At 74.3% G+C, this 50476-nt stretch carries 45 protein-coding genes and 2 pseudogenes; 22 read left to right on the top strand and 25 right to left on the bottom strand.

Translation table 11 applies throughout. The features are described from left to right. Window positions 1–92 precede the first annotated feature (92 nt). A complete protein-coding gene (locus ACFC1T_RS21995) occupies window positions 93–1157 on the bottom strand; it encodes an LLM class flavin-dependent oxidoreductase (protein WP_375891031.1) in 1065 nt (354 codons plus the stop codon). A 440-nt stretch (window positions 1158–1597) separates the two neighbouring features. On the opposite strand from ACFC1T_RS21995, the gene ACFC1T_RS21990 reads away from it, so the two are divergent. The 6 genes from ACFC1T_RS21990 (at window position 1598) to ACFC1T_RS21965 (ending at window position 8526) form a co-directional block, all read left to right on the top strand. Then, window positions 1598–3676, top strand: coding sequence for a radical SAM protein (locus ACFC1T_RS21990; RefSeq protein WP_375891029.1), 2079 nt, complete (start codon window positions 1598–1600; stop codon window positions 3674–3676). A 201-nt stretch (window positions 3677–3877) separates the two neighbouring features. Beyond that, a complete protein-coding gene (locus tag ACFC1T_RS21985; protein WP_375891027.1) occupies window positions 3878–4294 on the top strand; it encodes a winged helix-turn-helix transcriptional regulator in 417 nt (138 codons plus the stop codon). A 160-nt stretch (window positions 4295–4454) separates the two neighbouring features. Continuing rightward, window positions 4455–5375 carry an NADP-dependent oxidoreductase gene (locus ACFC1T_RS21980; RefSeq protein ID WP_375891025.1) on the top strand — a complete coding sequence of 307 codons (921 nt, stop codon included), beginning with the start codon at window positions 4455–4457 and terminating at the stop codon, window positions 5373–5375. A gap of 213 nt (window positions 5376–5588) precedes the next feature. Next, window positions 5589–6329: a (Fe-S)-binding protein gene (locus tag ACFC1T_RS21975; protein ID WP_375891023.1), complete on the top strand. Its 741-nt coding sequence runs from the start codon at window positions 5589–5591 to the stop codon at window positions 6327–6329. After that, on the top strand, window positions 6326–7819 hold the full coding sequence (locus ACFC1T_RS21970; RefSeq protein ID WP_375891022.1) for a lactate utilization protein B: 1494 nt from the start codon (window positions 6326–6328) through the stop codon (window positions 7817–7819). Before ACFC1T_RS21975 ends, ACFC1T_RS21970 begins: the two co-directional genes overlap by 4 nt. Then, the gene (locus tag ACFC1T_RS21965) at window positions 7816–8526 is read left to right on the top strand and encodes a lactate utilization protein C (RefSeq protein ID WP_375891021.1); all 711 of its coding nucleotides are present in this window, start codon (window positions 7816–7818) and stop codon (window positions 8524–8526) included. Before ACFC1T_RS21970 ends, ACFC1T_RS21965 begins: the two co-directional genes overlap by 4 nt. A gap of 42 nt (window positions 8527–8568) precedes the next feature. Here ACFC1T_RS21965 and ACFC1T_RS21960 read toward each other — a convergent pair whose 3' ends face one another. From ACFC1T_RS21960 to ACFC1T_RS21950, 3 genes are all read right to left on the bottom strand, one after another. After that, window positions 8569–10575: a fructose-specific PTS transporter subunit EIIC gene (locus tag ACFC1T_RS21960; RefSeq protein ID WP_375891019.1), complete on the bottom strand. Its 2007-nt coding sequence runs from the start codon at window positions 10573–10575 to the stop codon at window positions 8569–8571. Window positions 10576–10682: 107 nt separating this feature from the next. Beyond that, a complete protein-coding gene (gene pfkB / locus ACFC1T_RS21955) occupies window positions 10683–11642 on the bottom strand; it encodes a 1-phosphofructokinase (protein ID WP_375891018.1) in 960 nt (319 codons plus the stop codon). Beyond that, a complete protein-coding gene (locus ACFC1T_RS21950) occupies window positions 11639–12400 on the bottom strand; it encodes a DeoR/GlpR family DNA-binding transcription regulator (RefSeq protein WP_375891017.1) in 762 nt (253 codons plus the stop codon). Before ACFC1T_RS21950 ends, pfkB begins: the two co-directional genes overlap by 4 nt. Before the next feature lie 323 nt (window positions 12401–12723). Here ACFC1T_RS21950 and ACFC1T_RS21945 point away from each other — a divergent pair, with 323 nt between their 5' ends. Then, entirely contained in the window at window positions 12724–12999 is a 276-nt protein-coding gene (locus ACFC1T_RS21945; RefSeq protein ID WP_375891015.1) for an HPr family phosphocarrier protein, read from the top strand. An 86-nt stretch (window positions 13000–13085) separates the two neighbouring features. Here the strand turns inward: ACFC1T_RS21945 and ACFC1T_RS21940 are convergent, their stop codons facing one another. After that, window positions 13086–14033 (bottom strand): alpha/beta hydrolase family protein, encoded by a 948-nt coding sequence (locus tag ACFC1T_RS21940; protein ID WP_375891013.1) that lies wholly within the window; start codon window positions 14031–14033, stop codon window positions 13086–13088. A 243-nt stretch (window positions 14034–14276) separates the two neighbouring features. Here ACFC1T_RS21940 and ACFC1T_RS21935 point away from each other — a divergent pair, with 243 nt between their 5' ends. From ACFC1T_RS21935 to ACFC1T_RS21920, 4 genes are all read left to right on the top strand, one after another. Next, on the top strand, window positions 14277–14813 hold the full coding sequence (locus ACFC1T_RS21935; protein ID WP_375891011.1) for a TetR/AcrR family transcriptional regulator: 537 nt from the start codon (window positions 14277–14279) through the stop codon (window positions 14811–14813). Window positions 14814–15059: 246 nt separating this feature from the next. Further along, on the top strand, window positions 15060–15410 hold the full coding sequence (locus ACFC1T_RS21930; RefSeq protein ID WP_375891009.1) for a hypothetical protein: 351 nt from the start codon (window positions 15060–15062) through the stop codon (window positions 15408–15410). Window positions 15411–15612: 202 nt separating this feature from the next. After that, window positions 15613–16203 carry a carbonic anhydrase gene (locus ACFC1T_RS21925; protein WP_375891007.1) on the top strand — a complete coding sequence of 197 codons (591 nt, stop codon included), beginning with the start codon at window positions 15613–15615 and terminating at the stop codon, window positions 16201–16203. Between the two features lie 119 nt (window positions 16204–16322). Next, entirely contained in the window at window positions 16323–17786 is a 1464-nt protein-coding gene (locus ACFC1T_RS21920; RefSeq protein ID WP_375891005.1) for a SulP family inorganic anion transporter, read from the top strand. Between the two features lie 115 nt (window positions 17787–17901). Here ACFC1T_RS21920 and aspA read toward each other — a convergent pair. The 4 genes and pseudogenes from aspA to ACFC1T_RS21900 form a co-directional block, all read right to left on the bottom strand. Further along, window positions 17902–19310: pseudogene (gene aspA / locus ACFC1T_RS21915) on the bottom strand (aspartate ammonia-lyase). 88 nt (window positions 19311–19398) lie between these two features. Beyond that, the gene (locus tag ACFC1T_RS21910; protein WP_375891004.1) at window positions 19399–20475 is read right to left on the bottom strand and encodes an asparaginase; all 1077 of its coding nucleotides are present in this window, start codon (window positions 20473–20475) and stop codon (window positions 19399–19401) included. 94 nt (window positions 20476–20569) lie between these two features. Next, window positions 20570–21247, bottom strand: a complete 678-nt coding sequence (locus tag ACFC1T_RS21905; protein ID WP_375891114.1) for a FadR/GntR family transcriptional regulator — start codon at window positions 21245–21247, stop codon at window positions 20570–20572. A 193-nt stretch (window positions 21248–21440) separates the two neighbouring features. Then, window positions 21441–22526 carry a lactonase family protein gene (locus tag ACFC1T_RS21900; RefSeq protein ID WP_375891002.1) on the bottom strand — a complete coding sequence of 362 codons (1086 nt, stop codon included), beginning with the start codon at window positions 22524–22526 and terminating at the stop codon, window positions 21441–21443. Window positions 22527–23140: 614 nt separating this feature from the next. Between ACFC1T_RS21900 and ACFC1T_RS21895 the strand changes: the two genes are divergently transcribed. Then, window positions 23141–24169 carry a ScbA/BarX family gamma-butyrolactone biosynthesis protein gene (locus tag ACFC1T_RS21895; RefSeq protein WP_375891001.1) on the top strand — a complete coding sequence of 343 codons (1029 nt, stop codon included), beginning with the start codon at window positions 23141–23143 and terminating at the stop codon, window positions 24167–24169. An 82-nt stretch (window positions 24170–24251) separates the two neighbouring features. Here the strand turns inward: ACFC1T_RS21895 and ACFC1T_RS21890 are convergent, their stop codons facing one another. Both ACFC1T_RS21890 and ACFC1T_RS21885 read right to left on the bottom strand, forming a co-directional pair. Further along, the gene (locus tag ACFC1T_RS21890; RefSeq protein ID WP_375890999.1) at window positions 24252–25802 is read right to left on the bottom strand and encodes an MFS transporter; all 1551 of its coding nucleotides are present in this window, start codon (window positions 25800–25802) and stop codon (window positions 24252–24254) included. After that, window positions 25799–26323 carry a MarR family winged helix-turn-helix transcriptional regulator gene (locus tag ACFC1T_RS21885; protein ID WP_375890998.1) on the bottom strand — a complete coding sequence of 175 codons (525 nt, stop codon included), beginning with the start codon at window positions 26321–26323 and terminating at the stop codon, window positions 25799–25801. The genes ACFC1T_RS21890 and ACFC1T_RS21885 overlap by 4 nt, the downstream gene beginning before the upstream one ends. Window positions 26324–26437: 114 nt before the next feature. Between ACFC1T_RS21885 and ACFC1T_RS21880 the strand changes: the two genes are divergently transcribed. Continuing rightward, window positions 26438–27103 carry a response regulator transcription factor gene (locus ACFC1T_RS21880; RefSeq protein ID WP_375890996.1) on the top strand — a complete coding sequence of 222 codons (666 nt, stop codon included), beginning with the start codon at window positions 26438–26440 and terminating at the stop codon, window positions 27101–27103. A gap of 45 nt (window positions 27104–27148) precedes the next feature. On the opposite strand, the gene ACFC1T_RS21875 is transcribed toward ACFC1T_RS21880, so the two are convergent. From ACFC1T_RS21875 to ACFC1T_RS21860, 4 genes are all read right to left on the bottom strand, one after another. Further along, the gene (locus ACFC1T_RS21875) at window positions 27149–28453 is read right to left on the bottom strand and encodes a sensor histidine kinase (RefSeq protein WP_375891112.1); all 1305 of its coding nucleotides are present in this window, start codon (window positions 28451–28453) and stop codon (window positions 27149–27151) included. A gap of 221 nt (window positions 28454–28674) precedes the next feature. After that, window positions 28675–30069, bottom strand: a complete 1395-nt coding sequence (locus ACFC1T_RS21870; protein ID WP_375890995.1) for an FtsX-like permease family protein — start codon at window positions 30067–30069, stop codon at window positions 28675–28677. A 5-nt stretch (window positions 30070–30074) separates the two neighbouring features. Beyond that, window positions 30075–30848, bottom strand: coding sequence for an ABC transporter ATP-binding protein (locus tag ACFC1T_RS21865; RefSeq protein WP_375890994.1), 774 nt, complete (start codon window positions 30846–30848; stop codon window positions 30075–30077). Window positions 30849–30936: 88 nt separating this feature from the next. Next, window positions 30937–32304, bottom strand: coding sequence for a hypothetical protein (locus tag ACFC1T_RS21860; protein ID WP_375890992.1), 1368 nt, complete (start codon window positions 32302–32304; stop codon window positions 30937–30939). A gap of 154 nt (window positions 32305–32458) precedes the next feature. On the opposite strand from ACFC1T_RS21860, the gene ACFC1T_RS21855 reads away from it, so the two are divergent. The 6 genes and pseudogenes from ACFC1T_RS21855 (at window position 32459) to ACFC1T_RS21830 (ending at window position 36724) form a co-directional block, all read left to right on the top strand. Continuing rightward, on the top strand, window positions 32459–32983 hold the full coding sequence (locus ACFC1T_RS21855) for a hypothetical protein (protein ID WP_375890990.1): 525 nt from the start codon (window positions 32459–32461) through the stop codon (window positions 32981–32983). Then, the gene (locus ACFC1T_RS21850; RefSeq protein ID WP_375890988.1) at window positions 32980–33729 is read left to right on the top strand and encodes a hypothetical protein; all 750 of its coding nucleotides are present in this window, start codon (window positions 32980–32982) and stop codon (window positions 33727–33729) included. Before ACFC1T_RS21855 ends, ACFC1T_RS21850 begins: the two co-directional genes overlap by 4 nt. Window positions 33730–33801: 72 nt before the next feature. Further along, window positions 33802–34674, top strand: coding sequence for a ketopantoate reductase family protein (locus tag ACFC1T_RS21845; protein WP_375890986.1), 873 nt, complete (start codon window positions 33802–33804; stop codon window positions 34672–34674). 108 nt (window positions 34675–34782) lie between these two features. Next, window positions 34783–35028, top strand: a pseudogene (locus ACFC1T_RS21840) (DUF6817 domain-containing protein); the annotation flags it as partial. A 442-nt stretch (window positions 35029–35470) separates the two neighbouring features. Next, a complete protein-coding gene (locus ACFC1T_RS21835) occupies window positions 35471–35869 on the top strand; it encodes a hypothetical protein (protein WP_375890984.1) in 399 nt (132 codons plus the stop codon). Between the two features lie 204 nt (window positions 35870–36073). After that, window positions 36074–36724 carry a transcriptional regulator gene (locus ACFC1T_RS21830; RefSeq protein WP_375890982.1) on the top strand — a complete coding sequence of 217 codons (651 nt, stop codon included), beginning with the start codon at window positions 36074–36076 and terminating at the stop codon, window positions 36722–36724. A 1-nt stretch (window position 36725) separates the two neighbouring features. On the opposite strand, the gene ACFC1T_RS21825 is transcribed toward ACFC1T_RS21830, so the two are convergent. Beyond that, window positions 36726–37232, bottom strand: coding sequence for a hypothetical protein (locus ACFC1T_RS21825; protein WP_375890979.1), 507 nt, complete (start codon window positions 37230–37232; stop codon window positions 36726–36728). A 239-nt stretch (window positions 37233–37471) separates the two neighbouring features. Between ACFC1T_RS21825 and ACFC1T_RS21820 the strand changes: the two genes are divergently transcribed. Continuing rightward, window positions 37472–38647, top strand: coding sequence for a S1 family peptidase (locus ACFC1T_RS21820; protein ID WP_375890977.1), 1176 nt, complete (start codon window positions 37472–37474; stop codon window positions 38645–38647). Between the two features lie 93 nt (window positions 38648–38740). On the opposite strand, the gene ACFC1T_RS21815 is transcribed toward ACFC1T_RS21820, so the two are convergent. Next, window positions 38741–39961 carry an ROK family protein gene (locus ACFC1T_RS21815; RefSeq protein WP_375890975.1) on the bottom strand — a complete coding sequence of 407 codons (1221 nt, stop codon included), beginning with the start codon at window positions 39959–39961 and terminating at the stop codon, window positions 38741–38743. Window positions 39962–40161: 200 nt separating this feature from the next. After that, window positions 40162–41034 carry an SDR family NAD(P)-dependent oxidoreductase gene (locus ACFC1T_RS21810; RefSeq protein ID WP_375890973.1) on the bottom strand — a complete coding sequence of 291 codons (873 nt, stop codon included), beginning with the start codon at window positions 41032–41034 and terminating at the stop codon, window positions 40162–40164. A gap of 182 nt (window positions 41035–41216) precedes the next feature. Here ACFC1T_RS21810 and ACFC1T_RS21805 point away from each other — a divergent pair, with 182 nt between their 5' ends. Next, window positions 41217–42956, top strand: a complete 1740-nt coding sequence (locus tag ACFC1T_RS21805; RefSeq protein WP_375890971.1) for a SpoIIE family protein phosphatase — start codon at window positions 41217–41219, stop codon at window positions 42954–42956. A 50-nt stretch (window positions 42957–43006) separates the two neighbouring features. On the opposite strand, the gene ACFC1T_RS21800 is transcribed toward ACFC1T_RS21805, so the two are convergent. The 3 genes from ACFC1T_RS21800 to ACFC1T_RS21790 all read right to left on the bottom strand — a co-directional run bounded on the left by ACFC1T_RS21800 (window position 43007) and on the right by ACFC1T_RS21790 (window position 45546). Further along, on the bottom strand, window positions 43007–43642 hold the full coding sequence (locus ACFC1T_RS21800; RefSeq protein ID WP_375890969.1) for a hypothetical protein: 636 nt from the start codon (window positions 43640–43642) through the stop codon (window positions 43007–43009). A 157-nt stretch (window positions 43643–43799) separates the two neighbouring features. Then, entirely contained in the window at window positions 43800–45008 is a 1209-nt protein-coding gene (locus tag ACFC1T_RS21795) for a trans-sulfuration enzyme family protein (RefSeq protein WP_375890967.1), read from the bottom strand. A gap of 139 nt (window positions 45009–45147) precedes the next feature. Then, the gene (locus ACFC1T_RS21790) at window positions 45148–45546 is read right to left on the bottom strand and encodes a hypothetical protein (RefSeq protein ID WP_375890965.1); all 399 of its coding nucleotides are present in this window, start codon (window positions 45544–45546) and stop codon (window positions 45148–45150) included. A 222-nt stretch (window positions 45547–45768) separates the two neighbouring features. Between ACFC1T_RS21790 and ACFC1T_RS21785 the strand changes: the two genes are divergently transcribed. Then, window positions 45769–47460, top strand: a complete 1692-nt coding sequence (locus ACFC1T_RS21785) for an LCP family protein (protein WP_375890963.1) — start codon at window positions 45769–45771, stop codon at window positions 47458–47460. Window positions 47461–47570: 110 nt separating this feature from the next. On the opposite strand, the gene ACFC1T_RS21780 is transcribed toward ACFC1T_RS21785, so the two are convergent. From ACFC1T_RS21780 to ACFC1T_RS21765, 4 genes are all read right to left on the bottom strand, one after another. Further along, window positions 47571–48230, bottom strand: a complete 660-nt coding sequence (locus ACFC1T_RS21780; RefSeq protein ID WP_375890961.1) for a zinc ribbon domain-containing protein — start codon at window positions 48228–48230, stop codon at window positions 47571–47573. Window positions 48231–48326: 96 nt separating this feature from the next. Continuing rightward, complete coding sequence (locus tag ACFC1T_RS21775; RefSeq protein ID WP_375890959.1) at window positions 48327–48614, bottom strand: hypothetical protein; 288 nt, start codon at window positions 48612–48614, stop codon at window positions 48327–48329. A gap of 114 nt (window positions 48615–48728) precedes the next feature. Then, a complete protein-coding gene (gene lepB, locus ACFC1T_RS21770) occupies window positions 48729–49745 on the bottom strand; it encodes a signal peptidase I (RefSeq protein WP_375890957.1) in 1017 nt (338 codons plus the stop codon). A 66-nt stretch (window positions 49746–49811) separates the two neighbouring features. After that, complete coding sequence (locus tag ACFC1T_RS21765) at window positions 49812–50408, bottom strand: helix-turn-helix domain-containing protein (RefSeq protein WP_375890955.1); 597 nt, start codon at window positions 50406–50408, stop codon at window positions 49812–49814. Window positions 50409–50476 lie beyond the last annotated feature (68 nt).

Genomic DNA, 50476 nt, shown 5'->3' with positions numbered 1-50476 from the left:
CAGCACCAGGTCGAAGTCCTCCATGTCGTTCACCTCCTTTCCCGTCGTCGGGCCGGTGCGACCCCACCCACATCGGGAGCCGGCACCGGCGGTCAGAGTGCTTTCACCTCCGGCAGCACCTGGTCGCAGAAGAGCTCCAGGGTCTGCCGAGCTTCGGGGAGCGGCATCGCGCCGAAATCGATCTGCCAGAGGATCTGGTCGACGCCGCCGATGTGGTCGTTGAAAGCACGGATGCGGTCGATGACGGTGGCCGGAGATCCGACTATCGCGCCGCCTTCGGTGTAGAGCTTTTCGGGCCGCAGATTGCGCAGCATCCAGCCGAATCCGGAATAGCCGCGATAGGCGGAGGATTCCCGCCGGTCCCACGGGTTCACGGCCTCCGCCCACACGTCCAGATAGCGCCGCAGATAGGTCTCGGCGATCTCGGTCGCGCGCTCGTCGGTCTCCGCGACCACCAGGGGCAGGCTGGCCGCGACCCGGGGCCGCAGCCCGGAGCCGCCGTGCGCCGCCCGGAAGGCGTCGCGGTAGAGGGTCAGCTGGGCGCGGAACTCGTGGGGCGAGATCATCGGCGTGATCAGGAGCCCCAGCCCTTCGGTGCCCAGCCAGGTGAAGCTCTCCGGCGTGCGCACCGCGGCCCCCCACATCGGCGGGTGCGGCTGCTGGGTGGGCCGGGGCAGTCCGGTCACGTCGCGGTAGGAGAAGAACGGCGTCTCCTCGCTGACCTTCTCCTCGGTCCAGATCCGCCGGACCGCGCGGATGGTCTCGCGGTACCGGTCGACGCTCTCGTCCATGTCGACGCCCAGCGCGTCGAACTCGTCCGGCAGGTACGCCCGGGCGAATCCCACGTCGAGCCGGCCGCCGCTGATCGCGTCCACCTGCGCGGCCTCCGCCGCCAGCTGGATCGGGTGGTGGAAGACCGGGAGGACGCAGCCGGTGATGAGCCTGACCGAGCTCGTCCGGGCGGCGACCGCGGAGAGGAAGCCCAGCGGGCTGGGGCAGTAGCCGCCGTAGTGGTGGAGGTAGTGCTCGGTCATCTTCACCGAATCCAGACCGCCCGCCTCCGCCCGGACCGACAACTCCAGCGCGTCGCTGAAATAGTCCTGCGGAGATTTCGTCTCCGGCGTGCAGTCCGGAAGAAATGAAAGCCCGAAGCGCACCGATACCACACTCCCTTTAACAGCCGGATTTTCACCGGATGAATCTCGGGGGTTCGTCACCCGAGCACTCCGGGCCCAGTCGGCACGCCACCGGGTGTTTCGCCGCTGACGCTACATCGGGCCATCAGGACCGTCAATAACGACCGGCATTCCGGGCTGTAACTCAAATTAAGCTCAAATCTTCCCGGTATCCCCGGAGATACCTACGGTCCTGGGAGTGCGTTATTGACGCCGGTGCAATGCGCTGGAAATGTTGGCAGCCGCCGGCATCCCGTACAGCCGGGCATTGCGCCGGGGCGGACGACGGCGGAGACGGAACCCGGGCGATGTCGCGCATGCGGGTGTCACGGCGCTGTGAGCGATCACGAGGAGCGTGCGCGAGGCGCCGCGGCCACGTGCGAACTGTCCGAGCTTGCCCTACTTCGCCGGGAAGTGCAGTCATGACCTCCACCATCGACTCCCACCACGTCACCGACGGCGCGGCCGACGCCGGCCGGCGGCCGACACCGGTGCCCGAGCGGCGGAAGACCGTCCAGCTCGTCGAGTTCACCGCGATGCAGGGGGTCCGGTACAGCGTCACCCTCGGGTACCTCAAGGCGACGGCGACCGCCGACCCCGCCCTCGACGCGGCCTGCGACTTCCGGATCAGCGTGCGCGAGCAGAGCGGTGGCGAGCAGGCCACCAAGGAACTTCTCGACACCTGGGACGAGCCGTTCGCCGTCGCTCTCACCGTGTTCTTCTGGAACCGCGCCCAGTCCCTGGAGCTGGCCCGCCAGGTCAAGGAGCGCTGGCCGGACTGCCGCGTCGTGGTCGGCGGCAACGACGTCAGCTACCAGCAGGAACCGCTGTTCGCCGAGGCGCCCTGGCTGGACGTGCTGGTGCACGGTGAGGGCGAACTGCGCTTCCGCGACCTGCTGCACGCCTTCCTGACCGACGGGGACCTCGCCGCGATCCCCGGCATCAGCCACTGGCGGGACGGAGCCGTCGTCACCAATCCGGACGCGGACCGCATCACCGACCTCGACCAGGTCGTCTCGCCGATCCTCACCCCGGTGTACTCCGACGAGGAGATCACCGGCTCGTCCATGATCGTCTACGAGACCAACCGGGGCTGCCCCTACGGGTGCGCGTTCTGCTACTGGGGCGGGGCGACCAACTCCAAGGTCCGCCAGTTCGACCTGGAGCGGATCTTCGCCGAACTGGACCGGCTGATCCGGCTGATGCCCCAGGACGCCACGCTGTTCATCGCGGACGCCAACTTCGGCATCCTCGGCCGCGACCGGCAGATCGCCGAGCACATCGTGGAGCTCAGCCGGCGCCACGGGAAGCGGCTGATCGTCAGCACCAACTGGGCGAAGAACGGCAACGAGCGCATCGTGGAGATCGCGAGCATGCTGCACGCCGCCGAGCTGACCGGCGCGATCACGCTCTCCGCGCAGTCCTTCGACGCGAACGTGCTCAAGATCGCCAACCGCGCCAACATCCGCACCGACCACTACCGCCGGCTGCTGGCCCGCTTCCGCGAACTCGACGTGCCCACCTACACCGACCTGATCTGGGGCCTGCCCGGCGAAACCTTCGACTCCTACCTCGACGGGATCGAGGAGGTGCTGACCGCGGGCGGATCGCCGGTGATCTACCCACTGCTGCTGCTGAACAACACCGACTACTCGCGCGAGGCCTTCAAGGACGAGCAGGGGCTGCGGACCCGCTGGATGCCCGCCGACATCACCAATCCCGAACTCATCGCCGACGTGGTCGTCGAGCACGGCTCGATGACCGCCGAGGAGTGGGTGCGGGGCATGGAGTTCCGGGTCTCCATGACGCTGTTCCAGAAGATCCTGCTGCGCTGCGCGCTCCGGGTGCTCCACACCACTACCGGCGTCCGCATGGTCGAACTGTGCCGGCAGCTGTGGTCGTTCCTCCTGGACGACTGCGCCGACCCGTTCCTGCGCGCCGTCGCCCGCGACGTCGCCGCCGTCTACCGGGACCCGTCCAGCCTGGACATGGGACTGCTGAGGACGGTCATCGGCGACCAGGTCGTCGTACCCGAGGAGGTGCACTACCAGGCGCTGCTGTGCCGCGCGGTGCGCTCCGAACGCGCCACCGCGGACCTGCTCGGCGCGGCCGTCGACCACCTGTGCACCTGGCTGGCCGCCTCCGGCTTCGAGGTCGACCGCGTGCTGGTCGACAGCGCGTTGAGCCTCGACATCGCGGCGACGACGATCCTGCGCGCCAGCCTGCGCGGCGACCTCGCCGAGGCCTCGTTCGCCGTCCCGCGCCGGGGCTGGGAGCTGCTCGTCGAGGCCGGCGACGTGCCGTCGAGCCTCGACGCCGGCGGGCAGGGGGACGTCGTCCGCGGCACGGTGTGGGCGCCGCCGCGCTGGGTCGACTACCCGATCAGCGTCTACGCGCTGTCCATCTGGCACGGCACCGGGCGACCCTTGTACGACCTGCTGTTCGCGCTCCCGGACGGGCTCCCGGACGGGCTGCCGGACGGGCTGCCCGCGGCCGCGTGACCGCTCTGCGGTGACCGGAGTTCGTCACTTCCCGGTAAGGGCCCGCGGGATTGACAGCCCTTCACTGACACGAACATGATGGTCACATCACGTGCATCACGCACCTTGCGCACATCACGCGCATCACACGCATCACGCACAACTTGGGGCACCCGCACCCCGCCCGAGGCCGCCGCCGTGCCCCGTGAACGTTGGGGGATCATGACCACCGAACACCCCGTCCAGTGCTCCGACATACGCCGTTCGATTCTCGACCAGATCACCGACAAGTGGTCGATGACGGTCCTGGCGGTCCTTGACGAGCCCAGGCGGTTCAACGAGATCAAACGCCGCGTCGACGGCGTCACCCAGCGGGTCCTGACCCAGACCCTGCGCCGGCTGGAGCGCAACGGGATGATCATGCGCCAGGTCCTGCCGACCTCTCCGGTCGGAGTCGAGTACTCCCTCACTCCGCTCGGCGTGTCCCTGCGGGAGCCGTTCAACCGCTTGTGCGCCTGGACCGCCGCCAATTCGGAGGAGATCCGGGCGCACCAACTGGAGTACGACCGGCGCGCGCACCACTTCCTGGACCAGAAGGCCACCGTGCCAAGACAGTTGGAGGAGGCGGAACACGCCTGACGCAGCGTGCGGCGTGGTGCCCTGCCCACCGGCGGACGGCGCCGCGACGGCGGGGCGAGGTGCCGGGCGCCCGCCTCCGGCATAGCGTGACCCACGGCGCCCCGCTCACCCCGGGCGGCGGTGCGCGAGACCGCAACCCCGGCTCCCTGGAGGTCGACTCATGCGCGCGGTGACCTACGACTCGTACGCCCCGGACAACTCCCGGCTCGAGTACGGCGAGGTGCCCGACCCGAAGGTCGGCCCCGGCCAGGTACTGATCGAGGTCCGGGCGGCCTCCGTCAACCCGGTCGACTGGAAGGTCATGGCGGGCGGCCTGGACGGCATGATGGACACGGTCTTCCCCGTCATCCCCGGCTGGGACGTCGCCGGGGTGGTCACCCGCACCGGCCCGGACACCCCCGAGTTCTCCCCCGGGGACGAGGTGATGGCCTACGCCCGCAAGGACGCGGTACAGGCCGGCACCTTCGCCGAGTACGTCGCGGTCGCCGCACCCGCGGTGGCGCGCAAGCCCGCCGGGCTCGACTGGGCGCAGGCGGCCGGGCTGCCGCTGGCCGGGCTCACCGCCCTGCGCAGCCTGGACCGGCTCGCGGTCGGCCCCGCCGACGTGCTCCTGGTGCACGGCGCCGCGGGCGGCGTGGGCAGCCTCGCGGTGCAGCTCGGCCGCGACCGCGGGGCCCGGGTGATCGGCACCGCCTCGGAGCGCAACCACGCGTACCTGCGCGAGCTGGGCGCCGAACCGGTGGCGTACGGCGACGGCCTGGTCGAGCGGGTGCGCGCGCTGGTGCCCGGCGGTGCGACGGCCGTCGCGGACTTCGTCGGCGGCCAGCTGGACACCACCCTGGCCGTGCTCGCCGACGACGGGCGGCACGTCTCGATCGCCGACCCGGGAGTGACGCAGCACGGCGGCCACTGGATCTGGGTGCGCCCGGACGGCGCGAAGCTCGCCGAACTCGCCGCGGCGGTCGACCGCGGCGCGCTCACCGTGGAGGTCGCCGGGACCTTCCCGCTGGAGCGGACGGGCGAGGCCTTCGACGCCAGCCGCACCGGGCGCACCCGCGGAAAGCTGGTCGTCGTGCCGTGACCCCCGCCCGCCGCGGCCGGGAGCACGGGCCGCGGGGGCCCGGCCCACCCTGGTGCGGAGCGCCGGCCTCACCCGTCCGGCGTACCCGGGCGCCCGGACGGAGGCACGCGTGGAGACGGCCGCCGAGCAGGACGCGCCCACCGCCGCGCCGGGCGCGCACCGTCGACCCGCCGCAACCGCCCCGCCCCTGCCGGACGACAGGATGGCTTGCCGATGCGCATCGCGCTGTTCATCACCTGCTTCAACGACACCATGTTCCCCGGGACCGGCCGCGCCGTGCTGACCGTCCTCGAACGGCTCGGCCACACCGTGGAGTTCCCACCGGAACAGACCTGCTGCGGGCAGCTGCACCTCAACACCGGCTACCGTGCGGACGCCGTCCCGCTGACGGCCCGGTTCACCCGCACCTTCGCCGACTACGACGCGGTGGTCACCCCGTCCGCGTCCTGCGCCGGGCTGGTCCGGGAGCACCACCCCGCTCTCGCCGAGCGGTACGGCACCCCGGATCTGCACCGACAGGTCACCGAACTGGCGCCCCGGGTCCACGAGTTCACCGAGTTCCTGACCGACGTCCTCGACGTCGAGGACGTCGGTGCCCGCTTCCCGCACCGGGTCACCTACCACCCCACCTGCCACTCCTTGCGCGGACTGCGGCTCGGCGACCGACCGCAGCGGCTGCTGCGCGCCGTCGAGGGGCTCGACCTGGTCGAACTCCCGGCCGCCGACTCCTGCTGCGGCTTCGGCGGCACCTTCGCCGTCAAGAACGCCGCGACCTCCGGCGCGATGCTCGCCGACAAGGTCGGGGCGGTGCGGGAGACGGGAGCCGAGGTGCTGTGCACCGTCGACAACTCCTGTCTGATGCACATCGGCGGCGGGCTGTCCCGGCAGGCCGCCGGGGTGCGGACCATGCACCTGGCCGAGATCCTGGCCGCGACCGAAGGCGGACGCCCGTGACCGCCCCCGGCGACCGCGGAGTGGTCTGGCTGGGCTCGCCGTCCTTCCCCGACGCCGCCCGCGAGGCCCTCGCGAACACCCGGCAGCGGGCCAACCTGAAACACGCCACGACCGTCATCCGCGACAAACGCCTCGCCGTCGCCTCGGAGTTGGACGACTGGGAGGAGCTGCGCACCGCCGCCGACGCGATCAAGACCCGGACGCTGCGCCATCTCGACCACCACCTGGTGCGGCTGGAGGAGTCGGTCACCGCGGCCGGCGGGACCGTCCACTGGGCCGCCGACGCCGCCGAGGCCAACCGGATCGTCACCGAACTGGTCCGGGCCACCGGCGGCAGTGACGAGGAAAAGCTTGAGGTCGTCAAGGTCAAGTCCATGGCGACCCAGGAGATCGGCCTCAACGAGGCGCTGGCCGAGGCCGGCATCACCGCCTACGAGACCGACCTCGCCGAGCTCATCGTCCAGCTCGGCGACGACCGGCCCTCGCACATCCTCGTCCCGGCGATCCACCGCAACCGGACCGAAGTCCGGGACCTGTTCGCCGAGCGGATGGGCGCGTGGGGGCAGCCGGCCCCCGAGGGGCTGAGCGACGAGCCCGCCGAACTCGCCGAGGCCGCCCGCCGGCACCTGCGGGAGAAGTTCCTGCGTGCCAAGGTCGCCGTCTCCGGCGCCAACTTCGCCGTCGCCGACACCGGCACCGTCGTCGTGGTGGAGTCCGAGGGCAACGGCCGGATGTGCCTCACCCTGCCCGAGACCCTGATCACCGTGATGGGCATCGAGAAGGTCGTCCCCACCTGGGCGGACCTGGAGGTGTTCCTCCAACTGCTCCCGCGCTCCTCCACCGGCGAGCGGATGAACCCGTACACCTCCACCTGGAGCGGCACCACGGAGGCCGACGGCCCGTCGGAGTTCCACCTCGTCCTGCTCGACAACGGCCGTACGGACACCCTGGCCGACACCGTCGGCCGCCAGGCCCTGGCCTGCATCCGCTGCTCCGCCTGCCTCAACGTCTGCCCGGTCTTCGAGCGGACGGGCGGGCACGCCTACGGCTCGGTCTACCCCGGGCCGATCGGCGCGGTGCTCACCCCGCAGCTCGTCGGTGTCCGCAGTGACATCAAAAGCAGTGCGGCCTCCCTTCCCTTCGCCTCCACCCTGTGCGGGGCCTGCTACGACGCCTGCCCGGTGAAGATCGACATCCCGAAGCTGCTGGTGCACCTGCGGGCCGAGGTCGTCGAGGCCGCACGCGGCCCGGGCGGCCTGCCCACCGGCGAGGCGCTGGCGATGAAGGCGGCCGCCGCCGTCCTCGGCTCCCCCGCACTGCTGGGCGCCGCGCAGAAGGCGGTCTCGCTCGGCGGCCGGGCGCTGGCCCGCAACGGCCGGATCGGCCGACTGCCCGGCCCGTTCAGCGGCTGGTCCGCCGAACGGGACACCCCTGCGCCGCCCGCCGAGTCGTTCCGCGCCTGGTGGCGCAAGAACCGGGAGGGAAAGTGACGACCACCCGAGAGACCGTCCTCGGGCGCATCCGCGCCGCGCTCGCCGACGTCCCCGCGGACGAGGGCCCACAGGACGTGCCCGTCCCGCGTGACTACCGGCGCGGTCACACCGCCGACGGCCAGGACCTGGTGGCCCTGTTCGCCGAGCGGGTCGCCGACTACCGCGCCACCGTCACCCGGACCGACCCGGCTGGGCTGCCCGGGGCGATCGCCGCCGCCCTCACCGCACGCGGTGCCCTGCGCCTGGCGGTGCCCGACGGCTTCCCGGACGACCTCCTGCCGTCCGGAGCCTGGGAATGGCACCGGGAGCCGCTGGACGTCCCCGCGCTGGACGCCCTCGACGGCGCCGTCACGCTGGCCGCCGTCGGCATCGCCGTCACCGGCACCGTCGTCCTGGACACCGGGCCGGGCCAGGGACGGCGCGCCCTGACCCTCGTCCCCGACTACCACCTGTGCGTGGTCCGGGCCGAGCAGATCGTCGACGACGTCCCCGGGGCGCTCGCCCGCCTCGACCCGCACCTGCCCCTGACCTTCGTCTCCGGCCCGTCCGCGACCAGCGACATCGAACTCACCCGGGTCGAAGGCGTGCACGGGCCCCGGACCCTGGTCGTGATCATCGTCGACGACCTGGAAGTCCACCGCAGGATCGTGCCCGGCTCGAACACCACCGGGCACTCCTGGCAACCCCCCGGAGGTCAACCCTGACGTGCCGTCGGGCCCGGGCGGATCCGCTCGGGCCCCCTCGGCTCAGGCGCCGACCAGCACCTTTCCGTCGACGGCGGAGTCCGCGGCCGCCGGGGCGGCGTCCTTGCGCAGTCCCTTGAGCAGGACGACCACCGCCGTGGTGACCACCGTGCCCGCCGCGACCGCGAGCAGGTACAGGAACGGGCTGCCGATCAGCGGCAGCACCCAGATCCCGCCGTGCGGCGCGCGCAGGGTGGAGCCGAAGGCCATCACCAGGCCGCCGGCCGTCATGCTGCCGACGATGTTCGCCGGGATGACCCGCAGCGGGTCCGCCGCGGCGAACGGGATCGCGCCCTCGGTGATGAACGAGGCGCCGAGCACCCAGGCCGCCTTGCCGTTCTCCCGCTCCTCGGGGGTGAAGAGCCTGCGCCGGACGACGGTGGCCAGGGCCATGCCCAGCGGCGGGGTCATGCCGGCGGCCATCACCGCGGCCATCACCTTGAGGCTGCCGGCGTCCGGGGTGGTGCCCGCGGTGGTGAGCGCGCCGGCCGCGAAGGTGTAGGCGACCTTGTTGAGCGGGCCGCCCATGTCGAAGGCCATCATCGCGCCGAGCAGCACGCCGAGCAGGATCGCGTTGGAGCCGGAGAGGCCGTTCAGCCAGTCGGTCAGGCCGTTCATCGCCGAGGCGATCGGCGAGCCGACCAGCACGAACATCAGGAAGCCGACCGCCGCCACCGACAGCAGCGGGATCACCACCACCGGCATGATGCCCCTGATCGCGCGCGGCACGTTCCAGCGGATCATCCACAGCACCAGGAAGCCCGCGGCCAGGCCGGAGACGATGCCGCCGAGGAAGCCCGCGCCGACCGCCACCGAGACGGCGCCGCCCGCGATGCCGGCGGCCAGGGCCGCCCGGTCCGCGATCCCCCAGGCGATGTACCCGGAGAGGATCGGGACGAGGAAGCCGAAGGAGGTCTTGCCGGTCTGGAACAGCATCGCCGCCCAGCTGTGCGAGGAGGTCCAGTCGAAGTGGCCCAGCACGGACGGCGCGGAGGCGATCCGGTACCCGCCGATGGCGAAGGCGAGGGCGATCAGCAGACCGCCCGCCGCGACGAACGGGATCATGTAACTGACGCCTGTCATCAGGTACTTGCGCAGCCGCTGGGCCCAGTGCTCGCCGGCCGGCGCGCCCGCCCCGGCGACCGGGGTGGCGGCCTGTGCCCCGCTGCCGGCCTCGGCGACCAGTGCGGCGGCCCGGGCGATCAGGTCGTCGGCCCGGTTGACGGCGGCCTTCACCCCGACGTCCACGGTCGGCTTGCCCGCGAACCGGGTACGGTCCCGGACCTCGACGTCATGGGCGAGGATCACCGCGTCGGCGGCGGCGATCACCTCGGGGGGCAGCACCGTCGTCCCGGCCGAGCCCTGGGTCTCGACCTGGATCCGCGCGCCCGCCCGGGCGGCGGCCAGTTCGAGGGCCTTGGCGGCCATGTAGGTGTGGGCGATGCCGGTCGGGCAGGAGGTCACCGCGACGAGCCGCAGCCCGCCGCCGGTCGGCTCCGGGGCAGCAGCCGGGTCCGGCTCAGGGGCGGCGGCAGCCACCGGAGCGACGGCCGGCGCCTCCTCCCCGTTGACCAGGGCCGCGACCGCGGCCGGGCTCCCGGCCTCGCGCAGGGCGCCGGTGAACGCCGGGTCCATCAGCCGACCGGCCAGCGCGGCGAGGATCCGCAGGTGGGTGTCGTCCGCGCCGGCGGGTGCCGCGATCATGAAGACCAGGTCGGCGGGCCGGCCGTCCGGGGCGTCGAAGTCCACGCCCCTGGTGCTCCGGCCGAAGGCCAGGCTGGGCCGCGTGACGTGGGGTGATCTGCAGTGCGGGATGCCGATCCCGTCGCCCATCCCGGTGGGGGCCTGGGCCTCGCGGGCGGCCACGTCGGCGAGGAAGCCGTCGAGGTCGGTCACCCGTCCCTCGGCGACCAGGCGCTGGGCGAGGGAGCGCAGCGCCTCGCTCTTGTCCGCGGGGGCGAGGTGGAGGTCAACGAGTGCGGGTGTGATCAGTCCGCTGGTGTCGCTCATCGTGTCGGTCCTTCGACTGGTGCCTGACAGTGTTCCCTTGCCCCCGGGAATGTCCGCCGTGCCCGTCCCACACGGTCCGGCGGGGTGCCTCCGGCAGGAGGCGGTGCTCAGCCGCGGAGCGGCCGTTCGAGCGGGAGGTCCGCCGTCACGACCACCGCGGCCGGGTCCAGATCGGCCGGGGTCGGCATGACGCTCCCCGGCAGTTGTACGGCGGCGGCGCCGTGCGCCAGGGCCGCCGCCAGTGCCTCGGGGCCGGTGCCGCCGGCTCCGAGGAAGCCCGCGAGCGAGGCGTCGCCCGCTCCCACGTCGCTGCGGACGGCGGCGACCGGCGCGCTGCCGTACCAGCTGCCCTCCTCGGCGATCAGCAGCATCCCGTCCGCACCGAGGCTGGCGAGGACCTGCTGGGCGCCGCGCTCGCGCAGTTGCCCCGCTGCCGCCACGGCGTCGCCGACGGTGGCGACCGGGCGGCCCACGGCCTCGGCGAGTTCCTCGCGGTTGGGCTTGACCACGTCGGGGCGGGCCGGGAGCGCGGCGAGCAGTGCGGGGCCGGAGGTGTCCAGGGCGATCCGGGCGCCGCCCGAGTGCACCTGGGCGACCAGGTCCGCGTACCACCCGGGCCGGAGGCCGCGCGGCAGGCTGCCGCAGCAGGCCAGCCAGTCGACGCCGTCGCCGGTGCCCCGTCCGGCCTGCTGGGTGTCGCGGACGAGGGCCAGCAGCGCGGCCGACTCGGCGGCGCTGAGCTCGGGGCCGACCGCGTTGATCTTCGTGAGGCCGCCGCCGTCCTCGGCGATCGAGACGTTGATCCGGGTGTCGCCCGCGATGGTGACCGCCGCGACGTCGATGCCCTGGCGGCGCAGCAGGTCGCGGAGCAGTCCGCCGGAGGGGCCGCCGAGCGGCAGGACCGCCGTCGTCCGGTGGCCCGCGGCGGTGAGCGCACGGGAGACGTTGACGCCCTTGCCGCCGGGGTCGAGCCGGTCCTGCCCGGCCCGGTTGACCTCGCCCACGGCGAGCGTTCCCAGCTCGTAGGTGCGGTCGAGACTGGGGTTGGGGGTGATGGTGACGATCATGCGCGGATGACTTCCGGTCCGTGGTTCTCGATCTGGGCGGCCTGCTCGTCGGTCAGCCCGGTGTCCGTGACCAGCACGTCGACCTGCTCCAGCGAGCCGAACCGGGCGAAGTGGCGGGCGCCGTACTTGGAGGAGTCGGCCACCAGGACGACGCGTCGCGCACCGGCGAGCATGGCCCGCTTGACGGCGGCCTCGGCGAGGTCGGGCGTCGACAGTGCGCCCTCCGGGGAGAAGCCGTTGGTGGCGACCACCGCGACGTCCGCGTGGACGTCGGCCAGGTCGCGCAGCGCCCAGGCGTCGACGGCGGCCTGGGTGCGGTGGCGCAGCCGCCCGCCGACGAGGTGCAGGGCGAGCGAAGGGTGGTCGGCCAGCCGGGCCGCGACCGGGAGGGCGTTGGTGACGACGGTGAGGGCGCAGTCCAGGGGCAGCAGTCCGGCCAGCCGGGAGACGGTCGTCCCGGCGTCCAGGATCACGCTGCCCTCGGTGGGCAGCAGGGCCAGCGCCGCCCTGGCGATGCGCTCCTTCTCGGCGGCGGCCGTGGAGTCCCGTTCGGCCAGGCCGGGTTCCAGGTGCAGGGCGCCGACGGGCAGTGCGCCGCCGTGCACCCGGTGCAGCAGCCCGGCCTTGTCCAGGGCGCTCAGGTCACGTCGGATGGTCTCCTGGGTGACACCGAAGTCCTCGGCCAAGGTCGGCACGTCCACCCGGCCCCGCTCCTGGGCGAGGTGGAGGATCTGTTGCTGCCGCTCGGGTGCGTACATGTGGGATTGGGTCCGTTTCATGTCCGTTTACGCCTGGTGAAGCCCGACCATACGCGCTTCGGACGGAAATGCAAGGGGCTGCTCCGCCTCTCGCCGTCTCTCGTCGCCTCCCGTCCGGTCCGTGACGTACGCCCGAATGTGTTGACATCTGCTCGCAACCGGGCGTAGAACCAACCGAAACAACACGCCAACGGGCGTGAAACCAAAGACCACCCGGCCCCCGCGACCGCCCCCGTACCGCGGGGGCCGGGCACCACCGGGCCCGGATCCCACCCGGGCCGACCCTCGCCCCCTCCTTCTCCCCCTCTCCCCCAAGGACTGCCATGCACTCGACCCAGGTCACCGTCGGCTCCAGCAGCGGCCTGCACGCCCGCCCGGCGTCACTGTTCGTCCAGGCCGCCACCTCCCGGCAGCCGGTCAAGGTCACCGTCGGCCGCCCGGGCCAGACCCCCGTCGACGCCCGCAGCCTGCTCTCCGTACTCGCCCTGGCCGCCCGCTCCGGCGACGTCCTGGAGCTCACCGCCTCCGGCGACGGGGCCGAGGACGCCCTCCGGGCACTCGCCGACCTGCTCGCCTCCGACCTCGACGCGGCGGCCTGACCCACCCCCGCCGGAAGGTGCCCGCCCGGCGCCGGGCGGGCACCGGGCCGGGCTCCCCCGTGAGCCCTGCGACCCCGGCCCTGCGCCTACTTGGCCTCGACCCGTCCGACCGGGTCGGGGCCGGTTGCCAGCGCCTCGCACGCGGCCTGCCAGGCCCCGTCACCCGGGGTGAGCCGGCTGCGGAGGTAGGCGGCGGTGAGCCGTCCGAGGGCAGCGACCCGCCCGGGGTTCTCGTCGGTGGTCTCGGCGGCGTCGTACCCGGCGATCCCGCCGAGTCCGTGCCCCGCGTCGAACAGGGTGAGCAGGTCCTTGGGGCCGGGGGCGAGGGAATAGGGGTCGGCGTGCCAGTCCGGTCCCATGTCGGTGAAGTGCCGCGAGTCGTCCTTGTCGCCCGCGACGACCAGCGCGGGAGCGGTCATGGTGGAGAAGTCCACGGCTCCGATGACGGGCCACTGCTCGGCCATCGGCCCGTTGAAGACGTCGCCGCCCCTGCCGGGCGCGGCGAGCAGGACGCCCGCCTTGATCCGCGGTTCGGCCAGGTGCACCACGTTCCCGGTGGCGGGGTCGTTGAGTCCGGCGCCCAGCAGGAGGGCCGCCGTGAAGCCGCCGAGCGAGTGCCCGGCGAGGGCGACCTTGGTGCGGTCGATCCGTCCCGCGAGCTGCGGCACGGTGCGCTCGATCTGGTCGAGCCGGTCGAGGACGTGGGTCATGTCCTCGGCGCGGGAGCGCCAGAAGTCCGGTGCGCCGGGGGCGTCGGCGACCAGGTGGCTCAGCGTCCGGGAGGTGAGGTGGGTGGGCTGGATGACGACGAAGCCCTGCTCCGCCCAGGCGTTGGCGAGCGGCGCGTAGCCGTGCAGCGAGGACAGGTGGTGCGAGGGGCCGTGGCCGTGGGAGAGCAGGATGACGGGCAGGCCGCTTCCGGTCCCGGGCGCGGAGACGCGCACCTGGAGGTCCACCGGCCGCCCGGGCACGGACAGGACCACCGGGCTGTACGACAGGACCGGGACGGGTGCGGTGCGGGTGGTTGCGCTCATGCTGAGCAGTGCTCCTTCTGCGATGGGCGTCGCCCTGCGATAGGTGTCGCCGCGGTCGGCCCAGGCCGGGCGGCGGCAGGCAGGGGTTCAGGAGCGTTCCACTTCGGCTAAGCTGAAGCGGAACGCTGTCCCACTTACTATCCGGAACATGGTTCCGCTTTGTCAATGGACGCTGGAGGAAGAGTCGTGCCCGGCGAGGACCCCACGGGAAGGACATCGGCCCGGAGCAAGCGGGCCGACGCGATGCGCAATCAGCAGGCGCTGCTCGCGGCCGCGGCCGAGGTGTTCGTGACCTCGGGCGTCGACGCACCGATCCGCCGGATCGCGGCCGAGGCCGGCGTCGGAACGGGAACGATCTACCGGCACTTCCCGACCCGGGCCGATCTCATCACGGCCGTCTACCGCCACCAGATCGAGGAGTGCGCCCAGGCCGGCCCGCGACTGCTGGCAGCCGCCGACTCCCCGTTCGACGCGCTGCGCCGGTGGATCGACCTGTTCGTCGACTTCCTGGTCACCAAACACGGGCTGGCCGACGCGATGCAGTCGGACAGCACCGGCTTCGCCGCCCTGCACGGCCTCTTCCTCGACCGCCTGCTGCCGGTCTGCGCGCAGCTGCTCGACGCCGCGGTCGAGGCCGGTGAGATCAGGGCGGGCACCCGGCCCTTCGAGCTGATGCGCGGCATCGGCAACCTGTGCATCGGAGGCAGCGGCCCGCAGTACGACCCACGGCGCCTGATCGACCTGCTCCTGCACGGGCTGCAGCACCCCCGGCCGGCGTGACACCGGCGGCGACCGGGCGACCGGGCGGTCGGGCGGTCGGGTCGCCTCCGGAACGGAGCAAGCCGACACTCCCGCCCCGAACGGTTCACCGCCTGCCCGCATTCCACCCCGTCAGTTCATGGACCATCACCGGTCGGCCGAACTGATTCACGGACTGTTCACGACAAAACCGGAACTCGCCCCCGCCCGTGGCCGTCAGAATTCATGACGGTTCGACACATCCCACGGGCAGGGAAAGGAACGGCAATGTCCTTGGTCAGGAGGGTGATCGGCGCCGCCGCCGTGGCCCTCGTGGCCGTGTTGGGGCTGGTGGTGCTGTCCCAGTCCGCATCCGCCCTCACCCGCGAGGAACGCTGCCCCCGAATGGTCGCGGAGGCGAAGCTCGCCGAGGAGGCGGTGGCCCCCAAGTGCCCGCCGGGGCTCGGCTGGACGCGTCCGCGGAGCGTCGAAGTCCCCCCGTGCCAGCGGGAGTTGCACCCCGCCCTCGCCGACGAGGCGTCCACCGGGGACGACCCGTCGCCGACCCGCGCCTCCGACCCGCCGCACGGGGCGCGCAGACAGCCCAGAGCCGCCGTCCTCCAGGTGTTCCGCTGCTGATCGGTCCCGACCGCGCACGCACACTCGACGACGGTGGCGACACTCCCCACGGGTGACCCACCGCCCCACGTCCCGGCAGTCCACGACGGCCCGCGGCAGTGCTTCCGCCTGCCCGCGCCGCCGCGCTGCCCCCGTACCGAGCGAGCGGCACGGTCCCGAAGTCACCGTTCCCACAGGACTTCCGAAGGACCCGAGGCACGACATGCAAGGATTCATCGACCACGCCCGCACCTTCCGCCGCCGCGCCGCGCAGGAGGCCGACGCCTTCGGGCGGCTGGCGGCGGGCCAGAGCCCGCAGGCGCTGTTCATCACCTGCTCCGACTCCCGCATCATCCCCTCCGCCGTCACCGGCGCCCGGCCCGGGGACCTGTTCGAGCTGCGGACCGCCGGCAACATCGTCCCGCCGCACCGCCCGTCCGCCCCCTCGGCCGAGGCCGCGACCATCGAGTACGCGGTCGAGGTCCTGGGGGTCGCCGACATCGTGGTCTGCGGCCACTCCCACTGCGGCGCCGTGGGCGCCGTCGTCCGGGGCGAGGACCTCACCGGGGTGCCCGCCGTACGCGACTGGCTGGCCGACGGCACCGAACTGACACCCGCCGGGGAGCCCAGCCACGACCTGGCCGCCCCCGTGCAGCGGCACGTGCTGGACCAGCTGGCGAGGCTGCGCACCCACCCGAGCGTCGCCCGCCGGGCCGACCAGGGCCGGCTGGGCCTGCACGGCTGGTTCTACGAGGTCCACACCGGCGCGGTGCTCAGCCACCGCCCCGGCAGCGACGTCTTCCTGCCGCTGTGACCCGGCGGCCCGCCCCACCGCCGCCCACCACGCCATCGCCGGCCGCCCCGCGGCCGGCCACACCACAGCCGACCACGCCGCGGCCGACCACCCCCGGACTCCCACCGATGAGGGCTCCCATGCGCTTTCCCACGCTCAAGTACGACCTGACCGCCTCGCTCGTCGTCTTCCTGGTCGCCCTCCCGCTGTGCGTCGGCGTCGCCGTCGCCTCGGGCGTGCCCGCCGAACTCGGCCTGATCACGGGCATCGTCGGCGGCCTGGTCACCGGCCTGCTCCCCGGCAGCAGCCTCCAGGTCAGCGGCCCGGCCGCCGGACTGACCGTGCTGGTCGCCGAGACCGTGCAACGGTTCGGCCTGCCGGCTCTCGGCCTCGTGGTCGCCGCCACCGGCCTGCTCCAGCTGCTGCTGGGCGCGCTGCGCTGGGGCCGGTGGTTCCGCGCGATCTCCGTCGCCGTGGTGGAGGGCATGCTGGCCGGCATCGGCCTGGTCATCATCGCCGGCCAGCTCTACGCGATGGCCGACCGGCCGGCGCCCGCCAGCGGGGTCGACAAGCTCCTGGGCCTTCCCGGCCTGCTCGCCCGGCTCGTCTCCTCGCCCGCCGCCGGCTACTCCTTCGTGATCGGCGCCGGCACCATCGCGGTGATCCTGCTGTGGCAGCGGCTGCCCGCCCGGGTGCGGGTCGTCCCCGGCGCACTGGTGGCCGTGCTGCTCGCCACCGGCACCGTCTGGCTGCTCGACCGCCCGGTGAAGAAGGTCGAGGTCCAGGGCCTCCTGGACGCCGTCCAGCCACCAGGCAGCGGGGTGTTCGAGCAGCTCACCCCGGCACTCGTCGTGACGGTCGTGGCCTTCACCCTCGTCGCCTCGGCCGAGAGCCTGTTCAGCGCGGCGGCCGTCGACCGCCTCCACGACGGACCGCGCACCGACTACGACAAGGAGCTGATGGCGCAGGGCGCGGGCAACGCGCTCTGCGGCGCCCTCGGCGCCCTGCCGATGACCGCGGTCATCGTCCGCAGCGCCGCCAACGTCCAGGCCGGTGCCCGGACCAAGGCGTCCCGCGTGCTGCACGGTGTGTGGCTGCTGCTCTTCGCCGCGCTGCTCCCCGCGGCCCTCGGCGTCATCCCCGTCGCGGCGCTGGCCGGGGTGCTGGTGCACGCCGGGTTCAAGCTGCTGCCATTCAAGCAGTTCGGGCCGCTGTGGCGCGAGCACCGGGCGGAGGCGCTCGTCCTCGCGGCCACCGCCGTGGCCATCGTCACGGTCAACATGTTCGAGGGCGTGCTGATCGGCCTGGGCCTGTCGGTCGTCAAGTCGGCCTGGGAGACCTCCCGGCTGCACGTCGACACCGAGGAGCGGCCCGGCGGCCTGCTCCGGGTCCGGCTGACCGGCAACGCCACCTTCCTCCGGCTGCCCAAGCTCCTGGACGCCCTGGAGGCGCTGCCCGCCGACCGCGTCGTGGAGCTGGACCTCTCCGGGCTCCGGCACCTCGACCACGCCTGCCAGTCCGCGCTGACCACCTGGACCGAGCGCCACAACGCCCGGGCCCCGGAGGACGTGCGGCTGATCCCCGCGCTGGCCGGTCCGGCCTGACCCTGGCCCCGTCCCGCGGAACACGCGTCGCCGCACCGGAACTCCGGTGCGGCGACGCGTCGTTCGACGCGTTCGCCGTGCTCCGTGCTCCGCGCTTCGTTATCCGTGCTCCGCGTCAGGCCACCGGCGCGCCGGTGCCCGCGATCACCTCGGGCCGCAGCAGGGCGGCGAGCCGCTCGGCCGGGAGCAGCCCCTTCTCCAGGACGAGTTCGGCCACGCCCCGGCCGCTGGCCAGCGCCTCCTTGGCGATGTCGGTGGCGGCCGTGTACCCGATGTGCGGGTTGAGGGCGGTCACCAGGCCGATGGAGTTCTCGACGGTCGCGCGCAGCACCTCGGTGTTGCGGTGATGCCGACGACGCACCGCTCGGCGAGGGTGAGGCAGGCGGCCCGCAGATGGGTGATCGACTCCGAGAGCGAGTGCAGGATGATCGGCTCGAAGGCGTTGAGCTGGAGCTGCCCGGCCTCGGCGGCCATGGTGACGGCGACGTCGTTGCCGATCACCTCGAAGGCGACCTGGTTGACGACCTCGGGGATCACCGGGTTCACCTTGCCCGGCATGATGCTCGAACCGGCCTGCACCGGCGGCAGGTTGATCTCGCCGAGGCCCGCGCGCGGCCCCGAGGACAGCAGGCGCAGGTCGTTGCAGCTCTTCGAGAGCTTGACGGCGACGCGCTTGAGCACCCCGGACATCTGGACGAACGCCCCGCAGTCCTGGGTGGCCTCGACCAGGTTCGCCGCCGTGACGAGGGGCAGCCCGGTGAGGTCGGCGAGGTGGCGGCGCGCGGACTCGGCGTACCCGGCGGGGGCGTTGAGGCCGGTGCCGATCGCGGTGGCACCGAGGTTGATCTCCAGGATCAGCTCGACGGCCTCCCCGAGCCGGCTGCGGTCCTCGTTGAGCATCACCGCGAACGTCGAGAACTCCTGCCCGAGCGTCATCGGCACGGCGTCCTGCAGCTGGGTGCGGCCCATCTTCAGCACGTCGCGGAACTCGACGGCCTTGCGGGCGAAGGCGTCCTGGAGCACGGCCATCGCGTCGAGCAGGCCGCGCACGGCGAAGACGGTCGCGATCCGGACGGCCGTCGGGTAGACGTCGTTGGTGGACTGGCCCAGGTTGACGTGCTCGTTGGGGTGCAGGTGCCGGTACTCGCCCTTGGCGTGCCCCAGCAGTTCCAGCGCCCGGTTGGCGATGACCTCGTTGGCGTTCATGTTGGTCGAGGTCCCGGCGCCGCCCTGGATGACGTCCACGACGAACTGCTCGTGCAGCCCGCCGCCCCGGATCTCACGGCAGGCGGCGACGATCGCGGCGGCCTTCGCGGGCTCCAGCAGGCCGAGTTCCTCGTTGGCGAGGGCGGCGGCCTCCTTGACGGCGGCGAGGGCGTCGATCAGGTGCGGGTAGGTGGAGATGGGCGTGCCCGTGATCGGGAAGTTCTCGGTGGCGCGCAGCGTGTGGACGCCCCAGTAGGCGTCGGCGGGGACGTCGCGGTCTCCGAGCAGGTCGTGTTCGCTGCGGGTGGCGGCGGTCATGGGTGCGGCGGTCTTGGGTGCGGCGGACATCGGTGCGGCGGCGGTCATGGGTGTGTGGTCCTCTTCCTTCGTGGAACGGTGGATCGGGTCAGACGGGGGCGGGCAGCGCCGACGGGTCGAGCGCCGCCACCGGCCGGACGCCGCCGACGGGCCGGCCACCGCCGGTCGTCGGCTCCCCCGCGAAAGCGGTGAGCAGCCGCGGTTCGACCCCCGCCAGGGCCAGCGCGGCCGCCGCCACCGGGATGCGCGCCCGGTTCGCCCCGTCGGCGATCTTCACGGCCACGGCGCTGCCGTCCGGCAGCGCGGCGACCTGCACGCCCTCGAAACCGTCCTTGGCCAGCAGTCCGGGCACGGCGCGCATCAGCGCGGCCGTGTCCCGGCCCGCGCCGGAGGCCATCTCCGGATGCCCGCGCAGCGCGTCCGCCACCCGGGACTCGGGGGTCCCCGGCGCGCCGGTGGCGATGCGGGCGGCGGCGCGGGCGAGGCCGTGCAGCGAGACGGCGAACAGCGGGGTGCCGCAGCCGTCGACGCTGACCCGCGCGATGCGTTGACCGGTGAACTCCTCGACGACCCCGGCGATCAGCCGCTGGAGCGGGTGGGCCGGGTCGTCGTAGTCGGCCGACGACCAGCCGTTGAGCCTGCAGAGGTAGAGCATCGCGGCGTGCTTACCCGAACAGTTCTGGGCGAGCCGGGAGGCCGGGCGGCCCTCCCGGATCCAGGTGTCGCGGACCGCCGGGTCGTACGGCAGGTCCGGGACGTTGCGCAGGTCGTCCTCGGAGAAGCCAGCGAGCTCCAGGATCCGCCGGGCACCGGCGAGATGGCGCTCCTCGCCGGAGTGGCTGCCCATCGCGAGGGAGAGCAGTTCGCCGTCGAGCGGCAGGCCCGCCCGGACCATGGCGACGGCCTGGAGCGGCTTGAGGGCCGATCGCGGGTAGCAGGCGGCTTCGATGTCGCCGAGCCGGAACCTGACCTCGCCGTTGGCGTTGCCGGCGTTGCTGTTGCCGCCGCTGCCACTGCCGTTGCCGTTGCCGTTGCCGTTGCCAGCGAGGACGACGACGGAGCCGTGGTGGACTCCCTCGACCACTCCGCCCCGGGTGAGGTGGGCGACGGGCACATGGCGGGGCTCGCGGATCGCGGGTGCGTCCGCGAGGGGACTGCTGAACATGACGTCCTCGATCGGTGGTGGATGTGCCGGCGGCCTCGCGGGGGCGGGGCCGGGGCGGGTGGAACCGCGCTCCCCGTCCTCGGGGACCGCTCGCTCAGACCTCGGCTCGGCCGTCTGCGGGGGTCTCCGTGCGCCTGGGGTGCAGGATGTCGGTGAGGGTCGCCTCGACGCGGTGGAGGTGGTGCGACATCGCCGCGACCGCGTCGGGCTCGGAACCGTCGACCAGCGCCTCGACGATCGCCCGGTGCTCGCGGTTGGACTGCTCGCGGCGATCGCCCAGCTCGTTGAGGAACGCCGACTGACGCGCCAGTGCGTCGCGGATCTCCTCGATGACCCGGCGGAAGACCGGGTTGCGGGAGGCCTCGGCCACCGCCAGGTGGAAGACCGTGTCCAGCGCGACCCACGCGGTGGTGTCGGTCTCCCGCTCCATCCGGTCGAGCAGGTGGGCGAGCTGGTCCAGGTCCTCCGGGGTCCGGCGCAGCGCCGCGTACCCGGCGACCGGGATCTCGACGTGCCGACGCACCTCCAGCAGGTCACTGGCCGCGTAGTCGCCGAAGGTCGGGTCGTCGACCGTGTTCGCCACGACGAAGGTGCCCTTGCCGGTCTTCGAGACGGTCAGGCCCATGGTCTGGAGCGCCCGGAGCGCCTCCCGCAGCACGGGCCGGCTGACCTCCAGCGTGCGGCACAGCTCCGCTTCGGAGGGGAGCTTGTCCCCCACGGCGTACTCGCCGCGCTCGATGGCGCCGCGCAGGTGGCCGAACACCGCTTCCATCGCGCTCACCCGTCGGGGGCTCCGGGAGGACGATCCTGCTGTCTGGCTGTCTGACAGGTTCACGGGACGATCCTCGGCCGACAGGCGGACGATGTCAAGGCGGTGAGAGCGCTCACCCGGGCACTCGGGCGAGCACGCTCACCGGCCCTTCGGTGCCCGACGGCTCACCCATCGGGCACCTCGGGGCCCCTGGTCAGCGGGCGATCGGCAGGACCGACGTGGGCTCGGCGACCACCAGCGGCTCCCCGGCCGGACTCAGCAGACCCGTCGACGGGTCGCGGTGGAAGACCGTGACCGTGTCCGAGCGCTGATTGGCGCAGAACAGCAGCCGGCCGTCCGGCGTGAGCGCGATGTCGCGCGGCCAAGTCCCGCCGCAGGGCACGGTGGTGAGCAGCTCCACGGACGCGCCGTCCTCGTGCAGGGCGTACACCGAGATCGCGTCGTCGCCGCGGTTGGTCGTGTAGAGGAAACGGCCGTCGCCCGACACGCGGACCGCGGCGGCGGAGTTGGCGTTCGGCGCGTCCGGATCCCGTCGGGTCTCGACCTCGGCGACCGGGTCGAGGCGGCCGGAGAGTGCGTCCCAGGTGCAGACGGTGAGGGTGGAGGAGAGTTCGTTCAGGACGTAGGCGTACCGGGCCGACGGGTGGAACACCAGGTGCCGGGGGCCGCGGCCCGACGGCAGTTGCACCGTCCGGTGGGCGCTGAGCGGGCCGTCGTCCGGATCGAAGGCGTAGACGTACACCCGGTCGGTGCCGAGATCGGTGCACAGCAGGAAGCGCCCGTCCGGCGAGGGGGCCGCCATGTGGGCGTGCGGGGAGGTGAGCCGGTCCCCGGAGGCCTCCCGGCCCGGGTGCCGGACGGTCTGCACCGGCTCGGCGGTGGCGACCGCGCCGTCGGCGCCGGTGGCGACGACCGAGAGGACGCCGTCGCCGTAGTGGGCCGCGAAGACGTGCGACCCGCTGGGGTGGACCGCGAGGTGGCAGGGGCCCGCACCGCCGCTGACGGCGTCGGCGACCACGGCACCGGGCTCGGCACCACTCGCCACGCGCACCGAGACGATCCGTCCGACCGCCTGTTCCAGGACGGCGTGGACGACCGCGCGCGTCGGGTCGACCGCCGCGTAGGAGGGGTGGTCCAGCGGGAGTGTGCGGACGGGACTCATGGCGCCGGTGCCGTCGTAGCCGACCGTGCACAGCCCCGCTCCGGGAACGTCGGCCGGGGCGGCGGCACTGCCGATCACCAGCAGTCCGCCGGGCGACGTGGTCGGAGGATGGTTCACGAAAGACCTGCTCTCTGCTCTCCGGGTGGCGCGCGATCCGCGGCGCCGGTCCCACCCGGCACCGGCCGTACGGGATCGGCCGTACGCACTCGCGCCGGGCTGTCGAGGTGGTCACCCCACGAGCGGGCGGACCCGTCGATCGTCCCGGTGGCACCGGGCCGTGAGGTGGGGGGTGGGGTGAGGTGGGGGCGGGGCGGGAAGTGCCGAAGTCTATCCGGCGGCCGAGCACGCGGGAACCGGCACCGGGCGGGTGGTACGGCGCGGCAACTGCGCCTCCCGATCGGCCGTTTGACGCCCCCCCGGAACGGTCCGGCGCCAGCCCCGTGCCGCTTCAACAACCGGGCCGTCCGAGCCGGTGACACCCCTGGGGCCAGCGCTTGTGATGATGGGCCCGTCAACCCGGATCGTCCGTATCACCGCAGGTGAACGGCCGTGTGCTGACCGTCGAGGTGATCGGTCGGGCGCGGACGGGCAACCCCGGCGTTGACACGGCTGCGCTCGGCCGCCGACGCGCCCCCGGCCCCGGCTCCCCGACGAGCGGACCGGCAGGTGCGTACCCCCACGCGCCCTGAGCAGCCGGTCCCGCCCACCCCGGCACCTTGGAGCGCTCCCCCATGTCCCTGCTCGCCTACTACGCCCCCGCACTCGCCCCGGCCCCCGCCCCGGCCGGCGAGCCCCTCGGCACACCCCCCGCGCCGATCCGCCCGGCCGCTCCGGCACCCCGACTGACCAGCACCGTCGCCAAGGAGTACGTCCACCGGGCCTGCCACGCCGAGGTCTTCATCACCGGCAGCGAGCCGCTCGGCGACACCGCGTTCACCGTCACCGCCCAGTGGCCGCGGGCGCACACCTTCTTCAGCACCCCGGACGGGACCGGGTACGACCCGATGCTCGCCGCCGAAACGGTTCGCCAAGCCGGGCTCTACCTCGCCCACACCCGGTACGGCGTCCCGCTCGACCACAGGTTCATGATGTGGAACCTCGACTACACCGCCCGCGCCCGCCGGCTGTCCATCGGGGAGACACCCACCGACCTCACCATCGAGGCCAGACTCCTCCCGCGCCCTCGGCGCACCCGCAGCACGGTCGACTTCACCTTCACCGCGACCGTCCGCCGCGGCCCCCACCTGGCCGCGACCGGCGAGGCCCGTTTCACCACCGTGCCGGACTCCACCTACCGCCGACTGCGCGGCGCCCGCCCCGTAGGCAGCCCGATACCGGAGGCAGCCGAGGCAGGGGCCGCCCGCCCCCTGCCGCCGGCCCTGGTCGGACGGGTCCGGCCCTGCGACGTCGTGCTGACCCCCACCGACACCCCCGGCACCTGGCTCCTCACCCCCGACCTCCGGCACCCGATCCTCTTCGACCACGCCGGCGACCACATCCCCGGCATGGTGCTGCTGGAGGCCGCCCGCCAGGCCGCCAACGCCCTCGGCGCCCCGGCCACCGTCGCCCCGGTCACCATCGCCCCGACCGCCGCGGCCACCACCTTCCACCGCTACGCGGAACACGACGCGCCCACCACCGTCACCGCCCGGCGCACCCCCGGCGAGGAGCCGGACACCGTCACCACCACGGTGACCGGCCACCAGCACGGCGAGCCGGTCTTCACCACGGTCCTCACCGGCCGACCCGACCGGGGCTGACCCGCACGCCCCCGTGCGGGCCCGTCCGGCCCCGGGTCGGACGGGCCCGCACCACTGACTGACGGTCCGTCATGTCCCTTGATCAGGAAGCACTCCCGAGTCGGCCGAGCGAGCGGTCGGGGAGGACGAGGAGGAAGAGCAGGGCCGCGCCACCGAACATGAACAGCGCGAGGTGGTGCAGTCCGGCCGTGGTGGCGCCGTGCGGGAAGAAGGCCGCGTTCGCGGCCGAGGCGGCCATCGCCCCGAGGTACATGAAGGTCCGCAGCAGCCCGGCCGCGGAGGCGATGGCGGCCGGGTCGGCCTGGTGGTAGAGCGCGGTCTGGTTGCCGAGGCCGATCAACCCCTGCGGGATGCCCGCCAGCACCCCGACGGCGATCAGCAGCACCGGCGGACTCGCCGACCCCGCCGTCAACAGGGCCGCGCAGGCGGCCATCTGGACCGCCGCGCCGACCACCAGCTTGCCCCGCACCGCCGCACGGCGACCGGTCGCACCGGAGACCGCGAGGGCGGTCAGCGAGAGCGGCAGCAGCACCAGCCCGGCGGAGGCGGCGCTCAGGCCGCGCCCCTGCTCCAGCCACTGGGTGTAGCCGTAGAGGAAGGCGTAACCCGCCGTGCAGCCGAGCACCTGGCGCAGATAGGTGGCGACCAACGGACGGTTGCCGGCCAGGGCCCGCAGGTCGATGAACGGGCTGCGGGCCCTGGTCTCCCGGAGCACGAATCCGACACCGGCCAGGACCGCGAGCACCGGCAGGTACCAGCGCTCCGCCCCGGGCCGCATCACGAACAGCATCAGTGCCAGCAGGAGGACGGCGAACAGGGCGATCCCGGACCGGTCCAGCCGCCGCGCGCCGTCCCGGCCGTCCCGCCGCGGCCCGGCGACAGGCAGCCGGGCGGACCCGAGCACCAGACAGGCCAGCGACAGCGGGACGTTGACCGCGAAGATCGTCCGCCAGCCGCCCAGCCCGATCAGCAGGCCGCCGAGCGTCGGCCCGATCACGGCGATGGTCTGGTTGGCGACGGCGAGCACCGTCAGCACCCCGGTGGGGCTGGTCCGCCCGTTCCGCCCGGTCCGCTCGGCCTCGCTGCGGGTGAGGTACATCGCGGCCGGGTACGCGGCGGAGGTGCCGATCCCGAGCAGCACCCGGGCGACGACCAGCAGCCCGAGCGTGGGCGCCAGCACACCCACCAGTCCCGCCAGGCCGACCAGCGCCGTCCCGGCCAGGTAGAGCCGGCGCGGCCCGTAGCTGTCCACCAGCCGACCGATCACCGGCTGGCCGACGGCAGTGGCGAGGTAGAGCCCGCTCACCAGCCAGGCCGTCTCGGCGGGCGGCGCGCCGAAGGCGGTGCCGACGGGTACCAGGGCCACCGCGATCATCGAGGAGTTGATCGGGTTGAGCACCGAACCCAGCACCATCGGGGCGAGCAGCCGACGGTTGAACCCGTCCCCGGGCCCGGCCGGCCCGGTGGGCCCGGCGGGCGCCTCTGCCCGGGTCGGGGCCAGCGCGGCGGGGACGGACGAGGCGGGGACGGACTGGGCCGGGATGGACGGGGCCGGGATGGACGGGGCCGCTGCCCGGTCCGCGCCCTGGCGTCGGGAGCGCAGCCGCGCCAGCAGCGTCGACGGGCCGGTCATCGCTGGTTCAGCCGGCTCGGTCGGCTCAGCCGACTCGCCCGGTTGAGCCGGTCCAGCAGGGGCAGCGCCGCCAGCACGGTGGCGCGCTCGGCCTCGCTGAACTCCTCCCCCAGGGCCCTGGCCAGCCACTCCTCACGGGCCCGGCGGCTGTCCGCGATCCACTCCAGCCCGGTCGCGCTGAGGTCCACCACCTGGCGGCGCCCGTCCTCGGGGTCGGGGCGGCGGGCGACCAGCCCGTGCGCCTCCAGCGCGGCCAGCGTGGCGGCCATCGACTGCGGCCGGACCCGCTCCGCAGCGGCCAGCGCGCTCGCGGCGGCCGGGCCGTCGGTGATCAGGCGGTTCAGCACCGCGGTCTGCGAGGGGGTGAGCCCGCTGGAACCCTGTCCCTTCTCCTGGAGGGTCCGGCGCAACCTGCTGAACACGGCCCGGAGCTCCCGGGCGGCCAGCGCGGCCGTGTCGGCAGGGGACTCCGAGGCAGGCGGTGCCTCCGGAACGGCTGGGGCGGTTCGCTTCTCGGTCACCGCTCCACGGTAATTTCATCAGTCCAAACTGTCCAGCCTTGCTGTAGACCTACATCGCCAGGACGAACCGGACCCGGCACCACCGCCCACCCGGACGGTCCGGATAATGGCGTCATGATCGACAAGCAGCTCCGCGTCGTCCTCGCCGAGGACTCGGTGATCCTCCGCGAGGGAATGGTCGAGCTCCTGACCGCCCGTGGGTGCGCGGTGGTCGCCACCGCCGGCACGGCCCCCGAACTGGTCGCCGCCGTCACCGAGCACCGGCCCGACGTGGCCGTGGTGGACATCCGGATGCCGCCCACCCACACCGACGAGGGGATCCGGGCCGCGGTCGAGATCCGGGCCACCGCACGCGGGACCGGCATCCTGGTCTTCTCCCAGCACGTGGAGACCGCCTGGGCCGCCCGGCTGCTGGCCGGCGGCGCCGCGGGCATCGGCTACCTGCTCAAGGAGCGGGTGGCCCGCACCGCCGAGTTCGTGGACGCCCTGCACCGGGTCGCCGCGGGCGGCACGGCGCTCGACCCGGAGATCGTCAACGGGCTGATGCACGGCGGGCGGCGCAACCGGGTGGACTCGCTCACCGCCCGCGAGCGCGAGGTACTGGAGCTGATGGCCCAGGGCCACTCCAACCGCTCGATCGCGGGACGGCTGGTGGTCTCCGAGCGAGCGGTGGAGAAGCACGTGGCCGCTGTGTTCACCAAGTTCGACCTGCCCGCGACGGACGCCGACAACCGCCGGGTCAAGGCCGTCCTGGCCTACCTCGCGGAGACCGGGGCCTGAGCGGCCCGGCCCCCTGCCCGTCCGGGGCGACACGGCCCAACGGCCTCACAGCCTGCTCGGCAGTTCCGCCGTGACCAGCGTCGGCCCACCGGGCGGGCTGTCCACCCGCAGCCTCCCGTCCACAGCCGCCAGGCGCTCGGCCAACCCCGTCAGCCCCGTCCCCGCACCGATCCCGGCGCCCCCGCGCCCGTCGTCGCGCACCGTCAGCCGGACCCGGCCGTCGACCGCGCTCGCCGTCAGGTCGACCGCCCGGGCGCCGCTGTGCTTGGCCACGTTGGTGAGCAGTTCGGCCGCGCAGAAGTAGACCGCACGCTCGATCACCTCCGCCGGCCGCTCCCGCAGGTCCAGCCGGAGCGTCACCGGCACCGGCGAGGTGGCGGTCAGTGCGGGCAGCGCCTCGGCCAGGCCGCCGTCCAGCGCCACCGGGTGGATGCCCCGGGTCAGCCGCCGCAGCCCGGTGATGGTGTCATCGGTCTGCCCACGCGCCCGGTCGACCAGGGCGCGCAGCCGCCCCAGGTCCGCACCACTCCCGGCGTCGCTCCCCGCGCTGGCACCGGCCTGGACCCCGGACGCCGCCGCCCCGCCGAAGGCCACTGCCCCGCCGGGCGCCGCCCCGCCGAGAGCGTCGTCCGCCAGCGAGAGGGTGATGGCGAGCGCGACCAACTGCGCCTGGGTGCCGTCGTGGAGGTCGCGTTCGAGCCGCCGCAGCCGGTCCGTGTTCTCGGCGAGCAGGGTGGCGCGGGCGTGCTCCAGCTCCCGCACCCGCTGCTGCGACCGCACCGGCCCGAGCAGCGCCCGGGCCAGCGCGCGATTGGCCCGGCTCAGGGCCCGCAGTACGGCCGGTACGGCGGCCAGCACCGCGAGCCCCACCGGCGGCCCGGCGACGTCCAGCCAGTCGACCGCTCGCGGCCCCGGCTCCAACAGCCGTACCCAGAGCGGGAAGCCCGCCAGCCACACCGAGCCGAGCGGCAGTCCGACCACGGCCAGGAAGCCGAGCGCGCCGAGCGGCAGCCGGAGGAGCAGGTAGAGCAGCGCCCGCCAGGCGACCGGGTCGGTCAGTACGGCCCGCCCCCGGGCCAGCAGCCCCGAGGGGCGTGCCGACGCCGGTGGCGCGGCCACCCGTTCGCCCAGCAGCCGCCCGACCAGCCGCCGGTGCAGCCCTCCGATCCCGCGTGCCCCGACCAGGGCGGCCGCGACGAACGGCAGCCCCAGGACGGTGAGCGAGAGCAGGGCCCCCGCGTAGAGCACGGCGACCGCGTAGACGCCGCCCAGCACTCCGAGTGGCAGTCCGAGGAGGGCGAACGCCACCTCACCGCCTCGCACCGACAGTCCGCGCCGCCACCGAGTCACCACGTGCCCCACCGTTCACCGATCAACCGACCCCCAGCATCCCTCAGCCACCACCAGGTCCGCCGCCCGCCCGGACCCTCCGTCACCGCAGGCCACCTCACCGCCCGGGGCCGCCCCGAACCTCCCCTCACCTCCGCAATCCTCATACGCCCTCTTCCCTCGTCACCTGTCCAGAGCCGCCCTCAACCGTCCTCCTCCCACTCACCCCCGCTCACCCCCGCTCACCCCCGCTCCCCGCCCACTTCCTCCACCGCGCGCCCCCCGATCGCCCAGAGCCCCGTGCCGACGATCCCCGGCACCGTCAGCACCGCCGCGCCCGCCACCACCCAGCCGCAGGCGGCACCCGGCACCACCGGCAGCAGCGACCCGGTGACCGCCCGGCTGAACGCCCCGGTCGCCGCGGCCGCCACCGCCGCACCGAGCAGCACGCCCACCGCCGTGGTCAGGACGGCCTCGACGAGGAGCATCCGCAGCAGCTGCCGCCGCGTCGCCCCGACCAGCCGGAGCAGTGCGAACTCCCGCCGCCGGTCGGCCGTCAGCGCGACCAGGGTGTTGACCGTGGAGACCGCCGCGAAGCCGGCCAGCAGGCCGAGCTCCGCCTGCCGCAGCCAGACGTCGCTGGCCTTGGTGACGCTGGTCGTGGCCCCGGTCGCCAGCGCCGCCCGCTCCGCCGTGCCGGTCATGATCAGCATGGTGGCCGAGAGCCCGACCAGCAGCGCGACCGGGACCACCGCCGAGGAGAGCCGGACGGCGTAGCCGCGCAGGTTGGCGTCCGCCAGCCAGCCGACCCGGGGCAGCAGCGCCCGGACCGGGGCACCGAGCACCGCCATCGGCAGCCGGGCCACCACCGGCCCCAGCAGGGCGACGGCGACCAGCAGCACCAGGGCACCGAGCAGGGCCGCCTGCCCCGCCTTGTCCAGTTCCCCGGCCGGTCGGGTGCCGGCCAGCCGCAGCAGCAGACCGCCGCCCACCAGCACCGCCCCGCCGATCAGCAGCCGCACCACGCCCGTCCACCGTTGCCCGACCGCGCTGTCGGTCAGCGCGGCCGCCGGGGCGGGCCGGGTGATCCGCCGGACCGTGAGCGCGGTGGCCGCCAGGCCGACCAGCAGCGCCACCGCGAGCGCGATCAGCACCGGCACCGGTGTCCCGGGTATCCGCAGCCCCGGTGCGGCCATCCCGCGCCGCTGCAGCGCGGTGAGGAAGGCCCGGGCGGCGAAGTGGCCCGCCGCACCGCCCGGAACGGCCGCCGCCAGCACCGTCGCCGTGACCTGGAGGCGCACCAGCCGCCGGATCTGGCGGGGCGTCGCCGCGACCGTGCGCAGCAGGGCGAGGTCGCGGTGCTGCTGACGGAGGGTGAACCCGAGCGCATTCACCACCACGAACAGCGCGACCAGGACGGCGATCTCACCGAAGGCCCCCGCGATCACCAGCAGCCCGGGCCCGGCCACCGCCGCCTGCGCCACCGGGGCCGGCGCCGTGACCTGGGCGGCGACCAGGGAACCGAACAGCGTCACCGCCGCCACCGCCAGGAACAGCGCCGCCGCGAGCCCGGCGAAGGCCGCCGGCCGGCGCCTGATCTGACCGACCGCCAGGGTCGGCACGGAACCGCCACGCATCGCCCTCACCCGCCCAACCTGCTGAGCCGCTCGCCGACCTGGGCCGCCGTCGGCCGGTCCAGTTCGTCCACCAGCAGGCCGTCCGCCAGCAGCAGCACCCGGTCCGCGTAGCCGGCGGCCACCGGATCGTGGGTGACCATCACGCACGTCCGCCCGTCCTCGTCCACGCCCGCGCGCAGCAGGTCCAGGACGTCGCGCCCGGTCGCCCGGTCCAGCGCGCCGGTGGGCTCGTCGGCGAACAGCACCTCGGGCCGGGCGGCCAGGGCGCGGGCGATGGCCACCCGCTGCTGCTGGCCGCCGGAGAGCCGGCCCGGCCGGTCCCGCTCCCGCCCGGCCAGCCCGACCCGGGCCAACGCCTCCCGCACCCGGGCCCGCTCCGGCGGGTTCCCGGCCAGCCGCCCGGGCAGTTCGACGTTCTGCGCGACCGTCATCGCGGGCATCAGGTTGAAGGCCTGGAAGACGAACCCCACCCTGGTGCGCCGCAGCTCGGCGAGCCGCCGTTCGGGCAGGCCGGACACCTCCGTACCGCCCCAGCAGACGGTGCCCCGGGTGGGGCGGTCCATCCCGGCCAGGCAGTGCAGCAGGGTGGTCTTGCCGGAGCCCGAGGGCCCCATCACCGCCGTGAAGGTGCCCGGCGCGAAGGCCACGGACACCCCTCGCAGCGCCCGGACGGCGGCCGCGCCGCGCCCGTACTCGCGGTGCAGCCCCTCGCCGCTGAGGGCCGCCCCCGTCACCTCGCCGTGCGCCGCCCGGTCGGCGGCTGTCGTGATCCCGTTCATGCCCCCAATCCTGGACATCCGGGACGACGGGGTCGATTGTGCTGGCACCCCAATCCGGGGTTCGGAAAACCGAACCCCGCAGGTGGTGCTACGTCCCCTCGGCGTTGCCGCCCGTCCGCCAGGCCCAGATCGCCTCCGCCCGGTGGTCGTAGCGGTACTCGTGCCAGGGGAGGGCCCCGACCCGGTCGACCGCCTCCGCCGCCCGCCGGTCGCCCCGCACCACGAGCCCGTACGCGCCGACCACCCGCGCCCGCTGGTCCTCCTCGTCCGACAGCGCGGCCAGGGCGTCGGCGACCTCGCCCGTCCGGTCGTCCGACGCGTCCGACTCCGCCAGGGCGCACCCGGCCGAGAGCCGCACCCGGGCGTCCTCGTCCCCGGCGAGCGCGAGCAGCACCGCCCTGAACTCCTCCGTCAGCGGACGGTTCTCAAGCCTCCGGGCCACTCCGGCCCGGACCGGCGGCCACTCGTCCCGCGCCAGCCGCAGCAGGCAGGCGGTGACCTCCGCCGAGAAGGGCTGACCGCCCGCCCCCAGGCAGTGCGTCGCCACGGTGCGCACCTCCCGGTCCGGGTGGTCGGCGTGGCGCAGCGCCAGGCCCTCCGTCCCCGGGTGGTCGCGCATCAGCAGCGCCTGGAGGACCTCCGCGAGCACCTCGCCGTCGGTCTCCTCCGCCGCCCAGACGGCGAGCAGCTCGTCCTCCTTCTCCTCCTCGAAGGAGGGGACCAGGGCCGGCGGCACCATCCGGTTGGTCGTCAGGAAGGAGGCCGTGAAGCGGCGGTGGCGCGGGTCGGGGTGCCGGCGGTACGCCATCACCGCCTCCCAGGTCGCCCTGTCGGGGCGCTGTGCGAGGACGTACTGGCACGCCGCCCCGTCGACATGGCGGTCGTCGGGCTGCCGCACAGCCCGGGCCACCAGCTCGTCGACCGGGGTGGCGATCCGGAAGGTCCACTCCAGCGTCGTCAGCACGGCCCCGTGCCCGGCCCGGACGGTGAACCCGCCGAGGGAGACCTGCTCGACCTGGCAGAACTCCTCCTCGATCAGCAGGCTCTCGCCCGGCCCCTCCGCCCCCGTCCGGCGGCGCAGCTCGGCCCGCGCACCCGTCGCGTACCAGGACCGGGCCAACCCGAGCAGCCGCTCCCGCTCCGCCGGCCCCAGCCGCAGCGCGGGGTCCTCGCCGAGGACGGCTCCGAGGACGGCGTACGAGCCCAGGTCGACGGCGCGCAGCAGCGGGGTCGTCCCGTCCGGCAGCGGGAGGTCGGGGTCGGCGCCCATGGTGACCAGCGCGTTGGCCACCGCGTGGTCGAACCCGGCCACGGCCGCGCACAGCACCGGCAACCCGTCCCCGCCCCGCACGTCGGGGTCCGCCCCCGCGCCGAGAGCCGCCCACACCGCGTCCTCGTCCCGGGCCCGCACCGCCTCGACGAGCCGGGCGTCCGCCGGTACCTGATCCGCCGCCATCCGCTCCCCCTCCGGTTCCGCCTCCGCCTCCCCCTCGGCTCCCCTTCGGTTCGCCTCGGTTCCCCACACCGACCCTAGCCCGGCGCGCGCTCCGTGACGCCTGCCACGGCAGCACGGACTCCCGTCGGCGGGCCCGAGGAGGAATCATGATCGGGTGACCATCGACCTGCTGCCCGGCCAAGGCGTTCGCCTGCCGGCCCCGCTGCCCGAACTGCGCTTCGGCCTCACCGAGGAGGCCGTACGCGCGCTGCTGGCCCCGCACGGCGAGCTGCTGCCGGACGGGGTGCGCCCGACCTTCGTCTGCGGCACCAGCTGGGCCCTGGGCTTCGGACTCCCCGGGGTGGGCGTCACGCTGTCCGGGGGCGAGGACGGCGGCCTGGAGGGGGTCTCGGTGGGCCTGAACCGGTACGACGACCGGCCCCCCTGCCCGGTCGGCCACCTCGGGATCGACGTCTTCGCCTGGCCGGCCCGGAAGTTGGCCGAGGCCCTGCGCGCCGAGGGCCTGCCGGTCCCGGACCCGGAGCACGGCACGCTGCGCCACCAGGGGCTCCACCTCCACGCGAGCACCGGACGCCCGCCCCGCCCGGCCCCCGGCCGCAAGGCCCGCCACGAGGCGCCCTACCACTTCGACTTCGTCTCCCTCCACCGCACCATCACCGCCACCGAGGCCACCCGATGAACCACCCCCCACCGTCGCCCCCGCGCCCCACCGGCACCGCCACCGGCCCGTACGACGCCGCATTCCTCCCCCGCCTCGCGCTCTCCGCGCGCCCCGCCGAGCGGCCGATCACCGAGCCGGTCGCCAAGCTCGGCGGCGAGCCCTGCTGGCTGGCCGAACCCACCTGGCCGCTGGCCCCCGGCACCGGCGAGCCCCTGGTGTTCATCGGCCAGTTCCCCGTCCCCGGCGAGGAGTTGCGGCTGGCGTACCTCTTCCTGGAGGAGGACGAGCTGATCATGGGCGGCCAGGATCCGGAGCACGGCGACGGTGTGCTGCTCGTCCAGCCGGATGGCCGGATCCCGTCCTTCGCCGTGATCGGCCCGCCCGGCACCCGGGGCCGCACGCTCTGGCGCGACGATCCCGACGCCGACCGGACCGTCCCGGTCGAGTTCCACCTCGACCTGCTGCCACTGTCGGCCGAACTGGACCGCTCGATGGACCAAAGGGCCGCCTTCCAGCGGTACTTGCGCCACGAGGGCCCCGAGGCCCCGGTCCCGGACGGCGACCACGTGCGCGACCACCTCGGCGGCCTCCCGTCCTTCCCGAACGGCCGGGCCCGGGTGCCCGCGCCCTGGCAGTTCCTCTTCGCACTCTCGGACGCCCCCGACGACGGCGATCCGTACTTCCTCAACTTCGGCTACGGCGTCGGCTCCGGCTTCCTCAGCCCGGACGGCCTGGAGGGCCGCTTCTCCTGGGAAGCCCCGTAGCGACGGCCCCGAACGCCCCGCTCACGCACCGGTCACCAACCCCTCCCCACCCCACCCCACGAAGGAGTCCGCATGACCACCACCCCCCTCACCGTCGCCGTCCTCGGCCCCGGCGGCGTCGGCGGCCTGATCGCCGGGCTGCTCGCGCGCGACGGCCACCGCGTGATCTGCCTGGCCGGCGAGCAGAGCGCGGCCGTCCTCGCCCGCGACGGACTGCACGTGCGCAGCACCCAGTTCGGCGAGTTCACCGCCCGGGTCGAGGCCGCGACCGAGCTCCGCGCGCCGGTCGACGCCGCCTTCGTGACCGTCAAGGAGACGGCCCTGACCGCCGCGCTCGACCGGATGCCGCCGCAGACGCTCGGCACCGGCATCGTGGTACCGCTGCTCAACGGCCTGGACCACATGGCGCTGCTGCGCGGGCGCTACCCGGCCGGGCAGGTGGTGGCCGGCACGATCCGGGTCGAGGCCACCCGTACCGCGCCGGGCCGGATCGAGCACACCAGCCCGTTCGCCGCCGTGGAACTCGCCGGTCCCGTGACGGAGTTCGCCGAGCAACTGCGGCACACCGGGCTGGACGTCACGCTGCGCGAGGACGAGACCGCGATGCTCTGGAGCAAGCTCTCCTTCCTCGCGCCCTTCGCCCTGCTGACCACCCGCCACGCCGACGGCGTCGGCGTCGTGCGCACCGAGCACCGGGACGAACTGCTCGCCGTCCTGGACGAGATCACCGCCGTCGCCGACGCCGTCGGCGCCCCGGCGGATGCGCAGGCGCTGCTCGCCGCCTTCGACCGGATCCCCGCCGGGATGAAGTCCTCGATGCAGCGGGACGTCGAGGCGGGCCGACCGACCGAACTCGACGCGATCGGCGGCGCGGTGCTGCGGGCCGCCGAGGCCCACTCCGTCCCCACCCCGACCGTCGCCCGACTGGTGCGCGAACTCTCCTGACGCCTCGAACTCCCGCCGTCGAACCTCTGCACGGACCGACGGCGGGCGTTCGACACCCATGGCCGAACCCGGTTGCGGGCGGTCGGGCACCGGAGTAGAACTCGTCGGATGACCTCACCCGATCACCCCACCGCTCCCGCCTGGAGCCACATCGAGGAGTTCCTGCGCGCCCACGAGGCCGACCGGATCCCCCACCCGGGCGGGACCCTGCTGGCGCACCTGACCCGGGCGGCGGCCCGGTTGGCCGACTGGGGCACCGACTCCGCCGTCCAGACCGCCGGGCTCTGCCACGCCGCGTACGGGACCGACGGATTCGACGGCGCCCTGCTGGCCCTGGACGAACGGGCCACCCTGGTCGACCTCCTGGGCGACCGCGCCGAGGCGATCGTCTACCTGTACGCCAGCTGCGGCCGGGCCGCCGTCTACCCGCGCCTGGGCCGGGACGAGACGCCGCTGTTCCACGACCGCTTCACCGGCGAGGACCACACCCCGCCGGAGGAGGACCTGCGGGCCTTCCTCGCCATCACCGCCGCCAACGAGCTCGACATGTTCGTCCACAACGCCGAGCTGGCCGCCCGCTACGGACCCAACCTCTACGAACTCGTCTCGCGCAGCCGCACCTTGCTCCCGCCCCTCGCCTGGAAGGACTGGCAGGACTGGCATCACCGGCAGAGCAGCGCGACCTGGCGATCCGTCACTCTCCCACCCGCAGTCGAGACTTCGCCGACCGTTCACCCTCCACGCCGGAACCGCCGCGCGAGCACGGGACGTTCTAGAACCCGGGAGGGATACAGACATGACAAAGAAGCCGTACCGCCTGGCCGCCACCGCGCTCGTTCTGCTCGTGGCGGCCCCCTTGTTGACCGCGTGCAAGAACACCGACCAGGCCCTCGACTGCGGGAAGCGGGCGATCAGCCTCACCGGCGACGTCCAGGACCTCACCGACTCCGCGCTCAACGTCGGCCAGATCACCGACGACAGCCGGCGCAAACACACCGTCACGGCCCTCAAGAAGATCGTCGAGGACGTCAAGAAGATCCGCCAGGACGGGGACGGCAAGGTGGACGCGGCGGCCGACAAGCTGTCCAAGGCCGTGGACAACGCCCAGACCGCCGTCGCCAAGGGCAAGGAACCCGACTTCGGGCCGATCGGCGACGCCGCCGGCGAGCTGACCAAGGCCTGCGCCGGAGCCTGATCCCCGCACAGCCGCCACCCGGGCCGGGAGCGCCGCACCACCGGGCGCTCCCGGCACCCGCACCGCCCGAGCACCCCCGGGACATCCCCGAGCATTCCCGGGACATCCCCGAGCACCCCCGGGCACCCCGGCCTGTCGCCACCGCACCGAGGCCCGCACGCGGTAGGAATGGGCACCGGACCGAACCGCACCCCGGAGGCACCGGTGAACCACCCGATCCTCGACCAGATCCGCCGCCTGTGCGCCGAGTCGGCCCCCGGCGACACCGCGCCCGCCCTGGTCACCGCGCTCGCCGCCGGCACCGCCCCGCTCTCCGCGGTGGCCGAACTCGCCGCCCAGCAGCAGCGGATCATCACCTCGGACCGGCGCAGCCTGCTGCTGCTCGCCACCCGCTGCGCCGACCGGCCGCTCGGCGCCTGGTACGTCACCCTCGCCGGGGGCGAGAGCGCCGCCCTGCGCACCCTGCCCGCCCTGGCCGAAGCCTGCGGCCTGGACCGCCGGGCGGCCGCCGCCCGGGTACCGCTCCCCGGCTGCCAGGCCTACCCGTCCTACCTCGCCTGGCTCGCCCTGAACGCCCCGCCACCGGCCGCAGCCGCCGCCCTGGTGGCCAACTTCGCGGCCTGGGGCGGCTATTGCGCCACCATCGCCGCGGCGCTGCGCCGCCACCACGGCTTCTCCGACGAGGCCTGCGCCTTCTTCGACTTCTTCGCCCGGCCGGCCCCCGAACTGGAACAGCAGGCCGCCGACGCCCTCGGCCCCGACCCGCTGGACGACCCCGCACTGGCCGCCGCCCGGGAGTACGGCCTGCTGCTCCAGGCCTACGAGCACCTGTTCTGGGACACCCTCGGCGGGTGACTCACGCCTGCCAGTGCGGCTTTCCGCTGACCATCCGGCAGTAGATCATCCGCCCGTTGGCGTCGTGGGTGCTCCGGCCCAGGTCGTCGTTGCGGCAGAACTGGCCGGCCGCGTAGCAGTTGCCCGCGTTGGAGCGGAGCTCGCACTCGGTGCCGCCCGCCGCCTGGGTGTGCTGGGGCTGCGGGTCGTTCGGCGGCTGGGCGGTGGTGACCTTGGGCTGCGGCTTGGCGGACGGCGTCTGCGGGTGCGCGGCGGGCGGGGCGGACGGCGGCGGGGCGGACGCGACGGGCGGCGCCGAGGGGGTGGCCACCGGCGGCGCCGGGACCGTCGGGCTCGCCGCGGTGGGCGTGGCGGGAACCGGCGTGGCCGCGACGGTCGGGGAGGAGGTCGGCGTGGCGTCCGCCGCCGACGGGTCGCAACCGGTCAGCGCCAGGCCGACGGTGAGGACGAGTCCGGCGAATCCGGCCAGGCCGGCCGTTCTGCGGCGCCCGGATATCGGTGAGGCCATGAGGGGAGAACGCTCCGTTCCGTAGGTCCGTACGGGTGAGGCGTGCGATTCAAGCAGAGTCCGCACACGCCGTGAGCACCGTTTCCCCACTCGTTGGCGGATCGAGATCTTCCGGCCCCCGCGTCGAGCCTCCGGCGGAGGGGGTATAGCGCCGGAGCGCGGGGCGTTACAACATGTTCCGGACATGCCAATCAGGTCGCTACGGTTCCGGCAACCCCCACGCCGAACGAGGAGACCCCATGCTCCGGATCCGTGCGCTGGCCGTCGCCGCAGCCTTCGCGACCGTCGCGCTCACCGCAGCACCCGCCGTCAGCGCCCCCGCTGACGACCCGTCCGTCACGGCCGCCCTGGCCGCCACCCCCACCCGCACCGCGGCCGTGCCCACCGCCCTGCTGCACGCGATGCAGCGCGACCTCGGGCTCGCCCCGCAGGCCGCCGCCGACCGGGTCGCCCGCGAGGGCCGCGCCACCGCCGTCCAGCACGCCCTCACCCAGGCGCTCGGCGAGCACTGGGCCGGCGCCTGGATCGACGGACCGCAGGCCGACCTGGTGGTCGCCACCACCGACGCCTCCGCCGCCCGGACCATCACCGCCCACGGCGGCCGGGCCACCGTCGTCCGCCACGCGCTGGCGTCCCTGGACCGGGCGAAGGACGCGCTCGACCGGGCCTCCCGGGCGGCCGCCCCGGACGCCACCCCGCTCTGGTACGTCGACGTCCGCTCCAACGCCGTCGTGGTGCAGTCCGCCGACGACGCCCGCACCGGGGCCTTCCTGGACCGGGCCGGGGTGGACCGCTCCCTGGTCCGGGTCGAGCGGGCCACCGCCGCACCCCGACCGCTCGCCGACCTGCACGGCGGGGACGCCTACTACATCGACAACGCCGCCCGCTGCTCGATCGGCTTCCCGGTCACCCAGAACGGCCAGCCCGGCTTCGTCAGCGCCGGCCACTGCGGCCAGCCCGGCTCCAATGCCACGACCTCCGACGGCAGTTCGATCGGCACCTTCCAGGGCTCGACCTTCCCGGGCAACGACTACTCCTGGGTGGCGGCCGGATCCGACTGGACGGCCCAGCCGCAGGTGAACGACTACGCCGGCGGCACGGTCACGGTGGGCGGCTCGTCCGAGCAGGCGGTCGGCGGCTCGGTCTGCCGCTCCGGTTCCACCACCGGCTGGCACTGCGGCACCGTCCAGGAGCTGAACGCCACCGTCAACTACCAGGAGGGCAGCGTCTACGGCCTCACCCGCACCGACGTGTGCGCCGAACCGGGCGACTCCGGCGGCTCGTTCATCTCCGGCAACCAGGCCCAGGGCGTGACCTCGGGCGGCTCCGGCGACTGCACCTCCGGCGGCGAGACCTACTTCCAGCCGGTCAACCCGATCCTCAGCACCTACGGCCTGACCCTGGCCACCGGCTGACCCGCCCGGGGCCGGTGGGTTCCCCACACCCACCGGCCCCGGCCCCACCGGCCCCACACCTACGGACCCGGCCCCACACCTACGGACCCGGCCTCACAACTCCGCCGTCCGACGCTCGAACACCTCGGGACGCGCCGTCTCCAGCGCCGTGGCCACCGCGCCCAGGAGGACCGCCTCCTCCCCCAGCAGGCTCGGGGCGAGCGTCGGACGCATCGGCGCGAAGCGGCGCAGGGCCCGCTCCAGCGGTTCCAGGAGCAGGTCCGCGCTGCTGCCGATCCCCCCACCGAGCACCAGCAGGTCCGGGTCCAGCACGGCGGACAGCACCGCCACCGCGTACGCGAGCCGCTCCGCCTCCCACTCCACCGCCCGCAGCGCCGCGTCCTCCCCGGCCCGGGCCCGTTCGAAGACCTGCTTGGCGGTCAGCCGGCTCCGGCCCTTCCCCGCCAGCCCGAACTCCCGGGCGGCACGCACCACCGCGTCCGCCGCCGCCTCCTCCTCCAGCGTGGTCACGGCCGGCTCGCCCGGGCGGGCGGGCAGCGGCACCAGGCCGATCTCGCCGAGCGCGCCGTGCGCACCGAGCAGCAGCTCTCCGTCCTTCACCACCCCGACCCCGAGGCCGGTGCCGACCAGCAGGTAGGCGAACATCCGGCTGCCGCGCCCGGCTCCCAGGGTGTACTCGCCGAGCGCGGCCAGGTTGGCGTCGTTGGCCACCGTCACGGCCGTGCCCAGACCCTCGCCGATCCGGTCGAACAGCCCCGGCCGGCCCCAGTCGGGCAGGCTGGTGGCGTACCGGAGGCCGCGCCGCTCCTCGTCCCACACCCCGGGCGTGCCGATCACCGCGTGCACGAGGTCCCCGGCGGCCAGGCCCGCCTCGGCGGTCGCCTCCCCCGCGGCGGCGACCACCGCGTCCGCGACGGCGTCCGCGGTCCGCCCCCGGTTGGGCACGTCCCGCCGGGCGACCACGGTGCCGGCCAGGTCCGCCACGGCGACCCGCAGCCGGGCCCGGCCGACGTCCACGCCGAGCACGTGACCGGCCGTCGGGTCGACCTCGTAGAGCACCGCGGTGCGGCCCCGCTCCGGGGCCACCCGCCCGGCCTCGCGGACCAGCCCGGCCTGCTCCAGGTCGGCCAGCGCGGCGGACACGGTGGGCTTCGACAGGCCGGTGTCCCGGGCCAGTTGGGCGCGCGAGGTACCGCCGCCGGTGCGCAGCAGCTCCAGCAGCAGCCACTCGTTGTTGCTACGCAGCCGCTGCCGGTTCCACGGCACCCCGGGGGCCCCTGCCGCCGGGCGACTGGTCGGCTGGTGGGGGCTCATCGGTTCCTCCGGTCTGGGCTGCCGACGGGCCGCTCCTGGCGGCCCGTTGCCTGCGAACGGCGCTGTGGCACCGTCTGCGGCACCCGGTGTCGGGCGCCGCCGCCCAAGTATGACCGTTGATCACCCGCGACCCGTCGCCCGGACCCGGAGCCGCACGCACCCAGCATCCCGGTGCCCCAACCCCCGCACCCCGCCCGACGTCAGGCGCCGCCGGTCGCGACCCAGCCGCCGGTCATCGCCCCCACCGCCGAACCGTCCAGGTCGGCCAACTTGACCCCGACGAAGGCCCGGGCCGCCTCGGAGGTCTGCACCCGCAGCGGCGGCCGCTCGGCGGTGAGCACGTCGACGATCGGCGCGGCCGCCTCCTCGGGGGTCTGGGCGCTGCCGAAGGCCTTCAAGGTCCGGTCGACGTACGCCTCCAGGGCGGGGCCGTACGGGCCGGCGGCGGCCACCAGCGCGGGCACGTCGATGCCCTGGTTGCCGATGAACTCGCTGGCCACCGCGCCCGGTTCGACCACGGTGACGGCCACCCCGACGGCGGCCGCGACCGGTGCCAGCGACTCCATGAAGCCCTCGACGGCGAACTTGGCCGCGCAGTAGGCCTCGTTGAAGGGCTGCCCGACCACCCCGCCGACGCTGGTCACGGTGACCACCCGGCCGCCGGCGGCGCGCAGGTGCGGCAGTGCCGCCCTGGTCACCTCGACCACGCCGAAGTAGTTGACCTCCATGGCGGCGCGCACCGGCGCCATGCCGTCCTGCTCGACGGTGCCGACGAAGCCCGCGCCCGCGTTGTTGACCACGGCGTCCAGCCGCCCGTGCCGCTCGACGACGACGCCGAGGCAGTCCGCGACGGAGGCGGGGTCGGTGACGTCCAGCCGCTCGATCTCGATCCGCTCGGCGACGCCCGCCTCCTCCGCCGCGCGCAGCAGGTTCCCGGCCCGGCCGGTGTCGCGCATGGTGGCGACCACCCGGAAGCCGGCCCGGGCGGCGGCCACGGCGGCGGCGAGGCCGATTCCGGAGGAGGTGCCGGTGATCAGGACGATCCGGGTGCCGTTCATCGGGGTGACTGCCATGCGGGCCCTCCTCGCGGCCGCCGGACGGTTCCGGACGGCCATGACTGTGTGCGTGTGCACGCACTCTACAAGTGCGTGTGCGCGCACGCAACCGGGCACGCTTCGCTACAACACCGTCTCCGAGCGGTCAAGGTTTCACCCAGTTGTGGGCGTGCCGCGCCCCGACGCGTGATCATGGGCCTATGCACTTCCGGCACGGGCCCCGCGCAGAGGGCACCCCGCCCCCGGACGAGGACCCCGCCTCCGAACCCTCCGGCACCGACCCCGGCCACGACCCCGGTCACGACCCTGGCCACGGCCCCGGGAACGACCCCGACCTGCTCCGCGAGCTGCTCGCCACCGCCCCGGTCGGCGTCGCCCTGCTCGACGACCAGCTGCGCTGGCACTACCTCAACCCCGCGTTCACCACCGTCACCGGCCTGCGCCGCGCCGACCTGCTCGGCCGCGCCGCCGCGACCACCCCCTTCGCCGGTGCCGTCGCCACCCTGCGCCGCGTCCTCGCCGACGGCCGCGACCGCGAGCACGTCACCGGCGGCCCCGACGGCGCGGGCGCCCCCGTGCCACCCGGACTGCGGGTGCGCTACCGGCCGCTGCGGCACGGCGGGCGGACCACCGGCGTGATCGTCGTGGTCCTGGACGACCCCGACCCGGCCCGCGCGCAGCTGCGCGAGCTCGAACAGGCGCGCGCCCGGCTCGCCCTGCTGGACGCCGCCGCCGAGCGGATCGGCACCACCCTCGACATCCGCACCACCTGCGCCGAACTCGCCGGCTTCACCGTGCCCGCCCTCGCCGACCTCGCCGTCGTCGACGTGCTGCCGCCCGAGGCCGAACCCGCCCGCCCGGGCCGGGCCGGTGCCCAGCGGCTGCACCGCGCCGCGGTCCGGGCCGTCCCCGGACTCGACGCCGCCCTCGCCGAGCTGGCGCGCCCCGGCGAGTCCGTGCGCCACCGCGAGGGCTCGGCCGCGGCCCGCGGCCTGGCCGGCGGCGTCGCCGTGCTCACCGCACCGGGCCCCGCCGACGCCTGCCCGGCGGGCACCGCCTCACTGCTGGTCCTGCCGCTCGCCGCCCGCGGCCACCTGGTCGGGGTGCTCACCCTCGGCCGCACCGACGCCACCCCGGCCTTCACCCCGGACGAGGCCGCCCTGCTCGGCGACCTCGCGGCCCGCGCCGCCACCGCCATCGACAACGCCCGCAGCTACACCCGCTCCCAGGGCATCGCCCTGGAACTCCAGCGGGCCCTGCTGAGCGAGCCCGGCAACCCGCACCAGAACCTCGCACTGGCCTCCCGCTACCTGCCCTCCGGCAGCAGCTCGGTGGTCGGCGGCGACTGGTACGAGACGGTCCGGCTGCCCTTCGGCCGCACCCTGCTGGCCATGGGCGACGTGATGGGGCACGGCGTCGAGGCGGCCGTCGACATGAGCCACTACCGCTCGGCGCTGCGCGACGTCGCCGGCATGGACCTGCCCCCGCACCGGATCCTGCGCCAGCTCGACCAGGTGATCTCCGCCGACGACACCGCCCGCCCCGCGACCTGCCTGCTGGCCCTCGCCGACCCCGGCCGCGCCCGCTGGACGTTCTCCAGCGCCGGCCACCTGCCGCCCGCCCTGATCACCCCGGACCACCCCACCGAACTGCTGGCCGTCCCCACCGGCCCACCGCTGGGCACCGGCTTCGGCGGCTACGAGCAGTCCACCCATCCGCTCGACCCCCGGCAGACCCTGCTGCTCTACACCGACGGCCTGGTGGAGCGGCGGAACGAGGACATCGACACCTCGCTGGCGCGCCTCGCCGCCCTCCGGCTCCCTGCCACCGGCGACCTCGACGAGCTGCTCGACGCCGTCCTGCACTCCCTCGCCCCGCCCCCGGCACCCGCCGCCGAGGACGACATCGCCCTGCTCGCCGCCCGGCCCAGGGCCCGCTGACGGCCCACTCCTCGCTCCACGCCACCGACCCGGCCCACCCCTCCGCCGGACTACTCCTCGAACCAGACCACCAGCCGGACGTGCTGCTCCCCGTGCACCTCGGCGAGGGTGCGCAGCACCGTCCACACCGGCCGCCACGGCCCGTCCGCGGGAACGGCGTCGCGGCGCCGGTCGCGCTCAGCCCGGAAGAGCAGCGGTCCGGTGTCCCACTCGGTGCCCTCCGCCCAGTGCTCGCCGAGCCGGCCGAAGTCGAAGGTCCGGCTGTCGATCCCGGCGGCCCGGGCGAAGGCCCGGCTCCAGTCCTCCCGGCGGACCGGCTCCAGCGAGCCGTCGGGCCGCCGCCGGTACCGGGCGATCCTGGTCGCCCGGGGCAGCGCCGGCTCGTCCCAGTCCACCGCGAGCACCTCGTCCCAGCCCAGCCAGGTGGCGCCGAAGGCCGCCGGGCCCCAGGAGGCGTGCCCGGCGCGGGTGGTGGCCGAGGCGTCCGCGGGCAGGCCGCGGGCACCGACCACCGGCCGCCAGTGACGGTGCGGGTCCCGGACCCCGAAGAGGCAGGCGAAGGAGCCGTAGTCCCTGGTCGGGCCGAGCAGGGACAGGTCGACGGCCGCCTGCCAGGCCCGCTCCCCGGGGTCGAGGCCCGGGGCCCAGGTGCGGCACTCCACGAAGCCCCGGATGTCCGTTCCCATGGACCGGATCATGCCCGGTCCGCCGGTACCCCCGCAGCCGGATTTCCACCCCGCCGGGGCGGGTCTCACCCGGTCGTCCGCTCAGGCCCCGCCCGGTCGTCCGCTCAGGCCCCGCCCGGCCTCCCGCTCAGGCCTCCCCCGGCCTCCGGGTCGGACCTCAGGCCTTCGCGAGGGCCTGCTCGACGTCCGCCCACAGGTCCTCCGGGTGCTCGATGCCCACCGAGACCCGCACCGTGCCCGGGCCGATGCCCGCCGCCGCCAACTCCTCGTCCGACAGCTGCCGGTGCGAGGTGCTGGCGGGGTGGACCACCAGGGTGTGGACGCCGCCCAGCGAGGGTGCCAGCGCGGCCAGCCGGACGGACTCGGTGAAGGCCCGGGCCGCCTCCCGGCCGCCCGCCAGGTCGAAGGCCAGCACGCCGCCGTGGCCGTCGGGCAGCAGGCGGCGGGCGAGTTCGTGGTCGGGGTGGTCGGGCAGGCCCGGGTAGTGGACGGCGTCGACGGCCGGGTGGGCGGCCAGCCGGGTGGCCAGGTCGAGCGCGGAGTCGCAGTGGCGGCGGACCCGCAGCGCCAGCGTCTGGAGGCCGCGCAGGGTCAGCCAGGCGGCGAAGGGATCGGCGCTGGCGCCGAGTTCGGTCCCGTGGTGCCAGACCTTCCGGTGCAGTTCGGGGTCGGCGAAGACGGCGACCCCGGCCAGCACGTCCGAGTGCCCGCCCAGGTACTTGGTGGCCGAGTGCACCACCACGTCCGCGCCGTGCTCGATCGGGCGGCACAGCAGCGGGGTGGCGAAGGTGTTGTCGACCACGCTGAGCACCCCGGCCCGCTTGGCGACGGCGATCAGCCCGGGCAGGTCGGTGACCCGGGTGGTGGGGTTGGAGACGGTCTCCAGGTGCAGCAGCCGGGTGGTGGGCCGCAGCGCCGCCGCCACCTCGTCCGGATCGGAGCCGGAGACGTGGGTGACCTCGACGCCCCACCGCTGCGCGAGGTCGGCCAGCAGCGCGAACGTCCCGCCGTACAGGCTCCGTTGGGCGATCAGGTGGTCGCCGGAACGCAGCAGGGCGAGCAGTACGGTGCTGATCGCGCCCATTCCGGAGGCGGTGGCGAGCGCCCCGGTGCCGCCCTCCAGGTCGGCGACGGCGTCCTCCAGCGACCGGACGGTGGGATTGCCGTAGCGGTTGTAGACGAACGCGCCGTCGGGGCCGGCGAAGGAGGCGGTGAGCGCCTCGCTGGTCTCGAAGGCGTACAGGTGGCCCTGGTGCAGCGGGACGCCCAGCGGCCGGGCGCCGCCGAGTCCGGCCAGCGGCGGGTGGACGATCCGGCTCTCGGGGCGCAGCGCTGCGGCGGAGGGGTTGCGCGGGAAGTCGCTCATGCCGCCCATCCTGGGGCGCGGCGGTCGGGCGGGACAGGGCCAATCACCGCCGGGTGGCCCGGCCCCGGCGCCGTGTCGGCGCCCGGGCCGACCGCCCCGGAACCGGCCCAGCGGCTCAGCGGCTCAGCGACCCAGCGGCTCAGCGACGGCGGAAGAGCTTCCGCACCAGGTGAACGATGCCCCAGATCACCAGGATGATGAACAGGATGATCAGAATGACCACGACCAGCAGGAACTTGCCGAGCTTGGCGAAGAAGCCGGACTTCTTCTTCTCCTCCTTGGCCGCGACGTGCGCGACCTGCCGGTCCTGCGCGCCCTGAACGCTCTGAACGCCCTGGGCGACGGTGCCGACGGCGCCGACGGCAACGGGCGCCTGGGCGGCGGCGCCGGCCGCCGGTCCCCCGGCAACGGCCGTGCCGCTCGCGGCGGTCCGGGGTGCGGCCACCGCCGTCGCGCTCGACGCCGCGGCGCTGAGGCCGACGGCGGCCAGCAGTGCCACCAGGGCGCCGGCTATCGAACGTGCGATCCGGTGAGTCATCGTGCTCCTCGTGCGGGTACGGAGCGACGGAGATGAGACCCGGTCGACCTTCTCTCATGGTCTGACCAGTATTTTTCTCATCTGCGCCTAGTATGCTCCTCTGGAAGTTCTACAGCGGTGTAAAAGTTTAGCGGCGGGACGACCCGGATCGACACTCCGACCCAGGACCACGCAAGCCACCGCTCCGTCGGGGGTTCCGTGGCAACTGTGGAGGATGACGCCGTGTCGGGTCGCAGGGGTTCCACCGAGGGCGAGAATTCGTCGCACCGGGCCGGTGGACGCAGAGCGGCGAACCGCAAGCCCGGTACGGGCAGGGACGGTTCGGCCAAGGACGGTTCGGTCGAGGACGGCCCGGGCAAGGAGATACCCGACGCCCGCCCCGCCGGCCGGGCCAAGCCGAAGCCCAAGCGCAGCACCAAGCAGAAGGTGCTCTGGGTCACGGCCGGCTGCACCGCGCTCCTGGTCCTCGCCGGCGGCGCCGTCTACTACCGCCTGAACAGCAACATCACCACCTTCGACCGCGACGCCCTGAGCAAGGACCGCCCGGAGGCGGCCGCCCCGGACGCCCAGGGCCGCACCCCGGTCAACGTCCTGATGATCGGCTCGGACAGCCGCGGCAACGGCAACAGCAACCTGGGCGGCGGCGGGGACGACGGCGCCCGCTCGGACACCGCGATCCTGCTGCACATCTACGCCGACCACAAGCACGCCGTCGGCATCTCGATCCCCCGCGACTCCCTGGTCGACATCCCGCCGTGCAAGCTACCCAACGGCAAGTGGACCAAGGAACAGACCAATGTGATGTTCAACAGCGCGTTCTCGGTCGGCAACACCGACCAGGGCAACCCGGCCTGCACCCAGAACGCCGTCGAGAAGCTCACCAACCTGCGCGTCGACCACACCATCGTGGTGGACTTCGGCGGCTTCGCCGCGATGACCACGGCGGTCGGCGGCGTCGAGGTCTGCCTGCCGAACAACGTCTACGAGGGGGACCTCAACCCCAACCTCGGCCACAAGGGCAAGCAGATCTTCGCCAAGGGCAAGCAGAAGGTCGAGGGCCAGTCCGCACTGGACTTCGTCCGGGTCCGGCACGGCATCGGCGACGGCTCCGACATCGGCCGCACCAAGCGCCAGCAGGCCTTCCTCTCCTCCCTCATCAAGGAGGTCAAGTCCCGCGGCATGGACCCGACCACCCTGCTGCCGCTCGCCGACGCGGCGACCAAGTCGCTGACCGTCGACCCCGACCTCGGCTCGGCCGCCAAGCTGATGTCCTTCGCCATGTCGATCAAGGACGTCGACCTGCACGACGTCAAGTTCCTCACCGCACCGTGGCGTTACGAAGGCCCCCGGGTCGCCCTGGTCCACCCCGACGTGGACCAGCTCTGGGCCGCGCTCAAGGCCGACCGCACCATCGACGGCCAGGACGCCAGCGCCCAGAGCCCGGCCGCCACCGACTCCGCCGCCCCCAGCACCCCGCCCGCGGCCGAGGCCACCCCCTCCCCCGCCGCGGCCGCGGCCGCCAGGAACGCGGACATCAAGGTCGCCGTCCTCAACGGCACCGGCGAGAGCGGCATCGGCAGCAAGGGCGCCGAGACCGTCAAGGGCGCCGGCTACACCGTCACCACCGTCGGCAACGCGGCCGGCAAGGCCCGCAGCACCACCGTGGTCGAGTACGGCGCGGGCGAGCGCAGCAACGCCGAGGCCGTCGCCAAGCTCTTCCCCGGGGCGAGCGTCCAGGCCGGCGGCAAGGGCCTGAGCGTGGTGCTCGGCCACGACTTCGCCGCCGCCAACCCGGCCCCGGCCGCCGGTTCGACCCCCGGCGCGCCCGCCGCCCCGGCCCCGCTGCCGAGCAGCGTCAGCGGCACCGCCCGCTCGGCCGACGACGACCCGTGCGCCAACGTGTCGTACGGCTGAGCCGCCCGCCCCGGGGCCGTCCCGCGACCCGACGGCCCGGGACGAACCGACGGGGCGCCCGCGGACCTCACCGGTCTGCGGGCGCCCCGTCGCGTCGACGTACCGGCCGCTCAGCGCCTCGCCCCGCAGGACGGGCAGAACGCCGCCCCGTCGGGCACGTCCTTGTGGCACTGCCCGCACTGGACGGGCTGCGCCAGCTTGAACCCGCAGCCGGGGCAGAACGGCGTGCCGTGGGTCTCCGTCTGGCACTGCGGGCAGACCAGTTGGCGCGGCGTCCGCACGTCGTACTCCGCGCCGGACTGCTGGCCGACCTGGTAGGCGCGGTCCGAGACCATGTCGTTGAGGCCGCGCCGCTGGGCCGCGGCCGCCTCGGCGGCGGTGTCCGGGGCGCAGTCGAAGCACAGGCCCTGCTCCGGGTTGAAGCAGCGGCCGCAGACGTAGCGGGTGCAGCGGGCACAACGGTTGAAGTGCGACTGGGCGTTGTCGATCGCGCGCTGGAACGCGGCGTCCCGCGAGGTGCCCCAGGTCTGGCCGGCCAGGCCGTCCGCGGCGTTGCTGATCGTGTTGGCGTTGCCGCCGATGAGGTTCCAGGCCGCGCTGACGCCCTTGCCCAGCCAGCCCGCCACCTGACCGGTGGTGAACCGCTCGAACGGCGAGCGCCAGGTGTCGGAGCAGCGGTAGCAGGAGAATTCGAACTGGAAGCCCGCGCCCGTCCCGTACTGCTCGCACAGGTCGCGGTAGTTGTTGTTGAAGTAGATCTCGGAACTCACGTCGTCCCCGGTTGCTGAAAGTGGCCTAGTCGGCGTTCGCTCCCAGGGACGACAGGGGTCCTCGAACGGTTCCGCCAAGAACTCCTGACACTCTCTTCACAACCCGGAGACCGGGAGCAGCCGTACCCGGTCGGGTTCGAACGGCCGCCAGTCGGCGGGCAGTCCGCTGCGGCCGACCCGCAGCCGGCACCAGTTCCGCCCGGCCGGGTCCTGCCACCAGCCGCTGATCCGGCCGGGCGCCCAGTGGCCGCCACCGAGGTCGACCTCGACCGGCTGGTACACCCACCGCACCTCCCGGTCCGTCGGCGGCACGGGCACCTCGGTGGGCGCCGCGGGCACCGCGGACGACACGGCGGGCGCCGCGGGCCCGTTCGAACGCTCCACCACGGTTCCGCCTCCGATCCGACCGGTGCGACCGCGCCCGACGCCGCGGCCCGTCGCCGGAACTCTACAGCTGTGTAGAACACGGCGGGCGGAGTTCCGGCGGAGCGGTCCCGCTCAGCGCCCGGTGCGCCGCGCCCGCCGGCGCCGCCACAGCGCGATCGGCACGACGCCCGCGAGGGCGAGCACCGCCGGCGCCGGGGGCGCCTCCACCGGGCTGCCCGCGGCCCGGGAGGGCACCTTGTCGAAGGTGTCCGGGACGGGCAGGGTGGACCAGTCGGAGATCGGCCACGCCACCACGAACGCCCGGCCGACCACGTTGTCCACCGGCACGAAGCCGTCCCCGGTGAGGTTCTGGTGCGGGCGGGAGTCCCGGGAGTTGTTCCGGTGGTCTCCCATCACCCAGAGCTTGCCCTTGGGCACGGTGACGGTGCCGACCGGGTCGTTGTCGCAGGGCGTCGCCCCGGGGAAGAGGTACGGCTCGACCAGCGCGACGCCGTTCACCTTCACCGGGCTGCCCGCGTTGCACTCGACGGTGTCGCCGCCGACCGCGATGACCCGCTTGATCAGGTCCTTCTCGTCCGCCGAGGGCATCAGGCCGACGGTGCTCAGCGCCTTCTGGACGGTGCCCATGACGCCGCCGGAGCTGGTCGTGGGGGTGTCCTCCAGCCAGCCGCCCGGGTCGCGGAAGACCACCACCTCGCCGCGCTCCGGCTCGGCGCCGAACCACGGGGTGAGCTTGTCGACCAGCACCCGGTCGCCGATCTGCAGGGTGTTCTCCATCGAACCGGAGGGGATCGAGAAGGCCTGCACGAAGAAGGTCTTGATGCCGAGCGAGAGCAGCAGGGCGATCACCAGCAGGATCGGCAGCTCCTGCCAGAACGGGCGCTTCTTGCGCGCGGGCTTCGCACCGGCCGCGGTGGACTCCTCCGGTCCGGCGGCCCGCCCGGCTTCCGGCTCCGGCGGCTCCTCCGTCCCGGTTCCGGAACGGGTTCCGGGGGCGGCGCCCGGCCCGGTGGCGGGCCCGGCACCGGGGCCCGCGCCGGGGCCGGTGTCGGCCCCCTCCGGCGCGGTCCCCGGCCTCTGCTCGGTTCCGCCGCTCTCACCGGACTCCGTGCTCTGCTGCACACTCATGTAATCGGCCCCTCCCGACGGCCTGCGGGGGAGCCCGAAGCGGAGACCCCCTGTCAGGGAACGAACCTACCGAACAGAGGTTCCCGGGCGCGCCCTGATGTGGATGCGTTCGCCCTGCGGACCGAACAGGCTGAGGAACTCCACCGGCTGCGAACCGGCGTTGCCGAAGCCGTGCGGGGTCCGGGTGTCGAACTCGGCGGCCTCACCGGCGGTCAGCTCCAGGTCGTGCGGGCCGAGCACCAGCCGCAGCCTCCCGGACAGCACGTACAGCCACTCATAGCCCTCGTGGACCTTCAACTCCAGCTCCGGCCCGGCGTTCCGGCCCGGCGGCACGATGTGCTTGTACGCGTGCAGACCACCGAGGTGGCGGGTGAGCGGGACGACGGTCTGGCCGTTCCTGGTCACCGGGCGCGGGTGGATCCGCGGGTCCCCGGTGGCCGGGGCGCCGACCAGTTCGTCCAGCGGCACCCGGTACTCCCGGGCCAGCGGCAGCAGCAGCTCCAGGGTCGGCTTGCGCTGCCCGGACTCCAGACGGGACAGCGTGCTGAGCGAGATCCCGGTCGCCGCGGCCAGCTTGGCGAGCGTGGTGCCGCGCTCCCTGCGCAGGGCCCGCAGCCGCGGGCCCACCGTGGTGAGGACGTTCTCGAACTCTTCGTCGGCCATGCCTGCTATTCGCCGGGACGGCAAGGGTGCTTGTCAATCCGGCACACCGGTGACGGCCCGTCCCCACC

This window comes from Kitasatospora sp. NPDC056076, assembly GCF_042266305.1.
Lineage (GTDB): Bacteria > Actinomycetota > Actinomycetes > Streptomycetales > Streptomycetaceae > Kitasatospora.
This window is presented reverse-complemented; position numbering and strand designations above follow the sequence as displayed.

Bases quoted from the DNA above. Each gene is read 5' to 3' on its own strand.
- ACFC1T_RS21880 (WP_375890996.1), top strand. From the start codon at position 26,438: ATGATCGACAAGCAGCTCCGCGTCGTCCTCGCCGAGGACTCGGTGATC.
- ACFC1T_RS21865 (WP_375890994.1), bottom strand. From the start codon at position 30,848: ATGAACGGGATCACGACAGCCGCCGACCGGGCGGCGCACGGCGAGGTG.
- ACFC1T_RS21820 (WP_375890977.1), top strand. From the start codon at position 37,472: ATGCTCCGGATCCGTGCGCTGGCCGTCGCCGCAGCCTTCGCGACCGTC.
- ACFC1T_RS21925 (WP_375891007.1), top strand. From the start codon at position 15,613: ATGCAAGGATTCATCGACCACGCCCGCACCTTCCGCCGCCGCGCCGCG.
- ACFC1T_RS21920 (WP_375891005.1), top strand. From the start codon at position 16,323: ATGCGCTTTCCCACGCTCAAGTACGACCTGACCGCCTCGCTCGTCGTC.
- ACFC1T_RS21860 (WP_375890992.1), bottom strand. From the start codon at position 32,304: ATGGCGGCGGATCAGGTACCGGCGGACGCCCGGCTCGTCGAGGCGGTG.
- ACFC1T_RS21945 (WP_375891015.1), top strand. From the start codon at position 12,724: ATGCACTCGACCCAGGTCACCGTCGGCTCCAGCAGCGGCCTGCACGCC.
- ACFC1T_RS21810 (WP_375890973.1), bottom strand. From the start codon at position 41,034: ATGGCAGTCACCCCGATGAACGGCACCCGGATCGTCCTGATCACCGGC.
- ACFC1T_RS21805 (WP_375890971.1), top strand. From the start codon at position 41,217: ATGCACTTCCGGCACGGGCCCCGCGCAGAGGGCACCCCGCCCCCGGAC.
- ACFC1T_RS21795 (WP_375890967.1), bottom strand. From the start codon at position 45,008: ATGAGCGACTTCCCGCGCAACCCCTCCGCCGCAGCGCTGCGCCCCGAG.
- lepB (WP_375890957.1), bottom strand. From the start codon at position 49,745: ATGAGTGTGCAGCAGAGCACGGAGTCCGGTGAGAGCGGCGGAACCGAG.
- ACFC1T_RS21815 (WP_375890975.1), bottom strand. From the start codon at position 39,961: ATGAGCCCCCACCAGCCGACCAGTCGCCCGGCGGCAGGGGCCCCCGGG.
- pfkB (WP_375891018.1), bottom strand. From the start codon at position 11,642: ATGATCGTCACCATCACCCCCAACCCCAGTCTCGACCGCACCTACGAG.
- ACFC1T_RS21765 (WP_375890955.1), bottom strand. From the start codon at position 50,408: ATGGCCGACGAAGAGTTCGAGAACGTCCTCACCACGGTGGGCCCGCGG.
- ACFC1T_RS21980 (WP_375891025.1), top strand. From the start codon at position 4,455: ATGCGCGCGGTGACCTACGACTCGTACGCCCCGGACAACTCCCGGCTC.
- ACFC1T_RS21825 (WP_375890979.1), bottom strand. From the start codon at position 37,232: ATGGCCTCACCGATATCCGGGCGCCGCAGAACGGCCGGCCTGGCCGGA.
- ACFC1T_RS21870 (WP_375890995.1), bottom strand. From the start codon at position 30,069: ATGCGTGGCGGTTCCGTGCCGACCCTGGCGGTCGGTCAGATCAGGCGC.
- ACFC1T_RS21990 (WP_375891029.1), top strand. From the start codon at position 1,598: ATGACCTCCACCATCGACTCCCACCACGTCACCGACGGCGCGGCCGAC.
- ACFC1T_RS21895 (WP_375891001.1), top strand. From the start codon at position 23,141: ATGTCCCTGCTCGCCTACTACGCCCCCGCACTCGCCCCGGCCCCCGCC.
- ACFC1T_RS21845 (WP_375890986.1), top strand. From the start codon at position 33,802: ATGACCACCACCCCCCTCACCGTCGCCGTCCTCGGCCCCGGCGGCGTC.
- ACFC1T_RS21835 (WP_375890984.1), top strand. From the start codon at position 35,471: ATGACAAAGAAGCCGTACCGCCTGGCCGCCACCGCGCTCGTTCTGCTC.
- ACFC1T_RS21930 (WP_375891009.1), top strand. From the start codon at position 15,060: ATGTCCTTGGTCAGGAGGGTGATCGGCGCCGCCGCCGTGGCCCTCGTG.
- ACFC1T_RS21950 (WP_375891017.1), bottom strand. From the start codon at position 12,400: ATGTACGCACCCGAGCGGCAGCAACAGATCCTCCACCTCGCCCAGGAG.
- ACFC1T_RS21800 (WP_375890969.1), bottom strand. From the start codon at position 43,642: ATGGGAACGGACATCCGGGGCTTCGTGGAGTGCCGCACCTGGGCCCCG.
- ACFC1T_RS21890 (WP_375890999.1), bottom strand. From the start codon at position 25,802: ATGACCGGCCCGTCGACGCTGCTGGCGCGGCTGCGCTCCCGACGCCAG.
- ACFC1T_RS21960 (WP_375891019.1), bottom strand. From the start codon at position 10,575: ATGAGCGACACCAGCGGACTGATCACACCCGCACTCGTTGACCTCCAC.
- ACFC1T_RS21935 (WP_375891011.1), top strand. From the start codon at position 14,277: ATGCGCAATCAGCAGGCGCTGCTCGCGGCCGCGGCCGAGGTGTTCGTG.
- ACFC1T_RS21975 (WP_375891023.1), top strand. From the start codon at position 5,589: ATGCGCATCGCGCTGTTCATCACCTGCTTCAACGACACCATGTTCCCC.
- ACFC1T_RS21985 (WP_375891027.1), top strand. From the start codon at position 3,878: ATGACCACCGAACACCCCGTCCAGTGCTCCGACATACGCCGTTCGATT.
- ACFC1T_RS21850 (WP_375890988.1), top strand. From the start codon at position 32,980: ATGAACCACCCCCCACCGTCGCCCCCGCGCCCCACCGGCACCGCCACC.
- ACFC1T_RS21940 (WP_375891013.1), bottom strand. From the start codon at position 14,033: ATGAGCGCAACCACCCGCACCGCACCCGTCCCGGTCCTGTCGTACAGC.
- ACFC1T_RS21905 (WP_375891114.1), bottom strand. From the start codon at position 21,247: ATGGAAGCGGTGTTCGGCCACCTGCGCGGCGCCATCGAGCGCGGCGAG.
- ACFC1T_RS21790 (WP_375890965.1), bottom strand. From the start codon at position 45,546: ATGACTCACCGGATCGCACGTTCGATAGCCGGCGCCCTGGTGGCACTG.
- ACFC1T_RS21910 (WP_375891004.1), bottom strand. From the start codon at position 20,475: ATGTTCAGCAGTCCCCTCGCGGACGCACCCGCGATCCGCGAGCCCCGC.